The organism is Chloroflexus sp. (genome assembly GCF_056331925.1).
The window spans coordinates 57,672-109,122 of sequence record NZ_JBWGQH010000001.1 but is presented as its reverse complement, the minus strand read 5'-3'; the positions used below and the strand labels follow the sequence as shown (position 1 = coordinate 109,122).

Sequence of the window (51,451 nt, the reverse complement as noted above, 5' to 3'; positions counted from 1 at the left end):
CAACAACATCTTAGCGTCCTTTGCGTCTTTGCGTTATATCCACTGCGTCTTTGCCCCTTTACGCCTGTCACTTGGTAGCGGCGTCGAGCGCCTCTCCTACCCGTAGCACTTCGTCGAGGGTATTGTAGAAGTGGGGCGCAATGCGCACGCCAGCGCCGCGCGGCGTCACCACAATCCCCGCCTCGTTGAGCCGGTGGGAGACAGTGTTAGGGTTCTCGACCAGCGCCACCACGATCCCACTACGATGCTCCGGTGCGGTATCCGCAGCGAGCCGATAGCCACGCTCTTGCAGATCGTCGATCAGTGCCGCCACCAACGTGCTAACCTGGCGCTCGATGTACTCGATCCCTACCTCTTGCAACATCGTCACTGCGGCCAACAGCGCCAGATTATTCGCAACATTCGGCGTTCCTAAGGTGAATCGTTCCGCAGTTTCAGGCAGAGTGAGATTGTAGTCAAGATAATTCTGCCCGCTCACACTACTGGCCGCGCCAACGTAAGCTCCCGGCACAAGATCGCAGATCAACTCGCGTCGCACGTAAAGAAACCCACTGCCCGGCGTTGACAGGAGCCACTTCTGCGAACCGCAGGCCAACATATCGACGTGCCATGCCTGCACATCAACCGGAAATGCGCCGAGGGTTTGGATCGCATCAACGACGAAGTAGATCCCGCGCTCGCGGCAGATTTGACCAACAGCCACCAAATCGTTACGGAAGCCGGTAGCAAACATCGCCGTACTGAGGGCGATCACGCGGGTACGGTGATCGATCCGGCGCATGAGTAATTCAAGATTGAGCCCACCATTGTGTTGCGGCACGACTTTGGTCAGTACGCCGCGATACGCCAACTGCTGCCACGGATAGACGTTGGCCGGATAATCACCATCGAGCACCAGTACATTGTCACCGGGGCGTAATGGTAAACTAACTGCCGCAGTATTAATACCGGCAGCAGTGTTCGGCATAAGCACAATCTCATCCGGCGAGGCAGCATTGATCAGGCGCGCAAGCCGCTGCTTTAATTCGGCGAATTGTGCGATTACCTTAGGGAAGACGGCGGTAAACGGTTCGTGGGTGGCTTGGTCGAGGTACGCTTGAATGGCAGCCTGTACTCGGCGACTGAGCGGAGAAACGGCCGCGTGGCTTAGAAAAATGTAGCGTTCGGTGATCGGAAACTCGGCTCGATAAGCGGAAAAGTCGGTTGTCATGCGGTTGTTTCCTCGAGAAAACTAGACAAAATCGCGTGATACGCTTGTGGTCGTTCCAGCATTGGTAAATGGCCGCACTGCTCAATCCAGACCAACCGGCAGTGGGGGATACGGGCGGCAGCGACCGGAGCGCCCGATGGGGGCATGATCTGGTCGTGGCGGCAAGCAATAATTAAGCTCGGCGTCCGGACGGCAGCCATTGCTGCCGTGATCGTCGGGCTACCGGCGCCGCGCGCAGTCTCTAAGGCAGTACGTTGCTCCATCGCGAGAAAATCGGCGAATGTCTCACGGAGGATGGCATGATCGGCGGGCAGCCGGTAGAAGAAACGCTTCCCGACCAGCCGCATAATCGGTTGTACATCAAGCATCCATGGGCGGCGCAGCGCCAGCCACAGTGCCATCAGATGATGGATTGAGGCGACAATACGCCGTTCGCGTTCATCACGGAAGGTACTAAAGCTGGTCAGCACAAGCCGTGTTATCCGTTCGGGGTAGCGTGCGGCTACATGGATGGCGACAGCGGCGCAGAGCGAATGACCGTTAATCGCAAAGCGTTCAATGCCGAGCGCATCGGCAAACGCGATCACCCAATCGGCCAGCCGTTCGAGTGAAAGCCGGCCACCAAGCGGTGGTGACGAACCAAAGCCGGGGAGATCGGGTGCGATCAAGGTATACCGGTCGGCCAGATCACGCAGCGTATAGTGCCAGAGCCGCGACGATCCACCCCACCCGTGGAGGAGGAGGAGAGGTGAGCCATGACCGGCACGGCGAAAGGTTGTGCGCAGACCGGTAACGGCAGTTTCGGTAGCAGATACGGCGAGCGTAGCCATACAATTGCCTCGTTTCGGGGATGGTGTCTTGACAGTGATGGTGCTCTTGTGCAATGTTGGCCCATGCGGTAGGGCGGTTTGTGGTACGAAGTAGTCATAAGGCCATCTACCGCATCTCGGTCACACGAAACCGGATGTCGGTTGGATGAACTGTAAAGAGCACTACCCAGTATCGCCTGGCTTGATATCAATTATCATACCAGATTTGGTGCTGAATGTAGCAATGATAGTTATCTATATTATCGTCAACTTGTAAAATATTTTTAGTTATCAGAGAAACGCTTGACCAATCCTAATCGCTATGATACACTAGTGAAGCGTGCGAGAACACCAAGATATGCACCTTATAACCTGTCGTACACACTAGATGTAGTACCACTCTCTAGTGTTAACTTCTTTGCGTTCTACTCAGTTGTGAAAAACTATTTACACTTTTTGTTGTGCAATCACGGGTTCTCAGCGTATCAGCGGTCTGTCTAGCAGAGGAGCATGCTACCAATGATGAAGCACGATCTTGCACCCGCCCAGTTAACCGATATTGCCCGCACGGTGTTGAAAAAACGCTACCTTCTGAAGAACGAGCATGGCGATGTGATCGAGACCCCGGAGACGATGTTTTGGCGGGTGGCCGAGACGATTGCCGCCGTCGATGCACGGTATGGTGCGTCGTCAGAACAGGTTGAAGAGCGGGCTGAGCGCTTTTACCACCTGATGACACAGGGGTATTTCGAGCCAAACAGCCCAACCCTGATGAACGCAGGTCGCCCGCTTGGTCAGTTGAGTGCCTGTTTCGTCTTGCCGATTGACGATAATCTGACCAGCATTTACGAGACACTCAAGCATCAGGCGCTCATCCATCAGAGTGGCGGCGGGACCGGCTTTAGCTTCTCGCGCTTACGTCCACGCAACGACGTGGTGCGCAGCACCATGGGCGTGGCGAGTGGGCCGGTCAGCTTTATGGATGTCTATAACCATTCGACCGAAGCAATCAAGCAGGGTGGGACTCGGCGTGGCGCGAATATGGGTATTCTGCGCTGCGATCACCCCGATATTTTGGAGTTTATTACCTGCAAGCTCGATACGACCAAGATCACGAACTTTAACATTTCGGTCGCGGTCACCGATGCCTTCATGCGCGCCGTTGAGCGTGACGAAGAGTATGATCTGATTAACCCACGCACCGGCCAAGTCCATATCGCCTCACGCGATGGGCTGAAGCATCCGCTGACCGGTGATGTACTGGTGCCGCCCGGACAACCGATGCGCTTACGGGCGCGCATGATCTTTGATCTGATCGTGCAGTGTGCCCACGCGACCGGTGAACCTGGCCTGTTCTTCATCGACCGTGCGAATGAGTACAATCCGGTACCCCATCTCGGTGCGTATGAAGCGACCAATCCGTGCGGTGAGCAGCCGTTGCTGGCCTACGATGTGTGTAACCTCGGCTCGATCAACGTGGGGAAATTTGTCACTGCCGATAAGACCATCGATTGGGGCTATTTGCGTGAGGTCGTCCACGAGAGTACCCGCTTCCTCGATAATGTGATCGACGCCAATCATTATCCACTCGAGCAAATCACACACCTGAGCCAGCGTATCCGCCGCATCGGTCTCGGGGTGATGGGATGGGCCGATATGCTTGTGCGGCTCGGTATTCCCTACAATTCACACGATGCGATTGAGCTGGCCCGTAAGGTGATGCATTTTATCGATGAAGAGAGCAAAGTGGCCTCCGAGCAGTTGGCCCGTGAGCGCGGCCCCTTCCCCGAATGGGAGTACAGCATTTGGGGACCAGACGCTACCTGCGCTCGTCGGCCTGATGGGTCGCGGATCCGTCCGCAGCGATTGCTCCGTAACTGTAATGTGACGACGGTTGCTCCGACCGGTACGATCAGTATTATCGCCGGTTGCTCGTCGGGTATCGAACCACTGTTTGCGATTGCGTTCTGGCGGTATCAGGCCGATTCGCGTATGCTCGATATTAACCAAGATTTTGTAGCTCAGGCGAAACGTGAGGGGTGGTATAGCCCTGAGCTGATGGAGCGTATTGCCGATACCGGTCATATTCATCACCCCGAAGTGCCTGCTGAGGTGCAGCGTGTGTGGGTGACGGCCCACGACATCGCGCCTGAGTGGCATGTGCGAATGCAAGCGGCGTTTCAGGAATACACGGATAGCGCTATCTCCAAGACGATCAATTTCCCCCACGAAGCTACACCTGATCAGGTCCGTGAGGCTTATGAGTTGGCCTTCCGGCTTGGGTGTAAGGGGATTACTGTCTATCGTGATGGATCGCGCGCGAATCAGGTGTTGTCGACCGGTTCGACCGGTAAGAGTGAGAGTAAGCCGGCAGCGCAATCGGTGACTGCCACACCGGTTGAACTTACGCCGCGCCCGGTGCCGGCAGAGGGTCTACCCAGCCATTCCTTCCCGGTGGTTACCCCGCTTGGTAAGTTGCGTTTGTTCGTCACTGAGCTTGATGGTAAGCCGTTTGAGGTCTTTGCCATTATCGGGCGAGCGGGAAGTGATGTCACTGCGTTCACCGAAGCGATTGGCAGGCTGATCTCGCTGGCTCTCCGCTGTGGTGTACCGGTGAAACTGATCGCCGAACAATTGCGTGGGATCGGCGGTTCGCGCTCGGCCGGCTTTGGGCCGGATCGGGTGCGCTCGGTACCTGATGCGATTGGCAAGGTGCTGCTCGAACATTACGTGAAAGGGAATGGCAACGGTAACGGCAATGGTAACGGTGCCTATGTCGTTGGCGGTGAATACAACAATGGTGTCGCCGAGCCCCCTGCACCGAAGCCAGAGCCGATCACACACCTGCATGTTACACCAAGCCACGGTGCGATCGAGGCGGGTGAAATCTGCCCCGAATGCCAGAACGCTACTCTCCTGAACGAAGAGGGATGCCGTAAATGCCACGCGTGTGGCTATAGCGAGTGTTGATGTCGACCCCACAGGGCCGCCCCACTTGCGGCCCTGCCCATTGACCGCAACGTACCGTCTCGTTACAATACAAGCGGTGTTGTAGGGTTGCCCGGCAGTGCAACTTCTCCGATGCATCGCCCGGCGTTGTGGGCAGACGCATGGCCGTGCGTCTGTACGGGGATTTTTTGGGGAGAGAGTAATGAATATTCGCGAAGCCATTGCCGCGGTGGTGGCGCGGCGTGATCTCACGCAGGCCGAAGCGGCAAGCGTGATGGAAGAGATTATGAGCGGGACGGCAACTCCCGCTCAGATCGCGGCTTTTCTTACGGCGTTGCATATCAAGGGTGAGACCGACGCTGAAATCGCCGGTATGGCGGCGGTGATGCGTGAGAAGGCGACTCATGTCTATTTCGACGGGCCGGTTATTGATACCTGCGGTACCGGTGGTGATGGCGCACATACGTTTAACATCAGCACTACCGCCGCATTTGTCGCTGCTGGTGCCGGTTTGACGGTAGCAAAGCACGGGAATCGGGCGATGTCGAGTGTGTGTGGGAGTGCTGATGTCTTGGAAGGTCTAGGCGTTCAGATCGAGCTTGACGCTGAAGGCGTTGCCCGTTGTTTACGTGATGCCGGTATCGGCTTTATGTTTGCGCCGAAATTCCATCCGGCGATGCGCTTTGCCGGACCGGTGCGTCGCGAGATTGGCATTCGTACCGTGTTTAACATTCTCGGCCCGCTGACCAACCCGGCACGAGCACGGTATCAGGTGTTGGGAGTGGCGAGTGCGGCCCTCGCCGAGAAGTTAGCCAATGCTCTCGCACGGCTCGATACCGTGCATGCGCTTGTCGTCCACGGCGATGGTGGGGTTGATGAATTGACCCTCTCTGGTTCAAACCTGATCTTCGAAGTGCGGGCCGGGCATGTGCCACGTCAAATGATGGTTGCTCCTGAAGATGTTGGCCTGGAACGAGCGCCACGTGAAGCATTGCGGGGTGGTGATGTTGCCTACAATGTGGCATTGGTACGTGCCATCCTTAGTGGTGAAGATTGTGGGCCACGGCGCGATGTCGTTTTGTTGAATGCGGCTGCCGCTCTTGTTGCCGGTGATGTGGCGCCGGATTTGGCGACCGGCGTCAAGATGGCGCGTGCGAGTATTGATAGCGGACGTGCACTCGAACGGCTGCATCGAATGATCGCGGTGAGTCGGGGTGAGGCGTAATCACCTGATTTCTGAACATTGCTATGGCTCAAGACATACGTCTTACCCGACTGAAACGTCGGCGTTTCGCATTTTGGCGCTTAATCATAGCTAATATCATCGATGATGTACGCATTGTGCGCGAAGCGTGGTTCCCGGTGAGCGCATTAGTGCTGGTGCTTGGTAGTTGTACGCTCTACCTGCGCTGGTTTTATTTACCTGACTACTGTGATTGTCAGCCGGATACTGCGGTTGCCCTGTTTGAAACGCTCAAGTTGTTGTTGTTTCAGACCGATCTCTCACTGCCGGATGAGATTATTGGACGGACACTCTTCTTTCTGACTCCGCTGCTTGGTCTCTTCTTCCTATTGCAAAGTGCAGTTGATGTAGGCCGACTGCTGGTCGATAAGCGGACCCGGCCAGAGCATTGGCAAGCAGCGCTGGCTGCTACGTATCGCGGACACATGATCGTCTGTGGTTTAGGACGGGTTGGCTACCGTGCCGTGTTGCAACTGCTCGATTGTCGGCGCGAGGTGGTGGCGATTGAGGCCAATCCGGCCTGCGAGTTTATTCCGACACTGATCAGCTTGGGTGTGCCGGTGATCTACGGTGATGCCCGCGATCCGGCAGTGTTGATCCGGGCCGGGTTGCGGCGGGCACAGGGACTGATTGCTACAATTGACGATGACCTCAAGAATGTGGAAATTGCTTTATCCGCTCGTCGGATCCGCCCTGAATTGCCAACAGTCCAACGGATCTTCAGCCGTGCCCTCGATGCTCGGATCGAGCGCACGTTTGGCCGCAATTCGGCCTTCAGCCCGGCGGCGCTGGCTGCACCAACCTTCGCTGCCGCGCTGATGAGCACGACGGTGCGTTACGTGCTTGATCTGCCGGCCGGGTTGCTTGGGGTGGCGTACCTTACCGTGAGCAATGATAGCCCTCTGCTTGGGCCGGTGGCCGAAATGGAGCAACGGTTTGGAGTACGGCGCTTACCCGGTCCTAGTTCGCAGTTCGACATTTTGCCCAGCGAAGAGTTGGTATTAGTGGGTTCGTTGCCGGCACTCGAAGCGGTGCAATTGGCTAATCGTCCGCAGCGAGTGCGGCGTAATGGTGGCTTGATTGTATGTGGGTTGGGTAAAGTGGGGACGCAAGTGGTCCGATTGTTGATCCGAGGCGATCCATGCCCATCGCTCACCGTCATTTGCACAGTCGAGACACCCCAACGCTATATCGAAGTCTTGACCGCGCAGGGTGTGCGTGTCTTGCGCGGTGATGCTCGTGACTCAGAATTGTTGCGGGAAGCCGGTATCGAGCATGCATCGGCGCTGGCCGCTCTCTATAGCGATGACCTGCTGAACCTACAGATTGGGTTGGCCGTGCGGAGTATGTACCCCGATGTACACCTTGTCTTGCGCGTCTTTAGCGATGTGTTGGCCGACCGCTTAGCCGATCTGTTTGGGATTCACACGGCCTTCAGTACGTCGGCACTGGCTGCACCGAGCCTCGTTGCCGCAGCGCTGTTGCCGGATGTCGAAGCAGCTTTTGATGTCGGTGATCAACTGTTGGTGGTGCGTCGCCAGATCATTATCGATCGGCGGGTTGGTCAGACGGTCGCCGAATTGCGAGCCGCCGGTCAATTGCCGCTGAGTGTCCGCCGCAATGGTGATTTCCAATGGCTGCCACCCGATCAGTTTGTGATCGAGTGTGGTGATGAGTTAGAGGTGCTTACATATTTGACGTAAGATTAGCGTGTAAAGACCACCTTACCCCCGACCATCGTCAGCATCACCCGCGCTGTTGCTATTTGATCGGGCGGACCGACCGTGATGTCACGGTCGAGCAAGATCACGTCCGCCAGGTAACCGGCATCGAGTCGACCCAATTCGTGCTCGCGGAAGCCGGCGTAGGTAGCCCATGTGGTGTAGCCGGCCAACGCCTCGGTCATCGTCAACCGCTGATCGGGAAAATCCCTCTCAGGCGAGCTAACATCGAGCTTCCCGCGTGTGCAAGCCACCTGCATCCCCCGTAGTGGATTGGGATCGGCTACCGGCCAGTCGCTACCCAAAGCCATTCGTGCTCCGGCCCGCAACAGGTCTCGCCATGGGAAGCCATACCGCAAGCGTTGCCTTCCTACCAACCGCCACCACGGGTTTGCTTGATCCATCCCGAAATCGACATGCACCGGCTGGACCGAAGCGATAACGCCGAGGGCAGCAAAGCGCAGGAGATCGGCCGGATCGACGATCTCGGCGTGTTCGACCCGGTGGCGGGCATCGCGCCGGCCATTGGCCTGTTGTGCCGCGGCAAAGGCGTCGAGCGTTTGGCGCACGCCGCCATCACCGATGGCGTGAACACAGACTTGCAGTCCGGCAGCGTCGGCGCGGGTGATCAGATCGACAAACTCAACCGGATCGTAATTTGCTGTGCCACACTCACCGCTGCCATCGGCGTAAGGCGCCAACATCAACGCCGTCTTCGCTTCAACCACGCCGTCAACAAATAGTTTCACCGCATCGGTTTGTAGAAAGGGGTGGGGATGCTGGTGGGCATCAGCAGCCCACATCGTAATCCGGTGCGGGTCGGTACCGGGTGATACCGAGAGCGGTAAACGGATACGGAGGGTTAATTCGCCCGCAGCCGCCAATTCACGGTAGCGGGTGCGCTGTGCTTCGTCGCCGTCCATGTTGTGGACGCAGGTCAGACCCAAACCGGCTAGTTCGTGCAAGGCGCGACGGAGCAAATGGCGAAGCTCGGTTTCGTTTGGTTCAGGTATCCAGCGCCGCACGAGATCCATGGCTGGTGCTTCGCGTAGCTCACCGGTTGCCAGGCCATCATGCCCCATGACGATGGTACTCAAGGGGTTGCCTGTCTCAGCTCCGTGCAGGATACCCGCAATCTGCAATGCCGCCGTATTAACCCACGCCGTATGACCATCGAACGCAGTCAGCAACACTGGCCGGTTGGGAACGACGGCATCGAGGAGACGCCGATTGGGCAGTTGATCGGCGCTAAACAGACGATAACGCCAACCCCGTCCGACCAGCCATGGTAGGTTTGGATTGGCGGCAGCATAAGCAGCCAGACGAGCTTGCAGATCAGCGACGCTCTGGGCATCTTCAAGGCGCAGCATGCCAAGTGCACGTGCCCCGTTGTGCAGATGAAAATGGCAGTCGGTCAAGCCGGGCAGCGCCAACATCCCACCACCGTCGATCACATGAGTGGTAGCCGATTGCCACTGCGATGCGTTCCCATCAGGGCCAGACCAAACAATGCGATCACCATTGATGGCGATTGCATACCGACCGGGTTGGCCGGGCAACACAATATTGCGAAGGATAAGATCGATTGATGACATACGGCATTTCTTTCTAGTTAGTTGATTAGGTTAGGGCAATGTATGCAGGGATGCAAAGTAGAATGGTGGACGGGATTAGACACGATAGGCTAGGGTGCGATGCAGTAGGGGTGCAACGGTCAGGATGGGGTGGTTAGGTAGAGGTACAGCGCGTTGTCCCCTCCCTCCAACTTCACCCCCATCGCCCCCCTTTTACCCGTCCGCCCAATAGCTAGTCACCAGTGTGTACCCGTCTGTGCCGTGTTGACCGACCCGGTGCGTGCCGTCACGCGTCGGTCTGAGAGTCGTCTGCCCGGTGGTAGGTACCGGGGAGGTATATTGGCGTACTCGTCATCCGCTGCTTTTTCGGTTTGTTACCGAACGAAACTCAACAACACACTCAACATGATCAAACTGGCAAACGATGACACCACGACCGTGCTGACAACCAACTGCGGATTGGTATCAAACTCAATTGCGAGAATTATCGTATTGACTGCTGTCGACATTCCGGCCATCATCACACCGACACCTAGCGCGATCCCGTCAAGACCTATCAGGTGGGCAAGGCCAAAGGCAAGGAGCGGGGAGATGATCAGGCGGATGACGGTTGCAAAAGCGACCATTGTCGGCTGCACAATTGGTGCGCCAGCACCGAGTTGCACTCCCAGAATGAGCAGCATGACCGGTAGTGCTGCTTCACTGAGCAAAGTTACTCCCTCGAAGAGACTATGCGTGATCCCGGTTGCGGTAGCCGGGTTAAACCCCACCGCTCGTAACATCAATGCACCGGCTACGGCGTAGATTTGCGGCATATGGATCAGCCGTCGAAACACTTGTTGCCAAGTACGGCGATTTGCACCGACTGCACCGGAGGCTGCGACCACGACGCCTAATGTCTGTGCCATAATTGATTGCATGATAAAGTAGAACACACCAAGCGTAAAACCCGTTTCACCGAACGCAAACCGCGATGCCGGTAAGCCGTAGTTCCCCGAATTCATGAACATACTGGTAAGGAACAGTGCTGTCACTTCTTTTCCGGTCAGACCCAGCAGCAGAGTACTTAGCCAGACGGTTAGCGCCATTACTGCCAGTACTGCTACCGCAAAGATGAGCATCTTGCCCGCCATCGGTCCACTGAGGTCGGCGCGTACCAGAGCCACAAAGATCAATGTTGGGCTAAGACCGTAAATCATCAGGCGGTTAAGTGTTAGCAGATCGAGCGGCAAAGCGCGCCGAAGCGCAAATCCTGCTGCTGCCACGACGGCAATCGGCAAAAGCACCTCAATTAGTACTGCCAGCATAACATTTCTCACCAAGCAATCGTTTACAAGTCAAATATCATAGCATAGGTTATTGCAACCGGATGCGCGTACTGTTGGTAACGGAGGATGTACACTTGGTACCGGCTAACGATCTAGGAAATAGGAGGGATTTATTTTGGTAACAGAAGCATGGTAGACTCAAAGTACTGGCCGTAATGTTACATAAAAGTTCACCAAACGGGGATAATCTATGCAGCAACGTAGGCGATGGTGGTCAGTGCTGATGCTATTCATTCTTACGACCGTATTTCCTGTATTGCCTGCCCAAGCCACTGATAGATCAGCTCCTGCTACGTCTGCAATAGCAGAGCAGCAGCCCCTTATGCTGACCGATCCAGCAGAGGAGCCGAATCCGATAACCCTTACTCAGAGTGGGGTAAGTGTCTCGATTATACCTTCACCCAATCGATTGCGATCTGGTCAAGATTTGATCTACACCGTGTCGTATGTGAATAACAGTGGTGGGCCACTGAATAATGTGCGTATTAAGGTGACGTGGAACTTTTGGAGTGTTGCCCGCCCAACCACGCTCAATGCCGATCAGTTTCAACAACACTGCCGAGATACCGGGGTAAATGCGTGTGCACCACTGAATATCTCTGGGTCAAGTGTCGCACGGAGTAGTAGCCCAGATTACAACTCAACTACCAAGGTTGGCAGCTTTACGTACACCATTAATGACGGTAATCCGCTCGCCAACGGTGCTAGTGGTAGTTTCCAGATCGCGTTGCGGGTGCCGGAGTTTGTCTTTCCTGTTTTTGGTAAAGATCCCCGGCGGCCTTCCGCTTCAGCCGAGTTCTATGTTGGTAATGAAAGTACTGCCCGCGCCATTGCCAACGGTTCGGCATTGGTTGAAGGACCTCTCTTCAAGCTTGAGAAAGAGCGCACGGCCAGCGGCCTGACTGCGCGTATCTTTACCTACGCAAACCGGTGAGTATCGATTGCGTTTGACGAATGTTGATCGTGAAGATGCGATAACGGCTACTAATGTGCAATTAACTGACATCGTGCCGTTTGGGGCAGAGTTTGTAAGCAGTGTGCGCGGGCCTGATCGAACCAACTTCCCCCCGACTCAGATAACTATCGGTGGCCGTCCGGCATTAGTATGGACGATACCCCAGCTTCAGCTTGGCCAATCGATTGATATCTTTGTGACCTTTCGTAAGCTTGATCTTAGCCCATGCGACCGCATGACCAATCGCAAGACCGATTACTATGTCACCAGCGATGAGATGCCGTTCAAGCTGAACACGACCGAGCGCTATACAAGTGCGCCACAAACCGGTGATGTAACGTATAACGTGCGGCCGCCGGTTGAGGTGGTGTTTGGTTCAACTCAAACGGTAATTTTTGGCGAACGCGGCAGTTTTACCTTTAAGGTTCGCAACTACTGGCCGCAACCCCTCAATAACTTGCAGGTCAAGATCGAGTTGCAGCCAAATGTTCGTTACGTACCGGGTAGTGCCAGTAATGTTGGTTCATTCACCGTGCAGCCGCCGAGTGCGGGTAATGGCGGTATCCTCCTGTGGACGTTCAATATACCGGCAGGAAACATCAATACGCCAGTGGAGCAAAGCTTCTCGTTCGAAGTGACAGCGCGTTATTCGACAGCGGGCAACGGTACTGGTTCCGGTACGACCATTGGTAGTGTGGTAGTCCCGTCCGGTGTGCCGTCGAATTGTAACGTGGGGGATATAGGCGGATTCAAAGTCATGCCGCGGCTCGTGGTTGCCAAGTATTCGGAGGCTGAAAGGAGTGGTACGACCTACATCGCACGTAATAATCAGCCGTTCGAGTATGTCATCTCGCTTACCAATAACGGTTCGAGCCCGATGACCAATATCGAGGTGCATGATTTGTTACCGGCCGGTAATGGGGCTGACTTTAGTTACGTTCTGAATAGTGCAACCATTGATGATGGAGATCGGACAACTGCTAGTCCCTTTGAACCGGCGCAAGGTACAACAGTTGTCGGTTCCACCGAGCATCAAACGTTAAGTTGGAGCGGAATCGTGCTTAACCCTGGCGAAACACGCTACATCCGCTACAGTGTGATCACGCGTGGTCAGATCCAGACCCGCACCTATTGTAACGATCTCGATCAACAGCGCATGATGAACGCGTTGATCAATCCGGATACCAATCAGCCTCCTGAAGAAATCACCTTTGCGAGTGCGCGGGCCTGTGTGCGGATCATTCCAAACATTCAGGTGAGCAAGTTCTTCAGCGACGCCAACGGTGCTAATCTGGGCACGACTAAAATTATCACCGGGCCGGTGCCGGTAGGTGGGCAAGAGCTGTATTTCACACTTACCATTACCAATGCCGAAACAACGGCTACCTATACAGCCGGTCTTGTGGATTTTGCGCCACCTGAATTGGCATTTCGGTCAGTTGTCGCAACGAATTTGCCTGCCGACAAACGACAACCGGACATTGTCGGCAATAACCCGTGGGCGTGGCCCACGCTTAGTATTCCCCCTGGTCAGACCTACACGGTACGCATCCAGACGCTTTTTAATCCGGCTTGTGTCACCGCCCAATACAAGAATCAAGTCGGTTATGACTTCTTCGATTCAACAGCCGGTAGCAATGTCAGGATTTCCCCTCGACCTCCGGTTGAAGTCGTGATCGACTATCGTTGTGGTACGAACCGGCTTGATTACGAAATCAAGGTCGACCGGACAACGTTAGGTCTCCGTGATCGTGGTATCTTTACGTTAACGGTGCGCAATCTGAACACGAATGCTCCATTAAACGGGGTTCGTGCCTTTGCAATCTTGCCGCCACGCTACGTCTATAGTGAAACCAACAACAGTAACCAGTATATGTTTACCGGTCAGCGCGCGTTGTCCGATGGCCGCACCGAGTTGAGTTGGAACATAGCGCCTATTCCAGCCAGCGGTGTTGTCAATATTATCTTCTGGGCAGCGGCGGCTGATATTATTACTACGTCGGATGTGTATGCCTACGCGACTGCCGACAATTTGCTCTCGGCTACGTGTAGATCATCGAATCGTTGCACGACCTACACATATGATGGTCAGCAACATACAGTGGCATGGGAACGTGTGACGACGCAGCCGCTCCATACGTATACACCGCGTATCAGTGGGCTAACCGAGTGTGCTGTCTCCGGTGAAGAACGACTGTATTCGTTAACAATGCTTAACACCAATGTTGTGCCGTATCGGAATACTACCGTGACACTCACCTTACCAATCGGGTTGACCTATCTACGTCCCGATACTGGGATGCCGGCGCCAAGTCGTGTCATTCCGATTACCGAAGGTTCACAGGCCGGCAGTACTCAGCTTATCTGGGAAGGTTTGACCGTCCCGGCCAAACCGACGTCTGGAAACGTGAGTGAGCTGCCCTTGGCTGTCTGGCTGCGTGTCAGTCAGGTGTGGAGCGATCAGGCAACAAGGGCTGAAGTGTCTAGCCCTGATGGGGTCATTCCGATTACCGATGGTGAAGTTGATCCAACCGTGCGGATCTGCATTAATGGGCCGGCCATCGCGAAGACGGCTAGTGTGGCAACAGTACCGCTCACCGGTAGTGGGAGTGAGGAACCTACCTTCTTGTACCAAATTGAGGTCGTCAACCCGACCACGACGAGTATGACCGTCACGCTACGTGATGTATTGCCGGTTGGTGTGACGTATCGGGCGATGCTCACCGGACCGGCACCGGCAATTAGTAATAGTAACGGTCGAACTGTTCTGACGTGGACAAACCGCACGGTACCGGCTCAGAGTGGAGATATGCCCGGTCGGTTGACCGTACTCTTCCGGGTCACGGTGAACCCAGCGCAGGTGAGTGGTAATGTGGTGAATACGGTCGAGATTGTCAGTAGTTCGGTAGCGATTACCAACCAGTTCCTTGAGGCGCCGGTTGAGCTGGTGACGACTCGCTCGGTGTTTGTACCGGTGGTGATGCGTTAGGCAACGGGTGAGAGGGGCGTGTAACACGCCCCTCTTTCGCTTGGAGGATGTTGATGAATTGCTGGCATTGTAACCGGCCGGCCCACGGCGTCTGTATCTTCTGCGGTCGGGCAGTTTGTCGTGATCACGCGCAAGAGATGCCTCATATCGTAGCCCTGTTTGCCGATCGGAAAGGGAAGCACAAAGCGATTGTGACGGCCCGCGCCTTGTTTTGCGGTGTATGCGAACCGCGTGAAGACCCGATCGAATTGCCCGAATTGCGGTGATCGCCGGTGTACCATCTGGGCAAGCGAGTGGTTGTTCACCGCCGCAGCCTAAAGGTGACTCAATTTTTGCGTAACGTTATCGTGAAGATAAGTAAACCGTTATCCTATTGCCCAAATCGCCATGGTATAATGCGGTTGGGCCACGTCTGCCCCTACTTTTCCCCTGATGTTGACGAGGTGAGCGTATGCCGATGTACGAATATAGCTGTTTGGACTGTGCGCGCCAGTTCGAGCGGCTGTTGCCCATGTCTGCTACCGATCAGCTTGTTGTCTGTCCTTTTTGCCAAAGCACACACGTTCAACGCCGGTTGTCGTTGTTTGCTGCCCATAGTCGTGGAGGAACAACGGTAGAAACTGCACCGACCGCCGCCACTGGTGGCGGATGCAGTTGTAGCGGGTGTCATTGTGGGTCAGGGAGTTGATTATGCGTGTCATGATCCTTACCGCTGGCCTTGGCACCCGTCTGCGTCCCCATACCTTTGTTCGCCCCAAGCCACTGGTCAGTGTGGCCGGGAAGACGGTGTTGGCCCATATTATCGATTATCTGGCCCCGTTGCAGATCGATGAGCTGATCTGTGTGGTTGGCTATCTTGGCAATCAAATCGAAGAGTTTATGCGGGCCAACTATTCGTACCCAATGCGCTTTCTTGAGCAGAAGGTGATGCGTGGTCAGGCTGATGCAATTGCGTTGGCCCGCGAATTGACCGGCCCCTTGCTCGTGGTCTTCGGCGATGGGTTGTTGGAGTTTGATATTGAACGGCTTAACCAGCAGCCTGATTACGGCATCATTTACTGCAAAGAAGTTGAAGACCCGCGTCGGTTTGGGGTGGTTGTGGTCGAACACGGACGGATCGTGCGTCTAGTTGAGAAGCCGAGCGAGCCGATCTCGAATCTGGCCGTGGCTGGAATCTATTATGTGCCAGAAGCAAGCCGGTTGATGTCGGCGATCGACTATATCATGGAGAACAATATCCAGACCAAGGGGGAATTCTATTTGGCCGATGCATTACAGGTGATGATCGACCGCGGCGAAGAATTGCGGGCCGAGACGGTGCGCGTATGGTACGATTGTGGCACCATTGAGGCATTGCTCGATACCAACCGGTATTTGCTCGAAAATGGCCATAATCGGGCCGCTGAATATTCTAACGCGGTGATCATTCCACCCGTGAATATCGCACCCACGGCAGTTATTGAAGAAGCGGTGATTGGTCCGTATGTGTCGATTGCCGATGGGGCGGTGGTTCGGCAAGCTATTGTGCGCGACTCGATTATCAATGCCGGTGCGCAGATCCAATCGGTCATTATTACCCGCAGCTTAATCGGTGATCGAGCCCATGTGAGCGGTGTCAGCCAAGAGTTGAATGTCGGCGATATGTCGGATATTCGTTTCGGGTGAACCACTATGATTGCTTACAACTTCCATGCCGCAAGCAATGGCGCTCGCGGCGAGGCCAAGGGTGGCCGCTGGGAGTTGGCCTTGCCCGCGAGCGGGCAGGCGCCAGCATTGGTCGGGGTAGGACAGGATACTATGCTGAGTGCGGAGCGTGAGACGATCCGGCGATTGCATAGTGATGCTGATCCAACCGAAGCTCGTTTACTGACGGCAGTGTATGTTTCGCTCAAGACTCATCCGTGCGTAGTCCTGAGTGGCCGGGCCGGAGCCGGCAAAGCGGCGCTAGTGCAACATCTGATTACAGCGCTGGTTGGCTCTGACTCCGGTCAGTTTATTCGGATCGGTTCGGCCAAGTGGACAGCACAGAGTGGACAGCAGGAGTATTACCGCGATCTTCATACTCGCTTTGGCGATAGCCAGTTGAGTGAGGTGTTGGGCGAGGCCCAATCGCCCCAAGGCGCCGGTAAGCTCTACTTCGTCTTGTTTGATGGTTTAGCACCCGATGAGTTGTTCCACTACTTGCACGAACACTTGTATCTGTTACCGGTTGCTGCTAGGCCAGTAGCCGCGCCGTCGAATGTGTTGTTCATTGCCACGTTTCACCAACCGAACCAGTTGTCGGTGCGCGATGCGCAACTATTGGCCCATGCCCATCAGGTTAATGTCACCGCTTATCGGCAGCAGCCGCCCCAATTGCCACCGCCGCCGGTTGGTTTGCAACGAGCCATGATCCGCGACGCTGTCCGCGATGTGGTCGAAGCCCGCGATCGGTTGCGCCTGGTGTTCGGTGGGCCGCAGTTGCCGCAACTGAGCCCCTCGGCGCAAATTGCCGGCTTCCTGCGCTGGTATGGCCTCGCGCCCGATACCACGCTCGATAGTGATATGTGGCTGTTCTTGGCTAATAGTTTTGATCGTTACGGTAATGGTCTGTTCATTGCCGACCCGGTTCGTAATCTTCAGGTAGCCTACGACATACGAATGGTGCAGCGAGTGATGGCCCGGCTTGATCCGGCCAATGCTGCGCTTAGGCCCGAGTTGGCGCGGGCCGTTGGTTGTTGATACCTAATCCTCCTGTCGTTTCTGGCGCCGCTCTCTCAGCGCAGAGAGCGGCGTTGTTTGTTTCCGCATCTCGCCAGCGTCGATAATGTTATGCAGTGATCATTCTTGCTTAATCTTTGTTTCATATGTACATCAATTCTTGTTTATAAACATTCCATATAATCACGAATGCTCAGAACGTTTCCATCCCACGATACATTGGCGGTTCGCACCTAAGGGTAATTCTAAGGAGGTGATCATACTATGGGTGGTCGTGACGAAAAAGATAAATGGATTGTCCGTTCGCAGGCTGGGATTGGTCAGACGCTGGAAGAGGTGTTGGCACTGCGGATTTCGCGCCGTGGTATGCTCAAGACGTTGGCAATCGGTGGTTCGCTCGTCTTGTCTTGATCGGTTCGAGTCTGTCGGCTGTCGAGGAAGCGTTGGCTGCGAATCCTGGCTTGAAGTTCAAAGCGGTGAAGCCTACCGACCCGGATTTTGATGACGTGGTTGTACCGGAGGGATATTATGCGCGCACCCTCATTCGCTGGGGGGAGCCGTTGAGTGCCGATGCACCCGATTTCGATGTCTGGTTGCAGACGCCGGAAGCGCAGGTGAAGCAGTTTGGCTATAACTGCGACTTTGTTGGTTTCTTGCCATTGCCCTATGGTTCCAATACCTCGAACCGCGGTCTGCTCGTGGTTAATCACGAGTACACCAATGAAGAGTTGATGTTCCCGAAGTACGATTTTGAGAACCCGACACGTAATCAGGTCGATGTTGGAATTGCAGCCCATGGAATATCGGTGGTTGAAGTGGTGCGCGCGCCTAATGGTACGTGGAGCTATGTACGAAATTCACGTTACAACCGGCGGGTAAGCGGGTTTAGTGCGACCCGCCTGAGTGGCCCTGCCGCCGATCATCCGTGGATGCGGACTAGCGCTGATCCCGGTGCCGATGCGATTCTTGGCACGCTTAACAACTGTGCCGGTGGCAAGACCCCGTGGGGTACGGTGGTGAGCGGCGAAGAGAACTTCCACCAGTATTTCGCCAATCTCAATGGCCTTGACCGCAACGACTCACGCTATGCGGTGCATCGCCGCTATGGTATGCCGACGGCTGAATCGGAGCGCAAGTGGGAACGCTTCCACAGTCGATTTGATATTTCAAAAGAGCCGAATGAGGGTTTCCGTTTCGGCTGGTGCGTGGAAATCGATCCGTATGATCCATTGCGACCGGTGGTGAAGCGCACAGCGCTGGGACGCTTCCGCCATGAAGGAGCTACCTTTGTGGTTGCGCGCGATGGTCGGGTGGTTGGATATCAGGGTGATGATGCGCAGTTTGAGTATGTCTACAAGTTTGTTACCAACGGTAAATTCAACCCGCGCAATCGCGAAGCAAATATGAATTTGCTCGATGATGGTGTCTTGTACGTGGCAAAGTTTAATCCTGATGGAACCGGTGAGTGGTTGCCGCTGGTGTTCGGGCAAGGCCCGCTGACGCCGGAAAATGGCTTCCGCTCGCAGGGTGATGTGCTGATCAACACCCGTTTGGCTGCCGATCTTGTGGGGGCAACCAAGATGGATCGACCAGAGGACGTAGAAGTCAATCCGGTCAACCAGAAGGTGTACATCGCGCTAACCAACAACACCCGTCGCGGCGCGAGCGGCCAACCCGGCGTGGACGCAGCTAACCCGCGTCCCAACAATGCGTGGGGCCACATCATCGAGCTAACCGAACGCAATGACGATCACGCTGCTACCACGTTCCGTTGGGAGATTTTCATCTTGGCAGGGCTACCCTCGCAGCCTGACACCTATTTCGCCGGCTTCGACAAGAGCAAGGTCTCGCCGATTGGCGCTCCCGACAATGTGGCCTTCGACAGTCAGGGCAACCTATGGATTGCCACCGACGGCGCGCCGCGCGCAATCAAATTCAACGATGGTCTGTTCGCTGTGCCGGTGAGCGGTTCGCAGCGGGGCAACCTGCAACAGTTCTTCTCGTCGGTGGCCGGCAGCGAGGTGTGCGGGCCAGAGTTTACCCCCGACAACCGCACGCTCTTCCTAGCCATCCAACACCCCGGTGAGGGCAGTACCTTCGAGAACCCGAGCAGCACGTGGCCCGACCGGCAAGGCTTGCCGCGGCCCAGCGTGATCACGGTACAACGCTTCGATAGTGGTGTGATCGGATCGTAGTAGCGGTATGTAGTGCAATGCCGTGCGGTGATAGTGTTGCCACCGCACGGTATTGTGCTAAGACCCAACTGGTGGTATACGGGAGGTCCACGATGGTGCAAGTACCGGCGTGGATAACACAGTTGCTAGCCGGCGTTATGCTCATCGGTGTGATGGCCGGTTGTACGTCGCAGCGACCGGTCGCACCATCACCGACGCCGGTATTAGGTGAGCGGCGCCGATCTATTCTTTGGACGTGCACCGTTGGCCGGTGGTGTGCTATGCGTGACGTGTCATACGCTCAACGCGGGCGAGCGGGTTAGCATTGGTCCTAATCTGGCCGGGATTGGTCTGCGGGCAGGTGATCGTGTACCCGGATTGAGTGCACAAGCGTATCTTGAGCGTTCGATCCAGGTGCATGATGAGTTTGTTGTTCCCGGTTACCAAGCAGGGATTGTGCGCGCAGTGGTCGGTGATGATTACGGTAATCTCTTGCCGAACGAGCAGATTGCAGCGTTGGTCGATTTTCTGTTGCACCAGCAAGCAGAAGAGGTTGCCGATGGTGGAGTTGTGGCATTTTAGGCAACGCCAACGCTTGCCTCGCCAACTCCGTTGGCAACAGCGACATGGGCTTCTTAACCCACGCCAACGCTCGTCTCGCCAGTAACACCAAGCCCTTCACCGCCTAGTGCAACGTTCACCCCTCTACCGACATTGACGCTCACTGTTTTGGCGATGGTTACCCCTGCACCAATCTTCATCCCACCTACAACGACACCACTACCGGCGTCAACATTCATCCCATTGCCGCCCACACCAACGGCCGTGGTCGAGCCGACATCAATACCGCCGGTAGTCAGTGAGGCCGGTTTAGAACAGTACCTCGGTTGCGTTAACTGCCACAATTTACATCCACAACAGGTACAGATGCCTCACTCACTCAACCCGACCTGCAACGATTGCCACCGCGGTTCATCGAGTCGGGTTGGCTGCCCAACCTGTCACAGTATGCATCAGGTTGATAATCGGCATGAGCCAATCCCCGATCTGGCATGTCAGATGTGTCATCAGTGAGGTGAGAACAGTGCGGAGGAGCAAGGCACAAGGCAGCTCCTCCGACTAATCTTTACCACGCCCGCAGATACTGCGGTGGTGGTGCGAGATCGTGACCAAGGGTTCGCGCGGCACGCAGCGGCCAATGTGGGTCGCGGAGCAGTTCGCGGCCCAGCAGTACCAGATCGGCGTCGCCATTGCGAATAATCGCGTCGGCATGCTCGGCGCGGGTGATCAGACCGACCGCAGCGGTGGCGATGTTGGCCTCGCGACGGATCTGCGCTGCAAATGGTACTTGATACCCCTCTCTGACCGGGATAGTAATGCCGGGGGCAATCCCACCGGAACTGCAATCGATCAGATCAACTCCCTGTTCGCGTAGCATGCGCGCTACCTCTACCGTATCGGCGATGGTTAAACCTTCCGGTGTCCAGTCACTACACGAGAGGCGAACAGCAAGCGGGAGATCAGACGGCCATTCTGCGCGCACTGCGGCGGTTACTTCACAGAGCAGACGTGCTCGCCCACGGAGATCACCGCCGTACTCGTCGTTGCGGTCATTGCCAAGCGGCGAGAGGAAATTGTGGAGGAGGTAGCCATGGGCAGCGTGGATTTCGACCCAGCGGAAGCCGGCGGCTCGTGCGCGCTTGGTGGCGGTGGCAAAATCGGCCACAACCTTGGCAATACCGGCTGCATCGAGCGGGATCGGGGTGGGATAGCCGGGAGCAAACGGTTCAGCCGTCGGGCCGACCACCGGCCAGCCGCCGTTTGCCAGCGCAATCGGCTTGCCGCCTTCCCACGGGCGACCCACACTTGCTTTACGTCCGGCATGCGCTAATTGAATGCCGGCCACTGCACCGAGACTCTCGATCAGCTTAACAATACGGGAGAGGGCAGCGATGTGTTCATCGCGCCAGATGCCCAAATCGAACGGAGAAATCCGTCCCTCGGGCGAAACGGCCGTGGCCTCGAGAATGATAAGTCCAACCCCGCCGGCTGCCCGTGCTCCTAGATGCATCAGATGCCAATCGGTTGGGAAGCCGTCGACGGCACTGTATTGACACATCGGCGACATGCCGATCCGGTTGCGTAGGGTGACGCTGCCGATGGTCAGTGGTGTAAATAAATGTGGTTGCATGGCGCTCTCTCAGTAGTTGAATGACTACACACTGTTGTCAGTATACCTGTCCTTGGTATATACAGGCAAACGAGCAGCATGGTACAGCTCGGCTAAGGTGTGGGATTGTGCTGAGGAGACGGTGCGTGCCAGATGAAGAGCGTTGCATTGACTATCACTGCGATCGTGTAGCATAGTGCTGCGATGAGCAGGATCGGGGTAAAGCCGGCAATACTTTGGAGCTCGGCACTGATGGTGGGTCCGGCAATGTAGCCGACCGAGGCCGCCGCTCGGATAAGACCGATAACGGTAGGGTGATGTTCTGGTGGGGTTTGGCTCAGGGCGTGGGCCTCGAAGAGGGGCGTTGCCATATTCATAAGTGCGCTACGTAGCATTGCGATCAACGCTGCTATCGGGAGGACGGGGGCAAATGCTAGCGCGATCAGGCAGGGAATAGCGAGCGCCTGCGTTAGTACCACGCCTTGCATGCGGCCAATCCGCGCCGCGATTCGTGGCCCGGCGAGCGTCGCCAAACCAGTGGCGAGGCTGATGAGCGCGAACAACAGCCCGATAGCGGCGTCGGTGGCGGTGAAGCGTTGGCGAAAGAAGAGTCCGAGGTAGGGGATGAACAGCGCCGCGCCGAGTGAGATGAGCAGCGGCCCCGGGGCGAAGATGATCGCTTTGATGAGCGTGCGCCAAAGGTCACTGATCTCGCGGCGAATCGACGTCGCCGGTGTTGGTAATGGCTGTGCCGTGAGACGTAATCCCACCAACGGTAACCCAGCGAGAGCGACGATCGCTGCGCTGAGAGCGGCATTGAGCCGGTACGGCGCGATGGCATCACTCTCGAACAGCGCCACTCGCCACGCCGTCGCTAAACTGCCGGCGACCAGATTAGCGATACCGCCGATGATCAAGCTCAAGGCGGCGCTGCGGGCAAAAAGTCGATCGGGGCTGGACGTGCCGCTTAATTGCATCATGAGAGGTGGACCGGCCAGATTAAACAACACGCTGGCCGGCCCACTGAGGGCAATCCCACCGACCACCGTCCATGCTGTCAGCGGCGTGAGGTCTTCGCTGTGAGGTGACAACGCCAGGGTCAGCAGGGCTGAACCGTGTGCCAGGCATCCGAGGATCAATGTTGGACGTGCTCCCCACCGTCGCACGGCTTGCCATGCCACCGGCCCGCTGATACCACCGGCCAATACCGACACGCTGTTGAGGAGACCGATCAGCGGCAAATTACCGAATAGTGGTACTCTTAGCCGGTAAGTGCCATACCCGAGTTCGGCATAGGCAATAGTCGCAAACAACCAGCCCACCGTCAGACCGGTGGTCAACAGGCCAATGGCCAATAAATAACGATGATCGTTGCGCATATTATCGTATCAACACTGCCAACACCGGTTGTGTATTTTCAGCATGCCAAATCCTACCCTGAGACAAGCTGTGCTTCACAACCCATTCCGCGCGATGATGTCGCGATAGACATGGGCACTACGCTTCCAGACACGGCGTTGGGTAGCGTAATCGGTATAGATCAGTCCGAAGCGCTTGCTGAACCCTTTCGCCCACTCAAAATTATCGAGCAGTGTCCAGACAAAATAACCACGCAGATCGATCCCGGCGGTCAGTGCGCGATGGCAAGCTGCAATGTGAGAGCGGAGGTAAGCAACACGATCTGGGTCTTCAACGATCTGATCGTTGGGGCCGGGTGGAGGATCGTCGAACGCTGCGCCGTTTTCGGTGATGTATAGCGGAAGCGAGGTATACTCACGAGCCTTTTGTAACGCCTCAACGATACAATCGGGGTATATCTCCCAGCCCATCGCCGTCTTGGGGAGCGGCCCCGGCACCTGCTTCGTCATTAAAAACGGTTCGCGCCAGTCCAACGCATTGAAGAGCCGCGTGTAGGTGTTAATACCAAGAAAATCGATTGGCTGGCCGATAATCTCCATATCGCCGGGCTTAATCGGCGGCACGATCAGCCGGCGAGCAAAGTGAGCGACCAAATCGGCCGGGTAATGTCGGCGGAAGAGTGGTTCAAGAAAGAGCCGGTTCATTGCTCCGTCGATGCGCTGAGCAGCTTTACAGTCGGCAGGATGATCAGAGGCCGGATACTGCGGCCAGATCATGAGGACAATCCCGATCTGGGGCGGTGGTAGATCGGTGCATATCGGTTGCGGCTTGGTGGCGCGAAAAGCGCTCACTGCCAGCCCGTGTGACAGTAAAAGATGGTGTACAACGTGCAATACCCGCCACGGCACTCGCTTACCGGGCGCGTTTTCACCGTTGCCATAGCCGTAGAAGGCCTGAATAAACGGCTCGTTGTGGGTAGCCCAGAGCGCAACATCGCTACCGATCTGGCGAAAGAGATAATCAGCGTATTCGGCAAAATAAAAAGCCGTATCCCGGCTGATCCAGCCGCCGCGATCTTCAACCGCTTGCGGCAGATCCCAATGGTAGAGGGTTGCAACCGGGAGAATGTTGCGCCGGTGTAAGCCGTCGATGAGCCGGCGATAAAAATCAAGCCCGCGCTGATTGGGTTGACCGGTGCCATTGGGGAAGATGCGCGGCCATGCGATGCTGAAACGGTACGCTTTCAGCCCCATTGCCGCCATGTGGTCAAGATCTTCTTCGTAGCGGTGATAGTGGTCACAGGCGACATCACCGGTACTACCATCGGCAATGACACCGGGTCGGCGGACAAAGCGATCCCAAATGCTCTCGCCTTTTCCATCTTCGTTCCAGGCACCTTCAATCTGATAGGCAGCAGTGGCTGCGCCCCAGATAAAGTTCGTCGGAAAGCGGATTTCGTGGTTCATATCGATAACGCAAAGACGCAGAGTACGCAAAGTATAGAAACGCAAAGACGCAGAGTACGCAAAGTACGCAAAGTATAGTGTAGGATAGAATTATGAATCTTTGCGCTCTTTGCGCTCTTTGCGCTCTTTGCGCTCTTTGCGTTAACTATTACGCGGCCACAATGCCCACAGGATCGCTGCGGCGGCTGCCCACCACGCCCGATTTGCTTCGCGTTCAAGTCCCCGAGTGCGCAGTTGTACCCCACCGAGGAACAGGCCGGTCGCAAGCATACCACCTATCAACCGTTCAGTTGCTCGCTCGACACGTTTCATACTGCGTTCGAGCCGGCTCAAATCCGAGCGAGTTTGCAATTCGCCGCGGTTGGCTGCACGGTAATAGGCATCCATCTCGCGGGGGAGCGCCAGCAAAATGCGGCCTAATTCACTTAGCTCTTGTTGCAACTTCTCCATCCAATTTCCGTTACGTTGTTCTTGGGCGAGCATCGCTCGTGCGAACGGACGCAGTTCTTGGAAGAGGTTAATATCGGGGTAAATTTCGGTTGCTAATCCGGCCACCATACTCAAAGCGCGCCCCAGATACAACAAGTCTTGCGGAATCTGAAATGGCAGATCGTAGATCAAGTCTTTTGTTTCGGCCATAATGGCCTCAACATCAAGATTGGTCAACTCACGCACCGTGCGGTTAAACGAGTAGCGCAACATCGTCTCGATAGCCGCCTTAATCTGACGACGGTCGGCGCCGGGTAAAATCATGTTCAGTTGTTCGAGACAATTGAGAATACGGTCGGCGTCATTGGTTGCTAACCCAAGCACCCCTTGCCGCATTATCTCCATCGTCTCCGGTGTAAGTCGTCCGACCATGCCGAAATCGACAAAGATCAATGTGAACGGTGTGCCCGCGGGTGTCTCATCCGGCGCATGGTCAATCGGCAACTGCTGTTCGAGCACAGCATTAGTCAGATGGCCGTTGTTGCCGACCGGTGAGGGAGGTGCGGTAGGCCAGCTCGGCGTAAGCGAGGTATTCGTTTCTACCCGCACAAACAGATTGCCGGGATGCGGATCGGCGTGGAAGAAGCCGTCGATAAAAAATTGTTTGAGGTAGCAGTTATTGAGACGAGACGCCAGTTCAATCCGACTAACCCCTAACTGATCAAGAGTATGTAAGTCGGTAATCTTAATCCCGCTAATCCGCTCCATGACCAACACGCGGCGGGTGGTCAGCTCGAAGATTGGTTCAGGAATATAAATGCCAGGATGATGGGCGAAGTTCTGGCGAAAGATCGCTGCTGAGCGCGCTTCTTGGATATAATCAAGCTCTTGCACCAAGACTCGCGCAAACTCGGCTAACAGCGCTTCAAGATCGGCACGGCGGCGAATGGGTGGGTAGTTCTTGATCAAACGAACTACCCACGTCACTGCGCTCAGATCCACCTCGATAATTTTGTCAATCCACGGTCGCTGTACCTTGACCGCCACTTCACGCCCATCGTGGAGCACCGCGTAATGAACCTGGCCCAGCGAGGCCGCAGCAACACATGCTGTTTCAAAGCTGCGAAAAATCTCGCTAGGCGGGGCACCGAGTTCTTCCAGAATCACTTCCAGCACGTGGCCAGTAGGGGCCGGTGGTACCTCATCTTGCAGACCAGTCAATTCGCGGCGCACCACATCAGGAATAATGTCGGCACGTGATGAGAGAAATTGTCCGAGCTTGATTTGCATCCCGCCGAGTTCAACAGCCAGCATCCGAAAACGACGGGCGATATTCACCCAGCGGCGCAGCATCGTGCGCTGCACATACCAACGGAAGATGGCAAAGCGGGCGAGAAAGACATCCCATATATAGATATGGATAACAACGCCAAGAAAGAACGACGATACCCGCAAGAAGCGCTCACGCGGGCGAAAACGGGGTGGTTCGGTTGGACGGGGGACAGCGCCGGTATTGGCGGTTTCGGTTGCTTGGAGAGAGATTGGTTCACGCATAGGTTCCTACCAGTATTTCTATTTCGATTATACCAGAGGCGAAACTCAATCTCGCGACCGATCCGCACTGAATTCATAACCTTCTACTATACAGAGGGTACGTGCTATCACTTGATGTGCTACCGACGGGGTAGTCGCCAAGCTTTGTGATAGACGACATATGGGAATGGGTGCATAGTTTTGGTATCACCGGTATTATGACCATTGACAGTGTGCGACTGTTGACCGATAGCGCTGCAATTCTGTGGCGTCGGCTTAGCCAGTTTGGTTCGCCCGATCTGCTCGCCCGACGGGTTTCGTGTGATGAATGGCTTGCGACTATGCAACCCGGCCTCTCGATGGCTGATGAACAAGCCATTCGACGCGATTATCGACGACTGACGCGGCTTCTCGCTGAACTTGAAATGCTGACCCGCTCACACGAACAGGCAATCGCGTTGATTATGGATGCAATCCGCCAATCGGATGATACTCGTGGCGAACAAGCCTCGTTGTCATCGTAGGGACATCGTGTCGTGATGTCCCTACGGTGATGGTGTTACTTGAATTGGCCGAAAGGTCGGTGTAGGGGTTGGTGGCGGAGGTGTTTCGCACGTATACGTTGCGACAATCGTCTCATGCTCTCGTTCACGTACCACAATTTTGTGTGTGCCGACATGCTCTTCCCCGATCCGCAATTCGAGACGGAATGCACCACTGCGATCACTAAACCCACCGCCTACTGGACGATCATCAAACAACACGAGTAATGCAATTTGTGGACGAGTTGTACCACTGAGTTCGAGCCGATCATTAGGAGCACAGCGGAGTAACGATGATACCGTTGGAGTTGGGAAAGCGGTGGGTAGCGTAGTTTGGGTAAACGTTGGGCGTGGGACTGCTGTTGGTTGTGGAGTGCGCATAAGAGTCACGGTTGGGCTAGGTGTGATGTTGGGGGTTGGAGTTGCGGTACTGGCATTTGGTGTTATGGTTGCGGTAGCAGTGGGTGTTGCCGTTGGTGAAGCTGGCTGTAATCCACCGGCTTGAGCAGTTTGGGTATATATTGCGGCCACCGTCGCGGTACGTCGTGCGATCACAGCCGTTTGCGTCACTTGGCAGACACTGTCAGGATACGGGCCACAGTTGATTGGAATCTCAATACATCCCGGATACGTCGGCTGCACGTCACAGCTCACTTGAGCCCATGATGGACTGGGACTACTTGCCAGTGATAGCCACCCGAACAAAATGAGCCCAACAGCAATAATACTCAACGGCCAAACATAATGTGAACAAGCCATAGTATCGCTCAGGTAAATTAACGTGCATCTGTGTTGACGGATGCCAAAGGCTCAGCCTATCATCCTACAGTAATTTTAAGTGCTCTGCGAGCGATTTTATCCCGCATCATTCATACCCGCTTTGCAACGACTACGTGGATTAGACCTGGTGGGATGTAGGTGTTCTCAGGTTCAGATCATCACACCGCGATCCCCGGCAGTGTGTGTCTGTGATTAGTGAGGGCTTCAGGGAGCTATTTCTTGCACCTGCTGCACCTCCTGCACTCTTTACCGCTGTGCCGCCCGCTCAATGACTTGAGATAGTGCTTCAAAGCGCGGTATACCCACCAACGTCTCATTACCGATCCGAAACACTGGTCGGGCAAACACACCTTCAGCCGTTGCGGCGGCGTAATCAGCCTCAACTTGGGCACGGTACGTGTGTGCATCAAGACATGCACTAAAAGCATCAGCCGGGATACCTAACCCCTGGGCAAGATCGATCGTCGTCTCACGCGTATTGAAGTAAAGTTGATTATACCGCGCATACAACTCGTGGCGCATCTCCCAGAATTTACCATGATCGGCGGCGCATTCGCTGGCTTCGGCGAGCAATTGCGAGCGCTCCCCCAATTGGAGAAGATGTCGATAGACGAGACGAGCTTTACCGGTGGCGACAAAGGCCTCGATAACCTGTGGCTCAAGATCGATAGTGTAGATCGCGCAGGTCGTACAGAGAAAGTCAGAATAGACCATAATCGTGACCGGCGCGTCAGGATTTCCGAGGTAGTGGTAGCCTTCGGGAGTCCGACCACGCGGTAGGTCGGGGTAATATGCGGTAATTATCGGCTCACTCTGTGCAGTCACCGGTGTCGATGTTGGGGCACGGGTCGGTGGCAAGGTAGGAGTAACCGGTGTGGTAGTCATTTGTTCGGTACAGGCGGTGAGAATGAGTAATGAGAGTAATAAGAAACGGTACATATGGGTTGTCCAAGATCGTTACGGTTATAGTGATGACAGTACCGTAGATATGGTCACTGTCGCCTTCAATCTACCATAGGTTGCCGCTGATCGGCAAGGTTGGCATATAACCCTGCATCGCGGATTAGACGGTATTATATCCCTCAATCACCGTTCCTACAGCTTGTACGGGCGATGCGGTGCGTGGCCGCTGCCTCGATCCGTTCCTACAGCTTGTACGGGCGATGCGGTGCGTGGCCCCTACCCCGATCCGTTCCATCCGTGGGCCACCCCCAAACCTTCCGTTCCACCGCACCCTATCCCCTAAAATCATGTATCATATCCCTCAATCACCGTTCCTACAGTTTCAGATCAACCTATGCTCACCGAAAACCTCATCACCTATACCGTTGCCGTCACGGTTCTCACGCTTATCCCTGGCGCCGATACGATGCTGGTGCTGCGTAATGCCCTAACCCGCGGTCGCTTGGCCGGCGTTGCAACCGCTTTTGGTATTGGCTGTGGCCTGTTTGTCCAGGCTATCCTCTCTGGATTGGGGTTGGCCGCAATTGTCGTGCGGTCGGCTGAACTGTACCATACCGTGAAATTGGCCGGCGCTCTGTATCTGATCGGGTTGGGGGGATGGACAATCATAACGACGTGGCGGCAACATGCTGTGCCTGAGTTCCATCTGCCCACCGGTCAAGAGCGCCATGCGTTTGTTGAGGGCGTGTTGAGTAATGTCCTCAATCCAAAAGTAGCAGTGTTTTATTTGGCGTTTTTACCGCAGTTTATTGATCCTCGTGATCCGATCCTCACCACTGCCTTGGCCCTGACGACCATCCATTTCGGGTTGAGTGTGCTTTGGTTTTCGACTCTCACTGTTGTTGTGGTCGGCGTAAGTGGGTGGTTGCGGCAAGCAGCCGTGCGCCGACGGCTCAATTACGCAACCGGTGCAGTGTTGGCAGTGTTGGGGATGCGTATGGCAGTTGAAAGTTAGGTGTTGCGAGTGATTTCGTACATGAGAATACCCGCTGCAACTGCTAGATTGAGTGAGTCGCTACGTCCACGCATCGGAATGCGTACCACAGTATCGCATGCGGCGAGTTGATCGTCGCTGAGACCTTGCCGTTCGCTCCCAAGCACCAAAATGAGTGGTCTTGGGTAAGTAGCAGTACGATAGTCGACGGCACCACGGTCTGAGCTGCCAATCACAGGTAGACTGCGTGCTTGCCGCCACGCAAGCAGTTCATCCCAACCGGCACGGGCGATCTGCTGGCTGAAGAGGGCACCCATACTGGCCCGAACTGCCGCCGGATCAAATGGGTCAACCGTTGATCCGATTAAAATGACCCCGCTAAACCCTGCACCATCGGCAGTTCGCAAAATGGTGCCCAGATTCCCCGGATCGGCGACGTCAACCAGCGCAACCCAGCCGTTGACTCCCGCCACCAGATCGGCAAGCGGAGTATAGCGAGCGCGACCCACACCAATGATTCCTTGGGGATGCTCTTTACTGGCCAGACTACCGAGCACTTCGGCGCTGACGGTCAAGACACGACCACCGCCGGCAGTGTAGTGCTCGACAAGTTCGTGGGCAAACGAGCTGGTTAGCAAATCGGGAGCGACGATGATCATCTCGAGTGGTGCGCCGCACTGAATTGCTTCGCCAACCAGACGAATACCTTCGATCAAGTAGCGACCTTGCTCATCGCGGGCTTTGCGCTGGCGTAACGCACGCAACATTTTGATAGTTGGGTTGGTAAGACTGGTGACAAGCATGGTAATCGAGTCGTGACCTACGGCAAAACCTTACCGGGATTGAGCCGCCCTTCTGGGTCGAAATGGGATTTAATCGCGCGCTGGATGGCAATTTGCGTTTCTCCCAACGCTTGTCGCATAAAAGGCCGTTTAAGGGTGCCAATCCCGTGTTCGCCCGATAGGGTACCTCCCATCTCCAGGGCTACGGCAAAGATCGCTTCGGCGCACGGCCAGAGCCGGGCCAGCTCGCTGGGGTTGCGTGTGTCAAAGAGGATGTTGGGGTGTAGGTTGCCATCACCCGCGTGCCCAAAAACAACAATCGGTAGCTCATAAGCGGCACTGACCTGCTTGATCCGGCTAACGCATGCCGCGATCTGCGGTACCGGAACGCTGATGTCTTCGCCGAGCCGGTTGGGCCGAATGCGTGCTAGCGCCGGCGCGATAACCCGCCGTGCTTGCCAGAGATTTGCCTCGTCACCGGCGGTGCGGGCGACGACCACCCGCTCGGCGCCACTCGTGCGTGCTAGTTCGGCAAGGGTCGCCGTTTCTTGATCAACTGCTTCCGGTTCACCGTCGGCCAACATCAGCAGCAATGCGCCGGCATCGCGCGGCAGGCCGATCTGGAGATACGCCTCAACGGCAGCAATTGTGGTGTCGTCCATTAGTTCAAGACTGGCCGGAATAAGGCCGGAGGCCATAATTCGCTCTACCGTTGCACAGGCCTCGTAGAGGGTGCGAAAAATTGCCATCGTTGTCCGCCGAGCGCGTGGTAAAGGGATCAGGCGGAGGGTCGCTTCGGTGATGACTGCCAGCGTTCCTTCGGAACCGACCAGCAACTGTGCAAGCCCGTTACTCTCACCTTGGCCGCTAAGGCCGTCACCATAATGCACGATCGTGCCATCGGCCAGGACTGCGGTGACGCCGAGAACATAATCGGCCGTAACGCCGTACTTGAGACAGCGCGGCCCACCGGCGTTGCATGCAATATTGCCGCCAATGGTTGAAGCAGTCTGACTACTCGGATCGGGTGGGTAAAAGAGACCGACCCGCTCGGCAGCGCGCTGGAGTTCGGCGGTAATGACCCCGGCGCCAACGTGGGCTACCTGCTGCTCGCGATCGATCACCAGTTGCTCCATCCGGTTCAGTCCGATCATGAGGCTGCCCGCCGTGGGTACCGACCCGCCGGCTAGCCCACTGCCGGCGCCGCGGGCGACTACCGATAACCCATGAGCCGCAGCGATCCGCATTAACGCTGCGACCTCATCGGTATTGGCCGGTAGAGCCACGGCGTGCGGTAGGCCGTTGGGTTGCGCAATTGAAGCATCTTGCCCGTACACGGCCAGTTGATCGGGGTGGTGAATGAGGAAGCGTTTCCCGACAACCTGTTGCATCGCGCGCACCGTATCGGCTTCCGTCACGCCAGTTGCCGGTACCAGAGAGGGGAACGTCGGTTCAGGTGGTGGCCCGAATTCGGTACAGGGTTGTCCGCCGAGCGCAGACGCTTGTGCTTTCAGGGTTGCATAAAGGGCACGATCTCGTAGAGGGCCGATATGCACACTGCCAACCCCGGCGTCGCCCCAGATTGCTACGCCTGTCAGCGAGCTGCATGTAGCGATTAAGGCCGGCAATGCACGGCGCGGGAGAGTAAAATCGAGCCGTTGGTCGGGCAGGAGCGCAGCATGTTGCTCGGCTAGTTGCTCCCAATGGTACCAGCCCATTGCTGGATCGGGCATAAGGGTCACTTGTGCCTGAGCTACAGCCGCGGCCAAGATACTGGCTTGGCGCTCTATCACGGTGGGTAAACCGGCCAGCTCGATCAGCAATATGCCGGTTGCATCGAACGCCAATCCTCGGATACTCAATCCCTCGCTGATAAGGTAGGCGGAGAGCGTCAAGAGACGATCTATCGGTCCATGTACTGCGTACAGCGCCGTTGCTACCGGTAACGGGCGTAGGTTGAACGTCAGTTCGCGAATCATTCCCAACCGTACACCCTGCCCGGCCAAGGCCCGGTGCAGGTTATAACCGGTCGCTCGCTTAAGCGTTGGACCGCCAATCGTCAGCAATTTGCCACCTTGCTCCAGCGTTGCTGCTCGCACATAACGTCCGATAGGCCCGCTATGCAATCGATAGCGTCCGCCACTGTTACAAGCCACCAACTCGGCGAGGGTCACCTCGGCGCGTAACGATACAATCGGCAGACACAAGCCATACGCAGCGAGCGCCTGATTGAGTGCTGTGGCTGTGGCACTCGCCGGCGTGCTCGCCAATAACGCTCCGGCGTGAATGGTAAAGGATGATGGTGTGGTTGTCATACCTATGATAGTGTTGACGGATTATAATCCACGATGATCGCCAAAGCGGCCACAATCTCGTCCATGGTCGTTGCCGATACACGCCCAATTTTTCGTTGTAGCTGGCTTGTTGCAATACTGCGGAGGAGGAGCAAATCGGCCGCGTGTGGTGTGCCGAGTTGCTGTGGCCACCCTCCATCCAGCCGGTGGATCCAAATACTGTGGGTGAAGCGATCATCCCAAGGCTGCAACGGTACGACTAAACGGATCGGCAGGTTGCCTAACGCATCAGTGCTCAGAATTAAGACCGGCAGCGAGCCATCGGTACCGAGATCGGCCTGCCAAATCTCGCCACGCTGGTACTTACCGGGAATGCTCACGTGTTTCGACCTCGTTGGCTACATTGGGAGACGTTTGATAGAGATCGACCATTTGCGCCGCTTGGGCAGCGAGAACCGCATGGCGCTCGGCCAGCGGTTGACGGAGCAAACGGTGACACAGACTGTCTTGCCGGCTCGATTCGGTCAAGAGATCGATTTCCTCGCCGAGCAGAGTTTGCGCCTCTACCGGATCGAGCAATTCCTCGGCTACTGCTCGCAGCACCATTCGACGCAACCAGAGCGGCTCTTCCATCGGCAAGGGTTCTGGCTCGTTGGTGCGCCAACCCTGCTCACCGATCTTGACCATCCACGACCGGTAGAGGCGCTGATTGATAATACCCAACGTCTGCATCCGGTAAAGCAGTGCTTGGATACTCATGCCGAAATGGCGCTTGAGCAACAGGAGTTCACCGAGATGAAGGTGATGGCGATGTTCTCCTACATGAGCACGGAGCGTTGTTGCCGGAGCGAGAAATGCTGATGCAAAGCGAAATGCCGCTTTTTCCTCATCAAGTTGACTTGTTGGCTGCAAGACTAAGTGACCTAACTCGTGGGCTAGGTTCATTCGCCAGCGTGCCCCATCGAGGCTGCGCCGACCGATCACCGCAGCGGCCAATGACTCACCGCGTTCATCGCGGGCGATGGCCGCAACGCCGTCGAAGCCGTTGTCTGCATCGAGGGCGATGACATGCAAGCCGTGATCTTCCAAGATGTCGGTGAGATTGGCCAGTGGCGTTTTGCCCAAATCCCACCGCATCCGCAGATCATCAGCAGCAGCTTCGGCAGCTTCGATTTGATCGATTGGGTAGCCATAGATGGGAACATCCAACCGAATCGGTTCACCAATGAGGCGCTGGAGCCGCAGTCGTGCGCGCAACTGTTCGGTCGCCAGTGCTGTAATGTGATCGTGATAGCGTTTGCTCAGGGTGGCCCGTTTGCGGTAGGCAATCAACTCGATCTGGGGGTTAGTACTGTCGAGGAGATCGGTCGGTCGTACACCAAGGGCTTGGGCGAGTCGTTGTAAGACGATAGGTGATGGTTGCGCCTGACCGTGTTCGTATTTCGAGATGGCTTGCCGAGTGACGATACGGTTGGTTGCCTGTGCCAGATCGTCGAGCGTCATTCCACGTGCCAGTCGGAGCTGGCGTAAACGTTGGTTGATCATGACCAAACGTCTCCTTTCAGTTGAAAATTATCGTTGATGGTAAGCGATTTGTCAACCGACGACGGGCTTGCTTGTCGCTGTGCGGCCTTACAGTTCATTCCTCCTAATTCGGCCCATCCGCAGTGCGGTCAGTTTTGGCAACGATTGCGCCGTGATCAGAGGTTGGGCCGTGTCAAGACCATCGCCTGAGACGACGAGGCGATTGAACAGAGGGCGTGTCGCAGGCTAAGGTAGACTTGTGCGTTCTCTTGATAGGCTTGAACGGTATGCTCGCCTATGCGCTTCGTTTTCCGTTTCCGGCAACTCGCAGAATGACCATAAGCTACGTAACCCTGACGGTCGTGTTGCTGCAAATAGTGATTGAGCAGCTCGGCTGCTTTATCTATCTAGTAACCGCTGCACAGCAAGCAATATCGCGCACGTTGATTCTGGTCATATCCCTTTCACAGCAACCTCTTTGTGCTCTGCCCTACTTCTCATGCTGCAACAACTCTTCCACCAAGCGCCAGCGCAGCAGTTTACCGATGAAACTACGCGGCAGTGCTTCGCGAAACTCGATTTTCTCCGGCATCACCGGCAGATTCAGCCGACTGCGCAAGAACGCAAAGACCTCTTCTTCACTCACCTGCTCACCGGGCCGCGTGACGACAAACGCCCGCACCTCTGTCCGGCCGTCGGGGAGCGGGACACCGACCACCGCTGCGTCAATAACGGTTGGGTGTTCGTACAGGGCCTCTTCGAGATCGCGTGGGTAGATGTTGTAGTCGCCGGCGATAATCATCTCTTTCTTGCGCTCGATGATCTGGAAATAGCCATCAGGCAACATGCGAGCCACATCGCCGGTACGCAGCCAACCATCGGGTGTGATGGCATCGGCAGTGGCCTGTGGGTTACGCCAATATCCGGCCATGAGTTGTGGGCCGCGCACCAGTAGCTCGCCAATGGCACCGGCCGGTACGTCGTCGCCACTGTGCATATCGACAATGCGGGCTTCGGTGTCGGGGAGCGGCAGCCCGATGCTACCCACCCGCCGCTGCCCACGCAACGGGTTCGCGTGCGTCACCGGTCCGGCTTCGCTCAAGCCATAGCCCTCGACCAGCCGACTACGGGTGATGCGCTCGAACCCTTCTTGCACCTCAATGGGCAGTGGTGCAGCACCACTTAGACAACTTTTCAGCGACGATAGACCGTATTTGCGCACGTCGCGTACTTCGTTCAACGCCGCGTACATCGGTGGCACACCGGGAAAGAAGGTGGGACGTTCACGGCGGATGGCGTGGAGGACATTGTGCGTCTCGAAGGTCGGGAGCAAGATCAGGGTCGCGCCGAGGACAATGCCAACATTCATGCAGGCGGTCATGCCGTAGGCGTGCGAGAAGGGAATTGCGCACAAGACCCGCTCGTTTCCCTCGTCGGCATCGGCGTACCATGCTCGTGTTTGGTAGGTGTTGGCGTAGAGGCTGGCGTGGCGGTGCAAGACACCTTTGGCCTTGCCGGTGGTGCCGCTGGTGTAGAGAATAACCGCCGGATCATCGGCGCGTACTGTTGGCAGATCATCGTTGGTGTTGGCAGCCAACACATGCTGAAACCAATGAGCGTGCGCTGCTTGTTCAGCGGGTACACGGTGGCCTTCGCGTTCTTGCCGGAGTAAGGTGAAGATGATGCGTTGGCTCGACGGCAGATACTCTTTGAGGTTGGTGTAGATGAGGCGGGGGAAGGGGAGTTCGGCACGGACCTGCTCGACCAGTCGGTAAAACATGCTCAACGCGATCACGGTCGTTGCTTCGGAGTCGCGCACTTCATGCGCGAATCCTTCGGCGTCGAAGATGGGGTTGGCCAGCACCACAATGCCGCCCGCCAGTAAAACACCATAATAGGCAATGACCGCCTGTGGGATGTTCGGTAACAAGATCACGGCCCGCTCACCGGGTTGGAAGCCGATTGCCAACAGGCCGCGGGCGAAGCGCTGGGCTTCTTCCCAAAGATGTGCATAACGTAGGTTCCGGCCATAAAAGGCAATAGCGGTCGTTTCGGCAAACCGTTCTGCGGCGCGTTGCAATAATGCCGGTAATGGTTCGGGGGTCAGCTTGAGGGTGTGCGGTACACCGGGGTCGTAGTGACGCAACCACGGGCGAGTCGCCAAGAGTTCAAGGGTCATGCGATAGTTCCTCTACGGTTTCACAACAGTGTGCCGTCTGATGTATTAGATTGTGGAACAGGTTGTGTATTCTGATTATCAGCCGTATCACCCGTCACGTCAATATGGCGGGATACCATGATCCCCAATCGATGCGGTTACTCACGCCAGACTCTTGGCCCTTCCAGAAACCGGTCGATCAGACGATTAACCGCATCAGGTCGTTCCAGATGGGGCAAATGGCGAGTGTAACGCACAATTTCGAGCCGGGCATTGGGCATAAGCTGTTGACTCTCACGGGCCTGTGCCACCGGCGCAATAAAATCCCACTGGCCGGCAATAATCAGGGTTGGGGTTGATACGTGTGGCAATATGGCTCGTCCGTTCCAGCGAAAGAGGGTACCGGCCAGTATTTTCTGAATAACCTTGACCGGCGCGTAGGTCTTGGGCATCAAGATGGGGCGTAGCCGTTCGAGCATCGCGAGAGAGATCGGCAGCTTCACAATCCGCTCGTGCAAGGGGTGCAAATGCATCTCCGGCCCGGTGGCAATCAGGATGAGGCGGCTCACCCGCTGTGGTTGACTGGCGGCAAACGTGATCGCAATCGGCCCGCCAAACGAATGTGCCATCAAGATGAATGGCTCGGTAACTTGCAAGCGGGTCAGTATTTGCGTGAGGTCCCAGAGAAACTCTTCCAGCGAATAGGCCGAATTGACCACCTCAGAGCGGCCGTGGCCGCGCAGGTCAGGAGCGATTACGCGGTAGTGGGGGGCAAAATGTGCGATTTGCGGTGCCCACTGCTCAAGGTTCCCGGCGCAGCCGTGAATACAGACAATCGTCGCTTTGCCGGTTCCTTGCAATGGTCCGACATCAACCACGCTTAGCCGAACCGGTGCAGTGCCGGTTAGGTGGATCTCTTTGCGGTACGGTTCGAGGTTCATAACCTTATCTCTGGGGTAGTGCTGCCGGATCGCCACTCCCCACTATACACGCCGGTTGGTACGTGGTGAGACGTTGCAGTGCGACGAATCTGTTCTATTCTATAGAAGTGTGATCTAGAAACCGTCGTAACGCACGGGTAAAGGCGCGCGGACGTTCGTCCATAGGGTTATGCAGACTGGCCGGGATCATCACGTACTGCGCGCCGGGAATACATGCCGCCAGCCGACGGGCGTGGGTAGGTGGGGCGAGACTATCGAGCTGGCCGGTCATCACGAGAGTTGGCACCTGAATCTGTCGTAGCCTATCGTCGGCGCGAGTTGCAAAGAGTGAACGCAAAATGCGGTACAATCCTTCTGGATCGAAGGTGGCAAGGTATGATGCCCGCCGCAGCCATGGGCGTATCCAGCCACCACCATGCTCGTGTGGGATGCGCTGGCCAAGCGGACGAAACGTGCGCCCGATAGTTTGGGTCAAGCGGAAGACGGCCCAACCCACATTGGGCAAAAGATAGGTGCGGGTATAAGCCGGCATGCGGTAAGCATCAACTGCCGCGTCGATGAGGGCCAGCCGGGCAACCAATTCGGGATAGCGCAGGGTTACTTCGACCGCTACGCTTCCGCCCATAGAATGACCGACGAGAATAATCTGGGAGAGACCGTGATCGTGGCAAAACTCGGCGACAAGTGCGGCGATAGCTTCGATCCGGTCGGCTCGCCCGATCCGGCTTTCACCGTGACCGGGCATATCAAGGGCAAAACAGCGGTAATCACGGCCAAGATCGCGCAAGGCGCTCCACCACAATTCTTTGAAGGCACCCCAGCCGTGGAGAAAGACGATGGCTGGCCCATTCGTTCCCGCTGTGAGAAAACTAATCCCAAGTCGGTCGTGAAAATGGCGTTCGATTACGACGTCAGCTTTGAGTGAAGTTGGTTGGCGCATACGTCAAACTTGAACTGAGAAAGAGACCGTTACCGAGTATAATACCATTATGGCAAACGTTCTGGTTGCAATGAGTGGTGGCGTTGATAGTTCACTGGCAGCCGCTTTATTACAGGAAGCCGGTCATCAGGTAACCGGCGTAACCATGCATTTGTGGGATGATGATGAGCAGGGATTGCGCGAGAGCCTGTGCTGTGCGGCCGAGGCGGCCACGAGCGCGCGACGGGTGTGTGCCCTGCTTGGCATCCCTTTTTACGTGTTTAACTATCAGCGCGAGTTTCGTCGTCACGTTATCGAGTATTTTATCCGTGCATATACCCACGGTCTGACGCCCAATCCGTGCGTCGAGTGTAACCGTATGATTAAATTCCGTGCCCTGCTCGACCGGGCACGGGTGTTGGGCTTTGATGCAGTGGCTACCGGTCACTATGCGCGCATTGTGCGCGACGATCGTGGCCGGTATCAGCTTTGGCGGGCAGTCGATACCGAGAAAGATCAGTCGTATATGCTGCACATGCTGGGGCAGGCCGATCTCGCACGTTTACTCTTCCCTATTGGTGAATATACAAAGCAACAAGTGCGGGAAATGGCCGCAGCGCGCTGCTTACCTAGTGCCAATCGTGAAGAGAGTCAAGACATCTGTTTTGTGCCTGATGGCGACTATCGTAACTTGTTGCGGATCGAAGCCCCAGAGAGCTTAATCCCCGGCCCAATCGTCGATCTCGAAGGACGCGAGATCGGGCGTCATCGTGGTCTCCCACTCTACACCGTCGGCCAGCGGCGCGGTTTGGGGTTAGGTGGAGGCGAGCCGCGCTACGTGGTCGCGATTGATCCGGCCCGCAACGCGCTAATCGTCGGGCCGGTCGAGGCACTCAACCGCGAGCGATTCATCGTGACCGATGCCAAGTGGGTAGATGATGCACCACCGGCAGAGACGTTTCACTGTCAGGTACAGGTGCGTGCCCATGCCGAACCGCTGCCTGCCCGTGTTTCTGCACAGCCGGATGGACGCTGGCTGGTCGAACTCGAACGACCGCAGCGTGCCGTTAGCCCCGGCCAAGCTGCCGTCTTTTACGACGGGGCGCGGTTGTTGGGTGGTGGTTGGATTGCCCGCCCGGAGGTAGGATGAGTGTACTTTCGCCGGCAGCTCTCCTCTTGCTGTTATTGACAACGACCCATGCCACGTTGGCCCATGCTCTGCTAGGGCGAACGTGGCGGCAATTACCGATCTTTTGGGTGGCCGCAGCAGCCGGTTGCCTCATTGCTACTGTCCTCAGTTGGCGGTTTCCACTGAACCTACCGACGCCGGCAGGTGTGCCAATGCTGGAAGCCTCACTGTTGGCGTGGGTAGTATTAATAGTTGTTTCACGCTTACGCCTATGATATAATTTGGCGCATTAGAGTGCCCTCTCAGCCGCATCATGTGCGGCCCGGTATGGAGGTGGCCCCGTGTTACGTTGGATTGGGATTGGTATCGGTCTGCTAACCGCAGTATTATTCGGGTTCATTATTGCTGCCATCTTCCTCGGTGAAGGGTTTCGTGCAGCATGGCGCGATGTATTCATCGTGATTCTCGCGGCGTTGCAATTGATTAGTGCTGTTTTGTCGATTGCGATTCTCATTGCCATCCTGTACGCAGTGGAACAGATCAACCGGTTAGCGCGCAATAACGTGATTCCCAAGCTTGATGAGGCGCTATCGAAAGCGAATGAGGCTTTAGATACGACGCGCGCGATTGCCAATAATGTGCGCGAATCGGCGCAAACGGCGACGACGGCAACGACCTATGTCGCCGAACGGGTCGTCTCACCAATTATCCGTATTTCAAGCCTGGTCACCGGTGTACGCGCAGCCGCAGTAACATTGGCCCGGCGCGGAAAGCCCGAAGAACCGGCCTCATAATCCCCCTATTCGATACATTACCGTGCCTACCGGTATGGTAAGATAGAAACTAGTACGAGCCTGTGCATAGCAGGTCGTTCGGCGAATGGTAGAACGAAGATGAGCAAGGCGCAGTTTAAATACGGTGGGCAAGCAGTACTCGAAGGAGTGATGATGCGCGGTCGTCGGCAGGCAACGGTTGTCGTGCGTCGGCCTGATGGCAGCTTTGCTCGGCTCGATCTGCCAATACCAGCACGTCACGCTCGCTGGCAACGGTGGCCATTGTTGCGCGGATTTGCCGCTTTGGCCGAAGCATTGACGATTGGGCGTAAAGCGTTGGATTTCTCGGCTACGGTCGTTGCTGCTGAGGAAGAAGATCGGTTGTCGCCATGGATGCAGACGCTGATCTTTGCTGTGACGATGGTCATCGCAATCGGTGTATTTGTCGTTCTGCCGTCGTTGGTTGCCAACGCTATCGGCCAACTGGGCGCGCCGGTGTTGCTGCGTGAAGTGATCGAGGCGCTGATTAATCTGGCCCTCGTTATTGCCTATATTGCTGCGATTAGCCGTATTCCCGATATTGGCCGGGTGTTCGGTTATCATGGCGCTGAACATAAAGTTATCAATGCGTATGAAGCCGGTTTGCCGCTAACGGTTGAGTCAGTGCGGCAGTGTAGTCGTATCCATCCGCGCTGTGGAACTAGCTTTTTGCTGGCGGTGGCGCTGATCGGGTTTCTTATCTTCTTATCGGTGGCCGTTTTGCCGGTATGGCAGCGGATTGTCGCTCGGATCGTGTTGATTCCATTGGTGGCAGCAGTAGCTTTTGAAGTTCAACAACTCGCCGCAAACTATTATCATTTGCCATGGGTGCGTTGGTTGTTGACGCCAACGTTGGCTGCCCAATACCTGACAACTCGTGAGCCAGATGATGATATGATTGCAACGGCCATCGCTGCGTTGGAGCCCGTGCTTGCCGCCGATCAGGTTGTGGGCGCTCAACCGGCGGTCACGGTTGATGTTGTTTCTGGTTTGGCCGATACGCAGCCAACCATGTAACAATCGTTGTAACAATCGTCCGTCACGCATGACCCGCGATTGCGGAGGAACGTATGGCGCTAGTAGGGAACATCCGCGATTTTAGCTTATCAGATTTTCTTTCACTCGTTGATCGCGGGTATAAAACGGGCGCCCTGCATCTGTCATACCAGGATCAAACGGCACGCCTCTACTTTGATAAGGGAAAATTGCTACTGGCTGCTCGGCGTCCAGAGGACGAGAAACCGGAGTTGTTGGTGCGGTTGGGGGTGCTGAATGCCGATCAGGTGGCACAGGCTTGTCGGGCGTTGGCCGCGTACGGGAATGGTGCCACGCTCAGCCAGGTTGTCATTGAGGCTGGAATGACAAGTGCCGAGCGGTTACAACAGGCGTTGATGAACCATACCGAGCAATCGGTCTACGGTTTGTTTGCGTGGCCAGAAGGGGATTTTCTCTTCGAGCATAATCAGCGTCCGGCGCCTGATGCGCCGTTAGTGCCGGTGCCGATCTCGATCGATCATCTCATTATGGAAGGAGTGCGCCGGATCGATGAATGGGAACGGATCCGTGACCGAATTCCTTCGACCGATCTGGTGCCGCGCTTTTTGGCCCCACCGGGTGAAAAGCTCAAGGGTATGCGCCTCGCCCCGGATGAGTGGAAGGTGTTTGCCCGTATTAATGGCCGTGATACGTTGGCCGAAATTGCCCAAAAGACCGGGTTGAGTGATTTTGATGTGTGCCGTGCGGTCTACGGTTTCTTGACCGCCGGTATGCTGGAGTTGGTGAAACGTCAGCGTGTTTTGGCAACCGGTATGCCGCCGGTTGAACAGCCGCGTTTGAAGAAGAGCCTCGTTAACCGGATCATCAATCGGATCCGCAGCATGTAGCTGGGGCCGGAGCATCGGAGCGGAGGGCTGTGTGCAGACGGTAAAGATGGTGATCAGCGGTGCCGTGAACGCCGGCAAGACCGAGTTTATCAAGACGATCTCTGAGATCGAGGTCGTCTCGACGGAGCGCCGGGCGACCGACGATACTCGGCTGATCAAGAAGGAAACAACTGTCGCGATGGATTTCGGGCGCATCGCGATCTCTGATGATCTCGTGCTCCATCTCTTTGGGACGCCGGGACAAAAGCGATTCGACTTTATGTGGGAGATCCTTGCTGAAGGTATGCTGGGTCTGGTGATCCTCGTCGATAGCACGCGCCCGGAGACGTTCCGTGAGACGAACCGGATCATCGATTTCTTCGTGTCGTATCGCGATACGCCATACGTGATTGCTGCCAATAAGCAGGATCGTCCGAATGCATGGTCGCCGGAAGAGTTGCGGTTGGCTCTGCGTCAGCCGCCGCATATCAAGGTGTTGCCCTGTACGGCGACCGATCGCGAGAGTGTAAAGAATGTCTTGCTCGAGTTGCTCTATGTGATTCAAGAGCGGAGCGAAGATTGATGCGCCATGCTTTGGGGGGCCGGTGTTCGCATGGCCGCATGGCTCCTTCGATCGGTAGCGGCTAGCTCGTAGCAACGTTTGTATCTCCTGAGATGTGGCGTGTATTCCATCAGAGGGCACGGTTGACCGTGCCCCTTTTGGTCTGACGATGTGCCGAGCGGTTGGGGTCGCTCCGCTGGTTTTGTCGCTTGTTCGTGCGACGCTGTTCATTGACAGCTTACTCGTCTTGCGTTAATATGGCTTTGCAATGCGTTCTAAGAAATTATGCGCATTGCAAAGCCATAAACTGTAACTGGAAAGTCTAAATGGCCGTTTATCGCGTCAGTAACGCGTACAGGTCTTGACAGATACGGTATACTGCGTTGTGAAGAGCTACGAAAGGTGTGGAGTATAGAGGGAGGAGTTCATGCAGAAGACGGACTTCATCAAGGCTGTGGCCGAACGAGCAAAGGTTTCGCAGAAGGAGACGAAGCAAATCATCGATGCTGCGCTCGAGGTGATCACTGAAGCGTTGGCGCGCGGTGAGAAAGTAACGTTGACCGGCTTTGGTACGTTTGAGGTGCGCTCACGGCAGGCGCGTGAGGGTGTGAACCCGCAGACCCGCGAGAAGATTCACATCCCCGCTACCAAGACCCCCGGTTTTAGCGCGAGCAGCACGCTCAAAGAGGCGGTGAAGGGTTAGTATTGTGGCGTAGGGACACAGTGTATTGTGTCCCTACGATTGTGTCCTCGTCGGTATGTTGTCGCGTTTCCCCCTATTCTGACCCTACCTCACGGTATCGTTACCGGTTCCGCCGTGATGACCCAGTTGTGAAACATTGCATCTAAGCTACAGGCGCAGGCCTCTTCAGCAGCACGGAGGAGATCAGGGCCGGCGATTTCGCGATAGCGAGCAGCCGCAACGTACCCTTTCAAGAAGTCATTGAATGCTGCTTCGCCGATCTGTTGGCGGAGGGCGTGAAAGAAGAGTGCCCCTTTGGCGTAGACAACCGGCACGTAGCGGCCGTTGACTAACTCCGATGGCGGTGTCGCTAATGGGGCATCACCGCTACGTTCGCGCAGTCGCCGATAGGCGGCACGGAAGGCGTCTAGTTCGGCTTGAGCTTGGGTGAGATTATCGGTCATCTCATAATACAGGATTTGACTGTAACTGGCCAAACCCTCATCGAGCCAGGCTTCACCTTGTGCATCGTTGCCTACAAGACCATACCACCATTGATGACTGATCTCATGGGCAATGGTCGTTTCGAGCAAATGGTCGTTGCGCCGGTATAGGCGCTGTTCGATCAGCACAACACCCGGATATTCCATTCCATAAAATTGGGTCAGCGCCGCTTGGATGATCTCGAACTCGGCATACGGATACGCACCAAATCGTTGGTTGAAGATGCGCAAAGCTGTGGTTGCGATTGCCAGACTACGGGTACCGGCGTCAGGATCGTTGGCCTGGACGTAGCTAATGACTCGTGTTCCGTCAACGTCGGCGCTGGTTGCTACCAGCCCCTGTAGGGCTGCGAGGTAGAACTCACGCTGTGGTCCGCTGACAAAGCGTACCCGTTGGCGACCGTCGGCGAGTATGTGTTGTTCGAGTTGGCTGCCGCTCGTCACCAATTGCCAATCTACCGGTGCTTCAACCGTGACATCGTACAGCGCAATCGCACTCACCGTAAAATCACCGCGTGACACAATTGGACGGGTGTCCCAACCGATGCCTTCGATGTAGCGGGCCAGCATTGGATAAAACGAAGCGATTGACCATACCCCCGCTTCAAAATTGTAGGCGCCGAAACTCTTCCGGCTGGCGTTACGCGGGGTACGGGCGGTGAAGGTCATGGCCACGGTAGTACTCTGGCCGGGAGCAATGGGGTGTGGGATCTGTAACCCGATCAGTGTGTCGTTATGGAGGGTACGTGAAGGGACGGGAATGTCATCAATCCGAGCCGACGTCACATCGAGCCTGCCGCCAAAATCGGGGTGATTGGGGTAGAGATGAAACCAGATCGTATCGAAATCGACCGTTGTGCGATTGGTAAGCCGCACAGTTAGATTGCCACTGAGTTGTAATGCCGCCGGATCGAGCTGAATCTGCATCGTGTAGCGATCCCAGTCTTGATAGGTGAGATCGGTAATATAATCCGGCTGCATGGCAATGGTTTGCGCTGTAATGAACGGATCGACGACCGCGGTAGCCATGGCTGGTTCGTCGCGAAAGACGGCCGGTTGTATCCACGAGCCGGAACCGATCAGGGTGATGACAATAAGCAGTATGAAGCGTATCATGCTCTTAATCATAGCATGCCTTGCCCGGCACCGAATATCTGATGGCGCGACACTCTATCTGTGTTCCAACCGGTATCGGTTGTGCTACCATGCAGGACAGCAACGAGCGTATGGGGATCACCGATGTTAAACCGTCTTTTTGGTCGCGGTAACCGTCAGCAGACCGATACCCGTCTATCGGTCGTTCGTGGCGATCGGCCCGGTGTACCGATACGGTTGAAGGTAGCGATGATCGTTCACGATCCGCCAGTTCCCGAACGAGGTGGGGCAGTGCTGAGCCGGGTGATGGGCTGGTACGATGCCGATATGTTGGCCGAGCAGTATATTGCCGATCTCCGTGCGTGTTCGGGGGGGATTGCCGATTACCAGATTGTGATGCGGCGATATTATACCGACTTTCCGGTCAAAATTGATGGTTTTCGGTACAATAGTGCGATGTATTTGGCGGCTTGGGAACGGCGTATCCCGTTTCATCAACCCGATGAAGCCGATTATGAGCGATTACTCGACCAAATCGGGTTGGCTAATGAGATTGCACGTGGTGAGATTGATGAGCTTTGGCTGTTTGGTTTTCCCTATGCCGGCTACTACGAAAGCCGGATGATCGGCGCCGATGCCTTTTGGTGTAATGCCCCGCCTTTACGTTTACCCGATGTGCAACGCCGCTATATTGTCATGGGGTTTAACGTCGAACGTGATGTAGGATGTATGCTCGAAAATTTTGGCCATCGCGTCGAGTCGATTATGGCCCACGTCTATCGCCACCATCCCCCAGAGCGTAATCTGTGGGTACGTTTCACCCAACTCGATGAGTGTGGTAACGTTCATTTTGCTCCCTCAAGTGAGCGTGACTACGATTGGGGTAATCCACGACCGGTGTGGTCACGGGCCGATGCGTGGTATCAGTTTCCCGACCTGAATGCACCGGCCCGACTAATGCACTGTACCGAGTGGGGTGGCGGTGATATGCGTTTGCATCATCTCTGGTGGCTCGATCACCTGCCGCGGGTTGCTGGTGAGACCGATGGCGTGCTCAATAATTGGTGGCAGTACGTATTGCAGCCATGGATAGTAGTATGAAGCCGGTTGCGCAATTGGTGCAACGCTGGCAGCAGATGATACACTATTTCGGTAGTGGGCAGCGCACGCTATAGAGTCGGATTAGGCGTATGTTATGATCGTCACACACCGGCAGTAACACGTAACACGTATGCTAGCGCGGGCGGGTGCCCAGATCGTGGCAATGCCGGCTGATGATGATCTCATGGGCGATCCACGGTTTCCACGCACGCATGCTGCTGATACGGTTTTGCGCGCGGTTGAGAATCGGGTTGCTATAGTTGTCGGGAACACCATCGGGATGGCGTTGGCCGTTGATCCGGTCGGCCGCATTGTGTTTGCGATCATGATCAACCAGCCCGTAGCAGAAGCCGGACAGGTATTCACCGTTCCTGAACGGCCCCTCTACACGGCTGCTGGCGATTGGTTTGGTTGGTTCAGCATCGTTGCCGTTGGCAGTTGGTTACTGGTCAGTACCACACGGCAAACGAGCGGTGCTACACTGAAGCACCCCGGTCGTAGGCGCTAGAAGATAATCTGGTCGGCATTAACCTGGTCGAGGCTGCTCCATGGCGAGCGCACTTGTTCGGCGCGTAATTGGCCGCGCCAACTCAAGATCAACAGTATTGCGCCGGCCACCGCGATCAGCGTCAGTGCGCTGAGGTAGACGGCGATATAACCATTTGCAACGACCCCGCTCATACGTCCGATCACATCGCGGGCCAAGCCAGCACTAATCGTGCCTATCCCTTGGGCTAAGGCCTGGGTAATGCCCCAGAGCGCGATAAAGAGACCAGCATGAGCGCGGTCGCACAATCCCATCACCAGCGAAAGACCACCGACGATTAACATCCCGCGTCCCATACCGATGAGAGCAATCCCGCCCAGGAACTGACCGATATGATCGGGGGTCGTTGATAGACTAATCGTCGCGAAACCAAGAATGCCCAACAACGTCGAACTACCGAGTAGGCGCAGTGCCGAATGACCACGCCAGAGCAGCCAACCGGTCAGCACGATGGCGGTAAGCATACCGCCGCCCCACACTGCGGTCAAGCGGGTCGTTTCGGCGACGGTCATACCCAATACCTGCCCGCCATACGGTTCGAGCAAGACATCATGAACGGCGAAGCCGGTTGTAGCGAGGGCCAGCACGATAAACAGATTACGTAGTGGACGTTGAGCGGCCAGCATCCGCAGCGATTCACCGAGCGTTTCGCGTACCCGCACCGGTGTAAAGTCGACCAACTCACCGTTTGGCTTCAGCCGCTCTTGATCGAGCATTGACATAAATGTGAGGAAGACAAAGGCAAGCGCCGAGCCTTGCATGACTTGTATCAGGCGAGTATGACTGTAGTCAAGCAACAGCTCGCCGATCAACAGCGATCCGACAATCGTGCCCAAGACTAGCGCCACCCACAACACACTCAACACCCGCCCACGCTCTTCCGGTGGCGTCACGTCACTGACAATCGCGAGATAGATCGTCTCGGCAATATTGACCCCTAACCCGTAAGCAAAAAAGATGGCAAAACAAACGATGACTGCGAGGGGAAAAGGTAAAAACCCTTCACCACTGAGCAAAATCAGCGAGAAAGGTGCGGTCGCTAAACCGCCGTAGGTAAGCATTGCACCTAACACAAGATACGGTGTACGCCAACGCCCGGCAGCGCGATGGATGTCAGAACGATAGCCAAAAATGGCACGGGCTGGCGAAATAAAATAGTGCAGCGCCAACAAGGAACCAACCAGAAAAGCGGCGATGCCTAACTCATTGATCAGAACGCGGTTGAGCGTACCGGTGAGTGGCGCTAGTGAAAGCCCCATCCCAAATTGGAACAGACTCAGGCGAAACACACGTAGCCACATTCGCACCCGGGGATGGGCTTCCAACCAGTGTTGCACCTGACGCACCGGACGCAGCAAGGTATCTGCCATCGCCATAGCAAGGCTCCTCGTGCTAAAAGCAAGGTTGTAGTGTCATATTATAGCACGCACGGACATGCAATATAAAATATGGTATGCATCAATAGGAGCGAAACAGCTCTGCGGGATAGTGCTTCTGTGGTATGATGATAAGCACAACTTGTTTTTCGCTACCACATCGTATGATTCTATGAATCGCATTACCGAAACCTTTGCTCGCCTACGATCATCTGGGCGAATCGCCCTGATGCCATACCTGACGGTTGGTTTTCCCGAACGGGAAAGCACGCTTGAGTTGGTGCCGGCGTTGGAAGCGGTGGGAGCCAGTCTGTTTGAACTGGGCATCCCTTTCTCGGATCCATTAGCCGATGGTGCAACCATCCAGCGCGCGACGCAGCGTGCGTTGGAGAACGGAGTGACGATTGCCGATTGTATTACTACGGTGGCCCAACTACGTGCTCGGAATGTCAAGGCTCCGTTGCTCTTAATGGGCTACTACAATCCGTTGTTACGTTATGGCCTCGAACGGGCTTGCGCCGACTTAGCCGCTGCCGGTGGTGATGGTTGGATCATTCCCGATCTGCCGCTTGAAGAGGCGGCCGAGTTGCGCCCAATCGCGGCTGCCCACCATCTTAATCTCATTATGTTCATTGCGCCAACCACACCGCCGACCCGGGTCACGCAGATTGTGACTCACGCGAGTGGCTTTCTCTATATCGTGTCGTTGACCGGTGTTACCGGCGCCCGGCAGACGTTAGCTGCTAACCTTGCCGATCTGATCACCACAGTACGTCAACAAACCGATCTGCCGCTCGTGGTCGGTTTTGGTATCAGCCAGCCATCCCATGTCGCGGAGGTGGCTCGGTTGGCCGACGGGGCAATTGTGGGGAGTGCGTTGATCGACCGGCTTGAACGGTTGGCCCCATCGGAGCGGGTATCCGGTGCTATGGCCTACATCCGTGAATTGGTGAGCGCGACCGAACGTGTACATTAGCACGGCGCGTATGAGGTGGTGTCGAGCTAAAGGGGTGTTCTCAAGCCGTTTGAGGAGAGGAGGAGATCATGGAAGCGCGAGCATACGTGTTGATCGAGGCCGAGTCCGGAAAGATCGGCGAGGTGCTGACTGCATTGCGCGCGATTGATGGTCTGATCGCGGTTGATGCTGTGACCGGCCCGTATGACATCGTTGCTACCGTCCAAACCCCTGATCCGCGTCAGATCGGTCGGCTGGTTATGAACGATATTCACGCGATTAGTGGGGTGAAGCGAACCATCACGTGTATGGTTATCGGGTGAGATCGTGTGGGTGAGAGGAGCTGTGTGATGGCCGAGTATGTGTTGGAGAGGGGCAAGGTTCACCACAAATGGGACAATAGTCTACCACCGGCAATCGAGATTGAGTCAGGTGACGTTGTCCATTGTGAGACGGCGGAAGTGACAAATAATCAGGTGACACCCGGGTGTGACGCAAGCGTATTGATGAATCTCGATTTTTCCCAACTTTACCCGTTGGCCGGCCCGATCTTTGTCAAGGATGCGCAGCCCGGTGATATTCTTGCAGTTGAGATTCTCCGTCTCCAACCGCTTGATTGGGGGTGGACGGGTATCATTCCTGGTTTGGGGTTACTCGCCCAAGATTTTACAGAACCTTATATCCGCCACTTTGATCTCAGTAACGGTCAAACGGCGCCGTTACGCGATGATATTCATATTCCACTCCAACCCTTCTGCGGTACGATGGGGGTTGCGCTCGATGAACCCGGTGCATTTGATGTCTTGCCAACCGGAAAAGGCGGTGGCAATATCGACACGCGCCACCTCAATGTCGGTGCAACATTGTATCTGCCGGTGTTTGTACCCGGAGCACTCTTTTCGGCGGGTGATTGCCACGCAGCGCAAGGTGATGGCGAAGTGTGTGTAACCGGGATCGAGTGTCCGATGCAATTTTCGCTGCGTTTTCACGTGATCAAGGGACGCTCACTCAAGCCGTGGCGTTATCATTTTCATACGCCGCCTGGCCCGATTCAACCGGCTTACGATGCTCGTGGCTATTACGTGACGACGGCAATTGGGCCTGATTTGATGGAGAATGCCCGCAATGCGGTGCGTGATATGATCGAGTGGTTGACCGACAATTATCAGCTTAGTCGGGAAGATGCATATGTGTTGTGTAGTTTGGCCGGCGATCTACGGATTAGCCAGATCGTTGATGCGCCCAACTGGTGTGTATCATTCTACATGGCACTGAGTGTGTTTCGGTCATAACATGTCTGGCGGAGAAACTGTATTGGTTCGCACGTTGTGCGAAAGGTTAAGCTAAGATACTGCGGATGGTATGGTAGCGATACGAACAGGGTTGGGTGTGAACACTAACCGTCTGGTGGTTGTGTTTAGGCTGAGTTGACGGTCCGCGCTTTCTCGCTACCATACCGGGTAGTCTGTATATCTGTGGGTACGGATGTGATGGCACACGATCCTTCACCTGCGCGCCGATTACGATGGGCTGTACGTGGCGCGTTGATACTGGCGTTCGTGGCAATGGTGTTGGGTGGGCTGTTTACAGCCGTGATCGGTCTATTTACCGGACAACTCTCCCCGGACGCCGGTTGGGAACAGTGGCTGTCTGTGTTACTCCCTTCAATTCTGATATGGGGCATTGGCGCACTCCCGTTTGGTGCTGCATTAGGCTTTTTTGCCTCACATATCTGGCGTGAAGGTTGACTCTTCGCCTTAACCGGGGTATAATCAAGGCGCGTTCGGGGCGTAGCGCAGACCGGTAGCGCACCTGAATGGGGTTCAGGAGGTCGCTGGTTCAAATCCAGTCGCCCCGACCATACGGTGAACGCTGGCAAGTGTTGCTTGCCAGCGTTTACGTATTTTTGTGCATTTTCTTCGTTCCGTAAACGGTCTTTTCGCCGGCGATACCGTAAAAATGAGTGATTGTTCTTGACACCTCCCATTATTCAGCGCTATACTGCAAGCATGTGGCGAACACCATTCGCGCTGCTATTGCGTTCCCTCAACGCATAACTTCTCTTTTTCAGGCGGCGCCAACACATCATGTGGGAGGAACCGGGATGGCGACTATTAGCCTGCAAGATGCCTATACACAAGCCAGAACATTCCTCGAGGCAAACCAGATTGAGCAGGCAATTGGCCTGACCCAGCATATTCTCACCTACCATCCCGATAATTTGGAAGCGCAGCGGATTCTCGGCGAAGCGTATTTAGCACAACGCGATTTGTCGGCTGCGATTGCTACGTTTGAGCAAGTGTTGCAGGCCGATCCAGAAAATATCCCGGCCCACGTTGGTCTTGGCATGGCGTATGAGTGGCAAGGCCGTCTTGATAAGG

Annotated in this window: 48 protein-coding genes and 1 tRNA gene (1 of these 49 running past the window's edge); 29 read left to right on the top strand and 20 right to left on the bottom strand. The window is 55.8% G+C overall.

Features of this window, described 5'->3' with window-relative positions:
* Positions 1-67: 67 nt before the first annotated feature.
* The gene (locus AC01ZF_RS00475) at positions 68-1,210 is read right to left on the bottom strand and encodes an aminotransferase class V-fold PLP-dependent enzyme (protein WP_424674988.1); all 1,143 of its coding nucleotides are present in this window, start codon (positions 1,208-1,210) and stop codon (positions 68-70) included.
* Complete coding sequence (locus AC01ZF_RS00470) at positions 1,207-2,040, bottom strand: alpha/beta fold hydrolase (RefSeq protein ID WP_476575020.1); 834 nt, start codon at positions 2,038-2,040, stop codon at positions 1,207-1,209. Before AC01ZF_RS00470 ends, AC01ZF_RS00475 begins: the two co-directional genes overlap by 4 nt.
* Before the next feature lie 498 nt (positions 2,041-2,538).
* Between AC01ZF_RS00470 and AC01ZF_RS00465 the strand changes: the two genes are divergently transcribed.
* The 3 genes from AC01ZF_RS00465 to AC01ZF_RS00455 all read left to right on the top strand — a co-directional run bounded on the left by AC01ZF_RS00465 (position 2,539) and on the right by AC01ZF_RS00455 (position 7,914).
* Positions 2,539-4,989 carry a vitamin B12-dependent ribonucleotide reductase gene (locus AC01ZF_RS00465; RefSeq protein ID WP_428111103.1) on the top strand — a complete coding sequence of 817 codons (2,451 nt, stop codon included), beginning with the start codon at positions 2,539-2,541 and terminating at the stop codon, positions 4,987-4,989.
* Positions 4,990-5,170: 181 nt separating this feature from the next.
* Entirely contained in the window at positions 5,171-6,193 is a 1,023-nt protein-coding gene (trpD, locus tag AC01ZF_RS00460) for an anthranilate phosphoribosyltransferase (protein ID WP_424674991.1), read from the top strand.
* Positions 6,194-6,216: 23 nt separating this feature from the next.
* Positions 6,217-7,914 (top strand): potassium channel family protein, encoded by a 1,698-nt coding sequence (locus AC01ZF_RS00455; RefSeq protein WP_424674992.1) that lies wholly within the window; start codon positions 6,217-6,219, stop codon positions 7,912-7,914.
* Positions 7,915-7,916: 2 nt separating this feature from the next.
* Here AC01ZF_RS00455 and AC01ZF_RS00450 read toward each other — a convergent pair whose 3' ends face one another.
* The gene (locus tag AC01ZF_RS00450) at positions 7,917-9,527 is read right to left on the bottom strand and encodes an amidohydrolase (RefSeq protein ID WP_424674993.1); all 1,611 of its coding nucleotides are present in this window, start codon (positions 9,525-9,527) and stop codon (positions 7,917-7,919) included.
* A 353-nt stretch (positions 9,528-9,880) separates the two neighbouring features.
* Positions 9,881-10,813, bottom strand: a complete 933-nt coding sequence (locus AC01ZF_RS00445; protein WP_476575019.1) for an AEC family transporter — start codon at positions 10,811-10,813, stop codon at positions 9,881-9,883.
* 343 nt (positions 10,814-11,156) lie between these two features.
* Here AC01ZF_RS00445 and AC01ZF_RS00440 point away from each other — a divergent pair, with 343 nt between their 5' ends.
* The 9 genes from AC01ZF_RS00440 (at position 11,157) to AC01ZF_RS00400 (ending at position 20,234) form a co-directional block, all read left to right on the top strand.
* The gene (locus AC01ZF_RS00440; protein WP_476575018.1) at positions 11,157-11,768 is read left to right on the top strand and encodes a hypothetical protein; all 612 of its coding nucleotides are present in this window, start codon (positions 11,157-11,159) and stop codon (positions 11,766-11,768) included.
* A 13-nt stretch (positions 11,769-11,781) separates the two neighbouring features.
* The gene (locus tag AC01ZF_RS00435; RefSeq protein WP_476575017.1) at positions 11,782-14,778 is read left to right on the top strand and encodes a DUF11 domain-containing protein; all 2,997 of its coding nucleotides are present in this window, start codon (positions 11,782-11,784) and stop codon (positions 14,776-14,778) included.
* A 53-nt stretch (positions 14,779-14,831) separates the two neighbouring features.
* Positions 14,832-15,044, top strand: coding sequence for a hypothetical protein (locus AC01ZF_RS00430; RefSeq protein ID WP_424674996.1), 213 nt, complete (start codon positions 14,832-14,834; stop codon positions 15,042-15,044).
* A 185-nt stretch (positions 15,045-15,229) separates the two neighbouring features.
* Entirely contained in the window at positions 15,230-15,466 is a 237-nt protein-coding gene (locus tag AC01ZF_RS00425; protein ID WP_476575016.1) for an FmdB family zinc ribbon protein, read from the top strand.
* 2 nt (positions 15,467-15,468) lie between these two features.
* Positions 15,469-16,443, top strand: coding sequence for a sugar phosphate nucleotidyltransferase (locus AC01ZF_RS00420; protein ID WP_424674997.1), 975 nt, complete (start codon positions 15,469-15,471; stop codon positions 16,441-16,443).
* A 6-nt stretch (positions 16,444-16,449) separates the two neighbouring features.
* Positions 16,450-17,499 carry a hypothetical protein gene (locus tag AC01ZF_RS00415; RefSeq protein ID WP_424674998.1) on the top strand — a complete coding sequence of 350 codons (1,050 nt, stop codon included), beginning with the start codon at positions 16,450-16,452 and terminating at the stop codon, positions 17,497-17,499.
* 243 nt (positions 17,500-17,742) lie between these two features.
* Entirely contained in the window at positions 17,743-17,889 is a 147-nt protein-coding gene (locus AC01ZF_RS00410; protein WP_476575015.1) for a hypothetical protein, read from the top strand.
* A 32-nt stretch (positions 17,890-17,921) separates the two neighbouring features.
* Positions 17,922-19,673: a PhoX family protein gene (locus tag AC01ZF_RS00405; protein ID WP_476575014.1), complete on the top strand. Its 1,752-nt coding sequence runs from the start codon at positions 17,922-17,924 to the stop codon at positions 19,671-19,673.
* 207 nt (positions 19,674-19,880) lie between these two features.
* Positions 19,881-20,234 carry a c-type cytochrome gene (locus tag AC01ZF_RS00400; RefSeq protein ID WP_428131754.1) on the top strand — a complete coding sequence of 118 codons (354 nt, stop codon included), beginning with the start codon at positions 19,881-19,883 and terminating at the stop codon, positions 20,232-20,234.
* A gap of 53 nt (positions 20,235-20,287) precedes the next feature.
* Here the strand turns inward: AC01ZF_RS00400 and AC01ZF_RS00395 are convergent, their stop codons facing one another.
* From AC01ZF_RS00395 to AC01ZF_RS00375, 5 genes are all read right to left on the bottom strand, one after another.
* Positions 20,288-20,557, bottom strand: coding sequence for a hypothetical protein (locus AC01ZF_RS00395; protein WP_476575013.1), 270 nt, complete (start codon positions 20,555-20,557; stop codon positions 20,288-20,290).
* Between the two features lie 221 nt (positions 20,558-20,778).
* The gene (locus tag AC01ZF_RS00390) at positions 20,779-21,843 is read right to left on the bottom strand and encodes an NADH:flavin oxidoreductase/NADH oxidase (protein ID WP_476575012.1); all 1,065 of its coding nucleotides are present in this window, start codon (positions 21,841-21,843) and stop codon (positions 20,779-20,781) included.
* A 92-nt stretch (positions 21,844-21,935) separates the two neighbouring features.
* Complete coding sequence (locus tag AC01ZF_RS00385) at positions 21,936-23,201, bottom strand: MFS transporter (protein WP_424675003.1); 1,266 nt, start codon at positions 23,199-23,201, stop codon at positions 21,936-21,938.
* A gap of 75 nt (positions 23,202-23,276) precedes the next feature.
* On the bottom strand, positions 23,277-24,647 hold the full coding sequence (locus tag AC01ZF_RS00380; protein WP_476575011.1) for a GH1 family beta-glucosidase: 1,371 nt from the start codon (positions 24,645-24,647) through the stop codon (positions 23,277-23,279).
* Positions 24,648-24,788: 141 nt separating this feature from the next.
* On the bottom strand, positions 24,789-26,630 hold the full coding sequence (locus AC01ZF_RS00375) for an ABC1 kinase family protein (RefSeq protein WP_424675005.1): 1,842 nt from the start codon (positions 26,628-26,630) through the stop codon (positions 24,789-24,791).
* Positions 26,631-26,776: 146 nt separating this feature from the next.
* Between AC01ZF_RS00375 and AC01ZF_RS00370 the strand changes: the two genes are divergently transcribed.
* Complete coding sequence (locus AC01ZF_RS00370; RefSeq protein WP_424675006.1) at positions 26,777-27,133, top strand: hypothetical protein; 357 nt, start codon at positions 26,777-26,779, stop codon at positions 27,131-27,133.
* 21 nt (positions 27,134-27,154) lie between these two features.
* On the opposite strand, the gene AC01ZF_RS00365 is transcribed toward AC01ZF_RS00370, so the two are convergent.
* Positions 27,155-27,793, bottom strand: a complete 639-nt coding sequence (locus tag AC01ZF_RS00365; protein WP_424675007.1) for a hypothetical protein — start codon at positions 27,791-27,793, stop codon at positions 27,155-27,157.
* 384 nt (positions 27,794-28,177) lie between these two features.
* Positions 28,178-28,870, bottom strand: a complete 693-nt coding sequence (locus tag AC01ZF_RS00360) for an Rcas_1661 family thioredoxin-like (seleno)lipoprotein (RefSeq protein ID WP_424675008.1) — start codon at positions 28,868-28,870, stop codon at positions 28,178-28,180.
* Positions 28,871-29,228: 358 nt separating this feature from the next.
* Between AC01ZF_RS00360 and AC01ZF_RS00355 the strand changes: the two genes are divergently transcribed.
* Positions 29,229-29,849 carry a LysE family translocator gene (locus AC01ZF_RS00355; RefSeq protein ID WP_424675009.1) on the top strand — a complete coding sequence of 207 codons (621 nt, stop codon included), beginning with the start codon at positions 29,229-29,231 and terminating at the stop codon, positions 29,847-29,849.
* On the opposite strand, the gene AC01ZF_RS00350 is transcribed toward AC01ZF_RS00355, so the two are convergent.
* From AC01ZF_RS00350 to AC01ZF_RS00320, 7 genes are all read right to left on the bottom strand, one after another.
* On the bottom strand, positions 29,846-30,631 hold the full coding sequence (locus AC01ZF_RS00350; protein ID WP_424675010.1) for a TrmH family RNA methyltransferase: 786 nt from the start codon (positions 30,629-30,631) through the stop codon (positions 29,846-29,848). The two genes, AC01ZF_RS00355 and AC01ZF_RS00350, sit on opposite strands and share 4 nt — an antisense overlap.
* Positions 30,632-30,648: 17 nt before the next feature.
* Positions 30,649-32,925 (bottom strand): FAD-binding oxidoreductase, encoded by a 2,277-nt coding sequence (locus AC01ZF_RS00345; protein WP_476575010.1) that lies wholly within the window; start codon positions 32,923-32,925, stop codon positions 30,649-30,651.
* A gap of 2 nt (positions 32,926-32,927) precedes the next feature.
* The gene (locus AC01ZF_RS00340) at positions 32,928-33,284 is read right to left on the bottom strand and encodes a type II toxin-antitoxin system PemK/MazF family toxin (protein ID WP_424675012.1); all 357 of its coding nucleotides are present in this window, start codon (positions 33,282-33,284) and stop codon (positions 32,928-32,930) included.
* Positions 33,268-34,449, bottom strand: coding sequence for a helix-turn-helix domain-containing protein (locus tag AC01ZF_RS00335; RefSeq protein WP_424675013.1), 1,182 nt, complete (start codon positions 34,447-34,449; stop codon positions 33,268-33,270). The genes AC01ZF_RS00340 and AC01ZF_RS00335 overlap by 17 nt, the downstream gene beginning before the upstream one ends.
* A 469-nt stretch (positions 34,450-34,918) precedes the next feature.
* Positions 34,919-36,607, bottom strand: coding sequence for a long-chain-fatty-acid--CoA ligase (locus AC01ZF_RS00330; RefSeq protein ID WP_476575009.1), 1,689 nt, complete (start codon positions 36,605-36,607; stop codon positions 34,919-34,921).
* A 137-nt stretch (positions 36,608-36,744) separates the two neighbouring features.
* A complete protein-coding gene (locus AC01ZF_RS00325) occupies positions 36,745-37,527 on the bottom strand; it encodes an alpha/beta fold hydrolase (RefSeq protein WP_424674841.1) in 783 nt (260 codons plus the stop codon).
* A 94-nt stretch (positions 37,528-37,621) separates the two neighbouring features.
* Complete coding sequence (locus AC01ZF_RS00320; protein WP_424674840.1) at positions 37,622-38,467, bottom strand: alpha/beta fold hydrolase; 846 nt, start codon at positions 38,465-38,467, stop codon at positions 37,622-37,624.
* Between the two features lie 49 nt (positions 38,468-38,516).
* Between AC01ZF_RS00320 and mnmA the strand changes: the two genes are divergently transcribed.
* From mnmA to AC01ZF_RS00285, 7 genes are all read left to right on the top strand, one after another.
* Positions 38,517-39,596, top strand: coding sequence for a tRNA 2-thiouridine(34) synthase MnmA (mnmA, locus tag AC01ZF_RS00315; RefSeq protein WP_424674839.1), 1,080 nt, complete (start codon positions 38,517-38,519; stop codon positions 39,594-39,596).
* Complete coding sequence (locus tag AC01ZF_RS00310; protein WP_424674838.1) at positions 39,593-39,850, top strand: hypothetical protein; 258 nt, start codon at positions 39,593-39,595, stop codon at positions 39,848-39,850. The genes mnmA and AC01ZF_RS00310 overlap by 4 nt, the downstream gene beginning before the upstream one ends.
* A 66-nt stretch (positions 39,851-39,916) precedes the next feature.
* Complete coding sequence (locus AC01ZF_RS00305) at positions 39,917-40,369, top strand: hypothetical protein (protein ID WP_424674837.1); 453 nt, start codon at positions 39,917-39,919, stop codon at positions 40,367-40,369.
* A 99-nt stretch (positions 40,370-40,468) separates the two neighbouring features.
* Complete coding sequence (locus AC01ZF_RS00300) at positions 40,469-41,404, top strand: DUF1385 domain-containing protein (protein WP_424674836.1); 936 nt, start codon at positions 40,469-40,471, stop codon at positions 41,402-41,404.
* A 53-nt stretch (positions 41,405-41,457) separates the two neighbouring features.
* A complete protein-coding gene (locus AC01ZF_RS00295) occupies positions 41,458-42,270 on the top strand; it encodes a DUF4388 domain-containing protein (RefSeq protein ID WP_428113763.1) in 813 nt (270 codons plus the stop codon).
* Between the two features lie 31 nt (positions 42,271-42,301).
* Positions 42,302-42,832 carry a GTP-binding protein gene (locus AC01ZF_RS00290; RefSeq protein WP_012256561.1) on the top strand — a complete coding sequence of 177 codons (531 nt, stop codon included), beginning with the start codon at positions 42,302-42,304 and terminating at the stop codon, positions 42,830-42,832.
* 406 nt (positions 42,833-43,238) lie between these two features.
* Positions 43,239-43,514 (top strand): HU family DNA-binding protein, encoded by a 276-nt coding sequence (locus tag AC01ZF_RS00285; protein ID WP_287905153.1) that lies wholly within the window; start codon positions 43,239-43,241, stop codon positions 43,512-43,514.
* Positions 43,515-43,603: 89 nt separating this feature from the next.
* Here the strand turns inward: AC01ZF_RS00285 and AC01ZF_RS00280 are convergent, their stop codons facing one another.
* On the bottom strand, positions 43,604-45,112 hold the full coding sequence (locus AC01ZF_RS00280) for a M1 family metallopeptidase (RefSeq protein WP_424674834.1): 1,509 nt from the start codon (positions 45,110-45,112) through the stop codon (positions 43,604-43,606).
* Between the two features lie 123 nt (positions 45,113-45,235).
* Here AC01ZF_RS00280 and AC01ZF_RS00275 point away from each other — a divergent pair, with 123 nt between their 5' ends.
* Positions 45,236-46,192, top strand: coding sequence for a hypothetical protein (locus tag AC01ZF_RS00275; protein WP_424674833.1), 957 nt, complete (start codon positions 45,236-45,238; stop codon positions 46,190-46,192).
* 130 nt (positions 46,193-46,322) lie between these two features.
* On the top strand, positions 46,323-46,700 hold the full coding sequence (locus tag AC01ZF_RS00270; protein ID WP_428113759.1) for a carbon-nitrogen hydrolase family protein: 378 nt from the start codon (positions 46,323-46,325) through the stop codon (positions 46,698-46,700).
* Here AC01ZF_RS00270 and AC01ZF_RS00265 read toward each other — a convergent pair.
* Positions 46,697-48,115, bottom strand: coding sequence for a BCD family MFS transporter (locus tag AC01ZF_RS00265; protein ID WP_424674831.1), 1,419 nt, complete (start codon positions 48,113-48,115; stop codon positions 46,697-46,699). The genes AC01ZF_RS00270 and AC01ZF_RS00265 overlap by 4 nt on opposite strands.
* A 172-nt stretch (positions 48,116-48,287) precedes the next feature.
* Here AC01ZF_RS00265 and trpA point away from each other — a divergent pair, with 172 nt between their 5' ends.
* The 6 genes from trpA to AC01ZF_RS00235 form a co-directional block, all read left to right on the top strand.
* A complete protein-coding gene (trpA, locus tag AC01ZF_RS00260) occupies positions 48,288-49,091 on the top strand; it encodes a tryptophan synthase subunit alpha (protein WP_424674830.1) in 804 nt (267 codons plus the stop codon).
* 68 nt (positions 49,092-49,159) lie between these two features.
* Positions 49,160-49,393, top strand: a complete 234-nt coding sequence (locus AC01ZF_RS00255) for an Lrp/AsnC family transcriptional regulator (RefSeq protein WP_015941527.1) — start codon at positions 49,160-49,162, stop codon at positions 49,391-49,393.
* Between the two features lie 27 nt (positions 49,394-49,420).
* A complete protein-coding gene (locus AC01ZF_RS00250; protein ID WP_015941528.1) occupies positions 49,421-50,362 on the top strand; it encodes an acetamidase/formamidase family protein in 942 nt (313 codons plus the stop codon).
* Between the two features lie 198 nt (positions 50,363-50,560).
* Positions 50,561-50,818 (top strand): ABC transporter ATP-binding protein, encoded by a 258-nt coding sequence (locus AC01ZF_RS00245; protein WP_424674829.1) that lies wholly within the window; start codon positions 50,561-50,563, stop codon positions 50,816-50,818.
* A gap of 36 nt (positions 50,819-50,854) precedes the next feature.
* Positions 50,855-50,931: transfer RNA gene (locus tag AC01ZF_RS00240), tRNA-Pro, on the top strand.
* A gap of 243 nt (positions 50,932-51,174) precedes the next feature.
* Positions 51,175-51,451 carry the beginning of a tetratricopeptide repeat protein gene (locus AC01ZF_RS00235; RefSeq protein WP_476575008.1) on the top strand. The gene runs 2,441 nt beyond the window's last position, so only the first 277 of its 2,718 coding nucleotides appear in the window; the start codon lies at positions 51,175-51,177; the stop codon falls past the right edge of the window.

Coding starts and splice junctions, on each gene's coding strand:
- AC01ZF_RS00475 (WP_424674988.1), bottom strand. CDS start 1,210: ATGACAACCGACTTTTCCGCTTATCGAGCCGAGTTTCCGATCACCGAA.
- AC01ZF_RS00470 (WP_476575020.1), bottom strand. CDS start 2,040: ATGGCTACGCTCGCCGTATCTGCTACCGAAACTGCCGTTACCGGTCTG.
- AC01ZF_RS00465 (WP_428111103.1), top strand. CDS start 2,539: ATGATGAAGCACGATCTTGCACCCGCCCAGTTAACCGATATTGCCCGC.
- trpD (WP_424674991.1), top strand. CDS start 5,171: ATGAATATTCGCGAAGCCATTGCCGCGGTGGTGGCGCGGCGTGATCTC.
- AC01ZF_RS00455 (WP_424674992.1), top strand. CDS start 6,217: ATGGCTCAAGACATACGTCTTACCCGACTGAAACGTCGGCGTTTCGCA.
- AC01ZF_RS00450 (WP_424674993.1), bottom strand. CDS start 9,527: ATGTCATCAATCGATCTTATCCTTCGCAATATTGTGTTGCCCGGCCAA.
- AC01ZF_RS00445 (WP_476575019.1), bottom strand. CDS start 10,813: ATGCTGGCAGTACTAATTGAGGTGCTTTTGCCGATTGCCGTCGTGGCA.
- AC01ZF_RS00440 (WP_476575018.1), top strand. CDS start 11,157: ATGCTGACCGATCCAGCAGAGGAGCCGAATCCGATAACCCTTACTCAG.
- AC01ZF_RS00430 (WP_424674996.1), top strand. CDS start 14,832: ATGAATTGCTGGCATTGTAACCGGCCGGCCCACGGCGTCTGTATCTTC.
- AC01ZF_RS00425 (WP_476575016.1), top strand. CDS start 15,230: ATGCCGATGTACGAATATAGCTGTTTGGACTGTGCGCGCCAGTTCGAG.
- AC01ZF_RS00420 (WP_424674997.1), top strand. CDS start 15,469: ATGCGTGTCATGATCCTTACCGCTGGCCTTGGCACCCGTCTGCGTCCC.
- AC01ZF_RS00415 (WP_424674998.1), top strand. CDS start 16,450: ATGATTGCTTACAACTTCCATGCCGCAAGCAATGGCGCTCGCGGCGAG.
- AC01ZF_RS00410 (WP_476575015.1), top strand. CDS start 17,743: ATGGGTGGTCGTGACGAAAAAGATAAATGGATTGTCCGTTCGCAGGCT.
- AC01ZF_RS00390 (WP_476575012.1), bottom strand. CDS start 21,843: ATGCAACCACATTTATTTACACCACTGACCATCGGCAGCGTCACCCTA.
- AC01ZF_RS00385 (WP_424675003.1), bottom strand. CDS start 23,201: ATGCGCAACGATCATCGTTATTTATTGGCCATTGGCCTGTTGACCACC.
- AC01ZF_RS00380 (WP_476575011.1), bottom strand. CDS start 24,647: ATGAACCACGAAATCCGCTTTCCGACGAACTTTATCTGGGGCGCAGCC.
- AC01ZF_RS00375 (WP_424675005.1), bottom strand. CDS start 26,630: ATGCGTGAACCAATCTCTCTCCAAGCAACCGAAACCGCCAATACCGGC.
- AC01ZF_RS00360 (WP_424675008.1), bottom strand. CDS start 28,870: ATGTACCGTTTCTTATTACTCTCATTACTCATTCTCACCGCCTGTACC.
- AC01ZF_RS00355 (WP_424675009.1), top strand. CDS start 29,229: ATGCTCACCGAAAACCTCATCACCTATACCGTTGCCGTCACGGTTCTC.
- AC01ZF_RS00350 (WP_424675010.1), bottom strand. CDS start 30,631: ATGCTTGTCACCAGTCTTACCAACCCAACTATCAAAATGTTGCGTGCG.
- AC01ZF_RS00345 (WP_476575010.1), bottom strand. CDS start 32,925: ATGACAACCACACCATCATCCTTTACCATTCACGCCGGAGCGTTATTG.
- AC01ZF_RS00335 (WP_424675013.1), bottom strand. CDS start 34,449: ATGATCAACCAACGTTTACGCCAGCTCCGACTGGCACGTGGAATGACG.
- AC01ZF_RS00330 (WP_476575009.1), bottom strand. CDS start 36,607: ATGACCCTTGAACTCTTGGCGACTCGCCCGTGGTTGCGTCACTACGAC.
- AC01ZF_RS00325 (WP_424674841.1), bottom strand. CDS start 37,527: ATGAACCTCGAACCGTACCGCAAAGAGATCCACCTAACCGGCACTGCA.
- AC01ZF_RS00320 (WP_424674840.1), bottom strand. CDS start 38,467: ATGCGCCAACCAACTTCACTCAAAGCTGACGTCGTAATCGAACGCCAT.
- mnmA (WP_424674839.1), top strand. CDS start 38,517: ATGGCAAACGTTCTGGTTGCAATGAGTGGTGGCGTTGATAGTTCACTG.
- AC01ZF_RS00310 (WP_424674838.1), top strand. CDS start 39,593: ATGAGTGTACTTTCGCCGGCAGCTCTCCTCTTGCTGTTATTGACAACG.
- AC01ZF_RS00300 (WP_424674836.1), top strand. CDS start 40,469: ATGAGCAAGGCGCAGTTTAAATACGGTGGGCAAGCAGTACTCGAAGGA.
- AC01ZF_RS00295 (WP_428113763.1), top strand. CDS start 41,458: ATGGCGCTAGTAGGGAACATCCGCGATTTTAGCTTATCAGATTTTCTT.
- AC01ZF_RS00285 (WP_287905153.1), top strand. CDS start 43,239: ATGCAGAAGACGGACTTCATCAAGGCTGTGGCCGAACGAGCAAAGGTT.
- AC01ZF_RS00280 (WP_424674834.1), bottom strand. CDS start 45,112: ATGATACGCTTCATACTGCTTATTGTCATCACCCTGATCGGTTCCGGC.
- AC01ZF_RS00275 (WP_424674833.1), top strand. CDS start 45,236: ATGTTAAACCGTCTTTTTGGTCGCGGTAACCGTCAGCAGACCGATACC.
- AC01ZF_RS00270 (WP_428113759.1), top strand. CDS start 46,323: ATGCTAGCGCGGGCGGGTGCCCAGATCGTGGCAATGCCGGCTGATGAT.
- AC01ZF_RS00265 (WP_424674831.1), bottom strand. CDS start 48,115: ATGGCGATGGCAGATACCTTGCTGCGTCCGGTGCGTCAGGTGCAACAC.
- trpA (WP_424674830.1), top strand. CDS start 48,288: ATGAATCGCATTACCGAAACCTTTGCTCGCCTACGATCATCTGGGCGA.
- AC01ZF_RS00255 (WP_015941527.1), top strand. CDS start 49,160: ATGGAAGCGCGAGCATACGTGTTGATCGAGGCCGAGTCCGGAAAGATC.
- AC01ZF_RS00250 (WP_015941528.1), top strand. CDS start 49,421: ATGGCCGAGTATGTGTTGGAGAGGGGCAAGGTTCACCACAAATGGGAC.
- AC01ZF_RS00245 (WP_424674829.1), top strand. CDS start 50,561: ATGGCACACGATCCTTCACCTGCGCGCCGATTACGATGGGCTGTACGT.